Origin of the sequence: Natronolimnobius baerhuensis (assembly GCF_002177135.1) — an archaeon.
GTDB classification, from domain to species: domain Archaea; phylum Halobacteriota; class Halobacteria; order Halobacteriales; family Natrialbaceae; genus Natronolimnobius; species Natronolimnobius baerhuensis.
Window position 1 is genome coordinate 227,916 of the sequence record NZ_MWPH01000004.1, and the last position, 55,302, is coordinate 283,217.

59 protein-coding genes and 2 tRNA genes (2 of these 61 running past the window's edge) are annotated in these 55,302 nt (G+C 61.1%); 11 read left to right on the forward strand and 50 right to left on the reverse strand.

Annotated features, from left to right (window positions below):
- A protein-coding gene (locus B2G88_RS17385; RefSeq protein ID WP_087715514.1) for a hypothetical protein crosses the window boundary here: on the forward strand, positions 1-17 show its end. Its footprint begins 793 nt before the window's first position; 17 of the gene's 810 nt are visible here — the last part of the coding sequence; its start codon lies beyond the left edge, outside the window; its stop codon occupies positions 15-17.
- A gap of 2 nt (positions 18-19) precedes the next feature.
- Here the strand turns inward: B2G88_RS17385 and B2G88_RS17390 are convergent, their stop codons facing one another.
- From B2G88_RS17390 to B2G88_RS19745, 30 genes are all read right to left on the reverse strand, one after another.
- A complete protein-coding gene (locus tag B2G88_RS17390) occupies positions 20-1,063 on the reverse strand; it encodes a hypothetical protein (protein ID WP_087715515.1) in 1,044 nt (347 codons plus the stop codon).
- Positions 1,064-1,115: 52 nt separating this feature from the next.
- The gene (locus B2G88_RS17395) at positions 1,116-1,856 is read right to left on the reverse strand and encodes a class I SAM-dependent methyltransferase (protein ID WP_087715516.1); all 741 of its coding nucleotides are present in this window, start codon (positions 1,854-1,856) and stop codon (positions 1,116-1,118) included.
- A gap of 63 nt (positions 1,857-1,919) precedes the next feature.
- Positions 1,920-3,518: a hypothetical protein gene (locus tag B2G88_RS17400; RefSeq protein ID WP_087715517.1), complete on the reverse strand. Its 1,599-nt coding sequence runs from the start codon at positions 3,516-3,518 to the stop codon at positions 1,920-1,922.
- Between the two features lies 1 nt (position 3,519).
- On the reverse strand, positions 3,520-4,155 hold the full coding sequence (locus B2G88_RS17405) for a hypothetical protein (RefSeq protein WP_087715518.1): 636 nt from the start codon (positions 4,153-4,155) through the stop codon (positions 3,520-3,522).
- A 1-nt stretch (position 4,156) separates the two neighbouring features.
- Positions 4,157-4,555, reverse strand: a complete 399-nt coding sequence (locus tag B2G88_RS17410) for a hypothetical protein (protein WP_087715519.1) — start codon at positions 4,553-4,555, stop codon at positions 4,157-4,159.
- Between the two features lie 80 nt (positions 4,556-4,635).
- Positions 4,636-6,627, reverse strand: coding sequence for a phage tail protein (locus B2G88_RS17415; protein ID WP_087715520.1), 1,992 nt, complete (start codon positions 6,625-6,627; stop codon positions 4,636-4,638).
- Between the two features lies 1 nt (position 6,628).
- Positions 6,629-8,476, reverse strand: coding sequence for a phage tail tape measure protein (locus B2G88_RS17420; protein ID WP_140408903.1), 1,848 nt, complete (start codon positions 8,474-8,476; stop codon positions 6,629-6,631).
- Complete coding sequence (locus B2G88_RS20090; RefSeq protein WP_281253895.1) at positions 8,473-8,607, reverse strand: hypothetical protein; 135 nt, start codon at positions 8,605-8,607, stop codon at positions 8,473-8,475. The genes B2G88_RS17420 and B2G88_RS20090 overlap by 4 nt, the downstream gene beginning before the upstream one ends.
- Before the next feature lie 38 nt (positions 8,608-8,645).
- Complete coding sequence (locus tag B2G88_RS17425) at positions 8,646-9,083, reverse strand: hypothetical protein (protein ID WP_054862425.1); 438 nt, start codon at positions 9,081-9,083, stop codon at positions 8,646-8,648.
- Between the two features lie 2 nt (positions 9,084-9,085).
- The gene (locus B2G88_RS17430; protein ID WP_054862426.1) at positions 9,086-9,655 is read right to left on the reverse strand and encodes a hypothetical protein; all 570 of its coding nucleotides are present in this window, start codon (positions 9,653-9,655) and stop codon (positions 9,086-9,088) included.
- A 30-nt stretch (positions 9,656-9,685) separates the two neighbouring features.
- The gene (locus B2G88_RS17435) at positions 9,686-10,156 is read right to left on the reverse strand and encodes a hypothetical protein (protein WP_087715522.1); all 471 of its coding nucleotides are present in this window, start codon (positions 10,154-10,156) and stop codon (positions 9,686-9,688) included.
- Entirely contained in the window at positions 10,153-10,521 is a 369-nt protein-coding gene (locus tag B2G88_RS17440; protein ID WP_054862428.1) for an HK97 gp10 family phage protein, read from the reverse strand. The genes B2G88_RS17435 and B2G88_RS17440 overlap by 4 nt, the downstream gene beginning before the upstream one ends.
- Positions 10,518-10,907, reverse strand: coding sequence for a hypothetical protein (locus tag B2G88_RS17445; protein WP_140408904.1), 390 nt, complete (start codon positions 10,905-10,907; stop codon positions 10,518-10,520). The genes B2G88_RS17440 and B2G88_RS17445 overlap by 4 nt, the downstream gene beginning before the upstream one ends.
- 33 nt (positions 10,908-10,940) lie before the next feature.
- On the reverse strand, positions 10,941-11,366 hold the full coding sequence (locus B2G88_RS17450; RefSeq protein WP_054862430.1) for a hypothetical protein: 426 nt from the start codon (positions 11,364-11,366) through the stop codon (positions 10,941-10,943).
- Positions 11,367-11,369: 3 nt separating this feature from the next.
- Complete coding sequence (locus B2G88_RS17455; protein WP_054862431.1) at positions 11,370-11,726, reverse strand: hypothetical protein; 357 nt, start codon at positions 11,724-11,726, stop codon at positions 11,370-11,372.
- Positions 11,727-11,732: 6 nt separating this feature from the next.
- On the reverse strand, positions 11,733-12,920 hold the full coding sequence (locus B2G88_RS17460) for a major capsid protein (protein WP_087715523.1): 1,188 nt from the start codon (positions 12,918-12,920) through the stop codon (positions 11,733-11,735).
- A 1-nt stretch (position 12,921) separates the two neighbouring features.
- Positions 12,922-13,383 (reverse strand): hypothetical protein, encoded by a 462-nt coding sequence (locus tag B2G88_RS17465; protein WP_054862435.1) that lies wholly within the window; start codon positions 13,381-13,383, stop codon positions 12,922-12,924.
- A 1-nt stretch (position 13,384) separates the two neighbouring features.
- Positions 13,385-14,878: a hypothetical protein gene (locus tag B2G88_RS17470; RefSeq protein WP_087715524.1), complete on the reverse strand. Its 1,494-nt coding sequence runs from the start codon at positions 14,876-14,878 to the stop codon at positions 13,385-13,387.
- A 2-nt stretch (positions 14,879-14,880) separates the two neighbouring features.
- Positions 14,881-15,795 (reverse strand): hypothetical protein, encoded by a 915-nt coding sequence (locus tag B2G88_RS17475; protein WP_087715525.1) that lies wholly within the window; start codon positions 15,793-15,795, stop codon positions 14,881-14,883.
- Positions 15,788-15,982, reverse strand: coding sequence for a hypothetical protein (locus B2G88_RS17480; protein ID WP_054862438.1), 195 nt, complete (start codon positions 15,980-15,982; stop codon positions 15,788-15,790). Before B2G88_RS17480 ends, B2G88_RS17475 begins: the two co-directional genes overlap by 8 nt.
- The gene (locus tag B2G88_RS17485; RefSeq protein ID WP_087715526.1) at positions 15,975-17,549 is read right to left on the reverse strand and encodes an anti-CBASS protein Acb1 family protein; all 1,575 of its coding nucleotides are present in this window, start codon (positions 17,547-17,549) and stop codon (positions 15,975-15,977) included. The genes B2G88_RS17480 and B2G88_RS17485 overlap by 8 nt, the downstream gene beginning before the upstream one ends.
- A gap of 6 nt (positions 17,550-17,555) precedes the next feature.
- Positions 17,556-18,992: a terminase large subunit domain-containing protein gene (locus tag B2G88_RS17490; RefSeq protein ID WP_087715527.1), complete on the reverse strand. Its 1,437-nt coding sequence runs from the start codon at positions 18,990-18,992 to the stop codon at positions 17,556-17,558.
- Positions 18,989-19,690: a hypothetical protein gene (locus B2G88_RS17495; protein WP_087715528.1), complete on the reverse strand. Its 702-nt coding sequence runs from the start codon at positions 19,688-19,690 to the stop codon at positions 18,989-18,991. The genes B2G88_RS17490 and B2G88_RS17495 overlap by 4 nt, the downstream gene beginning before the upstream one ends.
- Positions 19,691-19,696: 6 nt before the next feature.
- Positions 19,697-19,957 carry a hypothetical protein gene (locus B2G88_RS17500; protein ID WP_245835431.1) on the reverse strand — a complete coding sequence of 87 codons (261 nt, stop codon included), beginning with the start codon at positions 19,955-19,957 and terminating at the stop codon, positions 19,697-19,699.
- 88 nt (positions 19,958-20,045) lie between these two features.
- A complete protein-coding gene (locus B2G88_RS17505) occupies positions 20,046-20,591 on the reverse strand; it encodes a hypothetical protein (protein WP_087715529.1) in 546 nt (181 codons plus the stop codon).
- A 186-nt stretch (positions 20,592-20,777) separates the two neighbouring features.
- Complete coding sequence (locus B2G88_RS19260) at positions 20,778-21,242, reverse strand: hypothetical protein (protein ID WP_140408905.1); 465 nt, start codon at positions 21,240-21,242, stop codon at positions 20,778-20,780.
- Between the two features lie 371 nt (positions 21,243-21,613).
- Positions 21,614-25,255 carry a hypothetical protein gene (locus B2G88_RS17515; protein WP_245835433.1) on the reverse strand — a complete coding sequence of 1,214 codons (3,642 nt, stop codon included), beginning with the start codon at positions 25,253-25,255 and terminating at the stop codon, positions 21,614-21,616.
- A complete protein-coding gene (locus B2G88_RS17520) occupies positions 25,252-25,479 on the reverse strand; it encodes a hypothetical protein (protein WP_087715568.1) in 228 nt (75 codons plus the stop codon). The genes B2G88_RS17515 and B2G88_RS17520 overlap by 4 nt, the downstream gene beginning before the upstream one ends.
- Positions 25,476-25,712: a hypothetical protein gene (locus B2G88_RS17525; RefSeq protein WP_054862735.1), complete on the reverse strand. Its 237-nt coding sequence runs from the start codon at positions 25,710-25,712 to the stop codon at positions 25,476-25,478. Before B2G88_RS17525 ends, B2G88_RS17520 begins: the two co-directional genes overlap by 4 nt.
- A 132-nt stretch (positions 25,713-25,844) precedes the next feature.
- Positions 25,845-25,999, reverse strand: a tRNA-Met gene (locus B2G88_RS19745).
- Positions 26,000-26,106: 107 nt separating this feature from the next.
- Between B2G88_RS19745 and B2G88_RS17530 the strand changes: the two genes are divergently transcribed.
- Entirely contained in the window at positions 26,107-27,396 is a 1,290-nt protein-coding gene (locus B2G88_RS17530) for a DUF7115 domain-containing protein (protein ID WP_087715530.1), read from the forward strand.
- 22 nt (positions 27,397-27,418) lie between these two features.
- Here the strand turns inward: B2G88_RS17530 and B2G88_RS17535 are convergent, their stop codons facing one another.
- Complete coding sequence (locus tag B2G88_RS17535; RefSeq protein ID WP_087715531.1) at positions 27,419-27,877, reverse strand: DUF5830 family protein; 459 nt, start codon at positions 27,875-27,877, stop codon at positions 27,419-27,421.
- Between the two features lie 98 nt (positions 27,878-27,975).
- Here B2G88_RS17535 and B2G88_RS17540 point away from each other — a divergent pair, with 98 nt between their 5' ends.
- Positions 27,976-28,761, forward strand: a complete 786-nt coding sequence (locus B2G88_RS17540; RefSeq protein ID WP_054862732.1) for a TVP38/TMEM64 family protein — start codon at positions 27,976-27,978, stop codon at positions 28,759-28,761.
- 35 nt (positions 28,762-28,796) lie between these two features.
- Here the strand turns inward: B2G88_RS17540 and B2G88_RS17545 are convergent, their stop codons facing one another.
- The 4 genes from B2G88_RS17545 to B2G88_RS17555 all read right to left on the reverse strand — a co-directional run bounded on the left by B2G88_RS17545 (position 28,797) and on the right by B2G88_RS17555 (position 33,446).
- A complete protein-coding gene (locus tag B2G88_RS17545) occupies positions 28,797-29,321 on the reverse strand; it encodes a hypothetical protein (RefSeq protein ID WP_054862731.1) in 525 nt (174 codons plus the stop codon).
- Positions 29,321-30,028: an RAD55 family ATPase gene (locus tag B2G88_RS17550; RefSeq protein ID WP_054862730.1), complete on the reverse strand. Its 708-nt coding sequence runs from the start codon at positions 30,026-30,028 to the stop codon at positions 29,321-29,323. The genes B2G88_RS17545 and B2G88_RS17550 overlap by 1 nt, the downstream gene beginning before the upstream one ends.
- Positions 30,029-30,083: 55 nt before the next feature.
- Complete coding sequence (locus B2G88_RS20095; RefSeq protein ID WP_281253896.1) at positions 30,084-30,206, reverse strand: HVO_2523 family zinc finger protein; 123 nt, start codon at positions 30,204-30,206, stop codon at positions 30,084-30,086.
- Positions 30,207-30,329: 123 nt separating this feature from the next.
- Positions 30,330-33,446 carry an adenosylcobalamin-dependent ribonucleoside-diphosphate reductase gene (locus tag B2G88_RS17555; RefSeq protein WP_087715532.1) on the reverse strand — a complete coding sequence of 1,039 codons (3,117 nt, stop codon included), beginning with the start codon at positions 33,444-33,446 and terminating at the stop codon, positions 30,330-30,332.
- A 493-nt stretch (positions 33,447-33,939) separates the two neighbouring features.
- Between B2G88_RS17555 and B2G88_RS17560 the strand changes: the two genes are divergently transcribed.
- A complete protein-coding gene (locus B2G88_RS17560) occupies positions 33,940-34,122 on the forward strand; it encodes a hypothetical protein (RefSeq protein ID WP_054862729.1) in 183 nt (60 codons plus the stop codon).
- 86 nt (positions 34,123-34,208) lie between these two features.
- Here the strand turns inward: B2G88_RS17560 and trpG are convergent, their stop codons facing one another.
- From trpG to trpD, 4 genes are read right to left on the reverse strand one after another with little or no spacing between them, the layout of a single operon-like run.
- Positions 34,209-34,844, reverse strand: coding sequence for an anthranilate synthase component II (gene trpG, locus B2G88_RS17565; RefSeq protein ID WP_087715533.1), 636 nt, complete (start codon positions 34,842-34,844; stop codon positions 34,209-34,211).
- The gene (trpE, locus tag B2G88_RS17570; RefSeq protein ID WP_087715534.1) at positions 34,841-36,556 is read right to left on the reverse strand and encodes an anthranilate synthase component I; all 1,716 of its coding nucleotides are present in this window, start codon (positions 36,554-36,556) and stop codon (positions 34,841-34,843) included. Before trpE ends, trpG begins: the two co-directional genes overlap by 4 nt.
- Entirely contained in the window at positions 36,553-37,221 is a 669-nt protein-coding gene (locus B2G88_RS17575) for a phosphoribosylanthranilate isomerase (protein ID WP_054862728.1), read from the reverse strand. Before B2G88_RS17575 ends, trpE begins: the two co-directional genes overlap by 4 nt.
- 4 nt (positions 37,222-37,225) lie before the next feature.
- Positions 37,226-38,242: an anthranilate phosphoribosyltransferase gene (gene trpD, locus B2G88_RS17580; protein WP_054862727.1), complete on the reverse strand. Its 1,017-nt coding sequence runs from the start codon at positions 38,240-38,242 to the stop codon at positions 37,226-37,228.
- Between the two features lie 184 nt (positions 38,243-38,426).
- Here trpD and B2G88_RS17585 point away from each other — a divergent pair.
- The 3 genes from B2G88_RS17585 to B2G88_RS17595 all read left to right on the forward strand — a co-directional run bounded on the left by B2G88_RS17585 (position 38,427) and on the right by B2G88_RS17595 (position 39,995).
- Positions 38,427-38,501: transfer RNA gene (locus B2G88_RS17585), tRNA-Val, on the forward strand.
- Positions 38,502-38,688: 187 nt separating this feature from the next.
- Positions 38,689-38,982: a GYD domain-containing protein gene (locus B2G88_RS17590; RefSeq protein ID WP_054862726.1), complete on the forward strand. Its 294-nt coding sequence runs from the start codon at positions 38,689-38,691 to the stop codon at positions 38,980-38,982.
- Between the two features lie 104 nt (positions 38,983-39,086).
- A complete protein-coding gene (locus tag B2G88_RS17595) occupies positions 39,087-39,995 on the forward strand; it encodes an AEC family transporter (protein ID WP_087715535.1) in 909 nt (302 codons plus the stop codon).
- A gap of 12 nt (positions 39,996-40,007) precedes the next feature.
- Here B2G88_RS17595 and B2G88_RS17600 read toward each other — a convergent pair whose 3' ends face one another.
- The 4 genes from B2G88_RS17600 to B2G88_RS17615 form a co-directional block, all read right to left on the reverse strand.
- Positions 40,008-40,955: a hypothetical protein gene (locus B2G88_RS17600; protein WP_087715536.1), complete on the reverse strand. Its 948-nt coding sequence runs from the start codon at positions 40,953-40,955 to the stop codon at positions 40,008-40,010.
- Between the two features lie 95 nt (positions 40,956-41,050).
- Entirely contained in the window at positions 41,051-41,902 is an 852-nt protein-coding gene (locus tag B2G88_RS17605; protein ID WP_054862723.1) for a CAP domain-containing protein, read from the reverse strand.
- A 75-nt stretch (positions 41,903-41,977) separates the two neighbouring features.
- Entirely contained in the window at positions 41,978-42,217 is a 240-nt protein-coding gene (locus tag B2G88_RS17610; protein ID WP_054862722.1) for a hypothetical protein, read from the reverse strand.
- Positions 42,218-42,237: 20 nt separating this feature from the next.
- Positions 42,238-42,573: a lycopene cyclase domain-containing protein gene (locus tag B2G88_RS17615; protein ID WP_054862744.1), complete on the reverse strand. Its 336-nt coding sequence runs from the start codon at positions 42,571-42,573 to the stop codon at positions 42,238-42,240.
- A 105-nt stretch (positions 42,574-42,678) separates the two neighbouring features.
- Between B2G88_RS17615 and B2G88_RS17620 the strand changes: the two genes are divergently transcribed.
- Entirely contained in the window at positions 42,679-43,836 is a 1,158-nt protein-coding gene (locus B2G88_RS17620) for a CBS domain-containing protein (protein ID WP_054862743.1), read from the forward strand.
- A gap of 47 nt (positions 43,837-43,883) precedes the next feature.
- On the opposite strand, the gene B2G88_RS17625 is transcribed toward B2G88_RS17620, so the two are convergent.
- From B2G88_RS17625 to B2G88_RS17635, 3 genes are all read right to left on the reverse strand, one after another.
- On the reverse strand, positions 43,884-44,591 hold the full coding sequence (locus B2G88_RS17625; RefSeq protein ID WP_087715537.1) for a bacterio-opsin activator domain-containing protein: 708 nt from the start codon (positions 44,589-44,591) through the stop codon (positions 43,884-43,886).
- A 124-nt stretch (positions 44,592-44,715) separates the two neighbouring features.
- Positions 44,716-45,450 (reverse strand): DNA repair and recombination protein RadB, encoded by a 735-nt coding sequence (gene radB / locus B2G88_RS17630; RefSeq protein WP_087715538.1) that lies wholly within the window; start codon positions 45,448-45,450, stop codon positions 44,716-44,718.
- A 177-nt stretch (positions 45,451-45,627) separates the two neighbouring features.
- Positions 45,628-47,562, reverse strand: a complete 1,935-nt coding sequence (locus B2G88_RS17635; RefSeq protein WP_087715539.1) for a beta-CASP ribonuclease aCPSF1 — start codon at positions 47,560-47,562, stop codon at positions 45,628-45,630.
- Positions 47,563-47,905: 343 nt separating this feature from the next.
- Between B2G88_RS17635 and B2G88_RS17640 the strand changes: the two genes are divergently transcribed.
- A complete protein-coding gene (locus B2G88_RS17640; RefSeq protein WP_087715540.1) occupies positions 47,906-48,388 on the forward strand; it encodes a hypothetical protein in 483 nt (160 codons plus the stop codon).
- A gap of 2 nt (positions 48,389-48,390) precedes the next feature.
- Here B2G88_RS17640 and B2G88_RS17645 read toward each other — a convergent pair whose 3' ends face one another.
- On the reverse strand, positions 48,391-49,023 hold the full coding sequence (locus B2G88_RS17645) for a hypothetical protein (RefSeq protein ID WP_087715541.1): 633 nt from the start codon (positions 49,021-49,023) through the stop codon (positions 48,391-48,393).
- Between the two features lie 119 nt (positions 49,024-49,142).
- On the opposite strand from B2G88_RS17645, the gene nucS reads away from it, so the two are divergent.
- Both nucS and B2G88_RS17655 read left to right on the forward strand, forming a co-directional pair.
- Positions 49,143-49,907: an endonuclease NucS gene (gene nucS, locus B2G88_RS17650; protein ID WP_054862719.1), complete on the forward strand. Its 765-nt coding sequence runs from the start codon at positions 49,143-49,145 to the stop codon at positions 49,905-49,907.
- A 138-nt stretch (positions 49,908-50,045) separates the two neighbouring features.
- Positions 50,046-50,561 carry a GNAT family N-acetyltransferase gene (locus B2G88_RS17655; RefSeq protein ID WP_087715542.1) on the forward strand — a complete coding sequence of 172 codons (516 nt, stop codon included), beginning with the start codon at positions 50,046-50,048 and terminating at the stop codon, positions 50,559-50,561.
- A gap of 33 nt (positions 50,562-50,594) precedes the next feature.
- Here the strand turns inward: B2G88_RS17655 and B2G88_RS17660 are convergent, their stop codons facing one another.
- The 3 genes from B2G88_RS17660 to mutS form a co-directional block, all read right to left on the reverse strand.
- Positions 50,595-51,974 carry a GntP family permease gene (locus B2G88_RS17660; protein WP_087715543.1) on the reverse strand — a complete coding sequence of 460 codons (1,380 nt, stop codon included), beginning with the start codon at positions 51,972-51,974 and terminating at the stop codon, positions 50,595-50,597.
- A gap of 228 nt (positions 51,975-52,202) precedes the next feature.
- Positions 52,203-52,625 carry a universal stress protein gene (locus B2G88_RS17665; RefSeq protein WP_054862718.1) on the reverse strand — a complete coding sequence of 141 codons (423 nt, stop codon included), beginning with the start codon at positions 52,623-52,625 and terminating at the stop codon, positions 52,203-52,205.
- A gap of 91 nt (positions 52,626-52,716) precedes the next feature.
- Positions 52,717-55,302, reverse strand: partial view of a DNA mismatch repair protein MutS gene (gene mutS, locus B2G88_RS17670; protein ID WP_087715544.1) — the 3' portion only. The gene runs 201 nt beyond the window's last position; the window shows 2,586 of its 2,787 coding nt (coding positions 202-2,787); the start codon falls outside the window, past its right edge; its stop codon occupies positions 52,717-52,719.

Here is a 55,302-nt window from a genome sequence, read left to right on the forward strand (position 1 = left end):
CGCTCGAGCTCGAGTAATTCTATCCTTCTGCAAGCTGGAGTTCGACGAGCCATCGTTCGTCACTGCGGTTGTGCATCGCCAGCGACCAGTTTCGGATGACCCAATCCCCCTCGAGTGGCGCACCATCCGGCGACGTAATCGCGACTGTGTGCCGCCCACCACTGGTGTCCTCGGCAAACCCAGGCCCATCGGGAACCTCACGATCAACTACCGCGTCCGGGACACCAGCGACGTCGGCCAGCGCTGCGGCCTCGAGGTCTGTCAGCAATACCTCGATCGACGTGTCACCCCCCGTCGGCCCGCCATCGCGGTCGATCCGGCTGACCCGCCGCTCCTCGAGGGCTATTGTACCCCGATCAAAGTCGAACACCCACGGCTCCCCCGACCGGTCAACGACGTCGAAGACTCCGCTGCGTGGCTCGGAACGCTGGAACTCAAATTCGATTTCGAACAGCTCTGACGAGAGTTGCGCCTCTGAGTAGTTGGTAACGTAGAATTCCGCTTCGTCGAACGGCGGTGTCTGTCGGAACGGTGGTTGCAACTCGAGTGCATCGTCGCGACCGCCACGGTCGACGGCCTGGAACGTGCCGCCGAAGCCAACCTCGACCTGGACATCGCCCGCCCGGTCGTATTGTCGCCAGTACTCGAGGCCGTCACGGTCGGTGTGGAACGTGATCGTGAGTGTGTGTGGCGTCAACTCATCAATCCACGACTCCTTGAGCATCTGTCCGCCGATGCGCCAGTCGAGTGGGCCACCGTCAATCTCTGTCGTAATCGGTGCGGCGTAGCTTGCCGTCAAGCGTGTGAACGACGCCGAGTCACGGCTCGTCGAGGCTGTGGCTGCCGACAGCGTCGCCGTCGGCACTCGAGCAAGCGAGATCGACCGGTCGATTGATGCCGCGATCTCGCTGCTGGTCGATGTCGTCGCTCGAATCGCCGATGCTGACTCGCGGCCCGTCGATGCTGTCGCTGGCTGCGCTGCGGCGGACGTCGCACGACCGAGTCGTGTTTCGCCGCCGAGTCTGTGCTCTCCGAGCCTCGAGTCGCCGAGTCGTCCGGTCATGATTATGCTTCAAAACAGATTGTTTGTTACGCGTCGATACAGCTACCGCGAGTCAACACTTAATAATCCCGAGCCCCGGGTCTTCATCCGGAATCAACATCGTTTCATAATCGTCATTCTGCTCTAATTCCCTCCAGAATTCAGACACCTCGTGTTTCGTTGCAACAACGTCATCCATAGCGATAATACCTCCTTCAGATACAAACTCAGAGTAGGCCTCAAAATCGCTTTTCACACCTTCGTAGCTGTGGTCGCCATCGATGAACAAAAAGTCGATTTGCCCACCAATTTTTTCAGATACCGTTTCTACAGTCTTTGGGTCGTATGAACTACCGGCAACTAACTCAATGCGATTCTCAGAAAAGGATTTGATTAGCCTTCCCTTACCCCTGAATTTTAGATCAATCCCGATAATATCTGCATTTGTTAACCGAGACCAGAGGTAGAGTGTGCCACCATAACATACTCCTATTTCAACAACTGTGTCTGGGTTTTCATCACTGATCAGTTTAGCCAGGGAGAGAATCCGATTCTTATGCTGTAGGGGTTTTATTGTGTGATACGGGCCATACCCCTCGAATTTTCGAGTTGTGTTTAAAACACTTCTAACACTCCCCTCATCCTTTTGGAGATTTCTTAAATGTTCAACTGACTTTGAATACCAGTAATCATCAAGGAGGGGTATACTCGATAGGGATACCATTAGTTTTTCTCTCACCAGATATCCCACCTCCAAAACACTCCTATCACGTAACAATCTAACCCCAATTTTAGCTTTAGAGACAATTCCCATATTCTTCGCGTGTGCCCCCCATCTGCATAAGATTTAGGAAAAGTAATTACTGAATGGGCACATCTATGCGCGGTGTCTCCCTCCGAATGTAGTCGTCAAGACGTTATACGGCTCTTGTTCCCCTTCTTCTGCAAACTCTATTGTGAGTGAACCCCCATCCACACCGTATGTTCGAGTGGAGAAGTCACCCGTGTCAAGTGAAGAAATAGTCTCTGTCGAACCATCTCGTATCCATGTTACTACATCAATCCCATGCCGATAACTATCTGAATGGCCAAGACTTACGATAGTAATATTCGCGTCTGAATCGCCTGTTGGGTTTGCGACATTCGTTACAGCCCCTTCATTTACGTCAGTCACTTCCTCAGTCCAATAATCCCGCCGAACGTCAGGTTCAAGTTGTGTTTGAATCCAATCGTATGCTGGTTCACCCTCATCAATTACCAACCCTTCTGGCGAGACGGCATTAATGTGGGTTGCGTTGGTGTCCCCTCTGGTTACGTTCGCCCCTGTTGTGATTGCATATCCTGACTCAAGCCGAACTTTGAAATTGTTGGCGTTCGCCAAGTCAGCTCCGTATAGGTTAGCTGTCGAACCTTCACGGATTAGTACGGCGTCATTGTCACAATCTGTCGCGGTTGCGGCGTGCGCATTGACATAACTCCCTTGAGTGACATGGATACCACGATCCCCCGCATTAGACCCATCTGCATTTTTTATGTTCGAGAATGCCCGCGTAATGTAGATCCCAGACTGGCCGGCGTTGGTGCAGTCAATCTCCATAAGATCGGCAACGCTGCCTCGCCGGACCGTTGCCCCGATCTCGCCAGCGTCGCTGCAATCGACATTCTGCGCTGAAACGCGGGACCCTCGGGTCACCCACAGGCCACGGTCCTCCGCCCCGGAGAAATCTGCGCCGTGGTCGGCTGTGGCGTGCGATTTGTTGAGATATAGACCGTCACTCCCAGCGTTAATAACTCCTCCATCTCCAGTCACATAACCGTCTGATTGTATCTCGACAGAATAGCCACGGCTACCACTTCCGTCCATGTCTATAACGCAATCTAGCGTCGGGAGAGAGACCCTATCCATGCCGCGAATGAGATAACCTGTAAAGTCCGAAGCCACGGGTACGGTAGAGTCATCCGCCATAATAACGACATTCGATAGGTCCGCCGGACCTTCAATGATAACGCCGTCTTCGACGGAATGTCCCGATTCGATGTTAATGACCACATTTCCGAATTGGGATGTGTTGATGGTCGCGGCCGCTTCGATAGCGTCGTTGAGTGTGCTGTAGTCAGATGGAACCTCGAGTGTGATAGTGGAGTCGTCGGTGATGTCTGCACGCTCTGTACGGAGTGATCCTGTTTCTGTTTCACCGAAGACAGGATTGTCGCCCTCCGAGTAGTAGTCGCCTTCGTGGGCGTCGTTCCCGTGCTCTTCCGGTGGCTGTGGCTCAGCGTGGACGTCGTTCTGCTGGTGGCCGTCGATTGCAGCAGCGATGTCATCGGTGTCGATGAGGTCGCTGACCGTAACGTCGTCGTCGAGCGTCAGCACTCGTCCCGTTGGTTTGTGCTCGAGTGCGAGATTGCTGTTTTCGTCTTCCGTAATCTGTACGTGTTCGTTCTCGATGAGTTCTGGGTCTATTGCAAAAGGCATCTCATACCACCTTCAGACGACCGTCGCCAGTGATCTCTCCTTCGCCCTCAATCGGGCCGGCGAGGACCTCGCCGTAGCCCTCGGGGATCTCGATCTTTTCGCCGCGCTCAACGACCGTCTGGTGCAATCGCACCTGGAACCGTGCTCGAGGTTCGCGGTGAACCTCATGGACCGCCTCGTTCCCTGTGTCGACCAGGCCGACGAGCAGCGCCGGGCTGTCTGGTTCGTCCGCCTCACGGTCCTGGCCGACAACGTAGTTCGCGCCGTTGTTTGTCGTGAGCTCGGGTGAGAGCCAGACGTAGTTCACGGCGTCGGGCTCGAGGCCGATCCCGTCGACGACCGGCACCGCTGTTGTGATTGTCATGCCCTGGTCCCACTCGTTGACGTAGTCGCCGTCGTTGTCCTGGACGTCGACCGGTTCGTCATGGAGGACGTACGCCAAGCCATCGGAGATCTCGAGTTCGTCAGCTGCGAAGTCGGCGTTGAACTCGAGGCCGCGCTCGACGTAGTCCGACCGGTTCTGCTGGGCCTGCTGGCCACCAAAGTGACCGGCCGAGGTCCAGTCGGCCGTCGCCGTTGGAACGCCGGTTCCGCTATCCTCTGGGAACGTGATCGCGCCGTCGATTGGAGTCGGCACGTCAGATCACCTCCGGAATCTCGATTGAGTGTGTTATCACGACCTCGTCGTCCTGGTGAGCGAGCGTGATCGGGTGCGTATCATCCCACGACTTCTCGTCGCCGGCTTCGGCGACGGCGTACGAAGCGGTCGCGATGATCGTGACTGGGTTCTCATTGTCGGCCTGGATATCGTCGTCAGTTGCGGCGATCTCGAGTTCGGCACGGATGGTCTGGTTGCCTTGATTGTGAACCCAGCTTGCGCGGTCGTCGGCCGTGATGTCGATGCGTGTGATCGGGTTATCCACGTCATCGCGGAGTTCGACGTACGGCCACGGGTCGGGTGGTGCGGCTGTCGGGTCGATAGCGTCTCGGAGGTCCTGGTAGCCGGACTCTCTAAGTTCTGTTTTCTCTGTGGGCATCGTGTGTCAGTCTGCAAAAGGCGTGGTTGGTGTGCGGTGCGGGCTCTGTTACGTGATGGCGTGCGTCCCGGGCGGCGGGATCATTCAGACCTCCCCCTTCGGAAGAGTTCGCTGCTCAAAGCGAGGTTGAGTTCGCCTCGCGTCTCTGGCGTCGCCGTGATCGTGTTCAGCCCTGGTGTGAGTTCGTCCTCGAGGGAGATCGTCTCGGTCCAACTGCTCGAGCCGTCGCCGCTGATCGTCCCGACTGTCGATCCGTTGATTTCGACCGTGACGTCTGTGGGGTAGTACTGCTGGCCGTCAAACTCGGTGATGACTTCTGGGATGGCCGCATCTTCTGGTTCGGTCGTCTCGAATAGGGTCTGTCCCCCATCCTCATCAGTGTCTTCGAGGATGTCGACCATGTGATCGTGATCACCGAGTGCGACCGCTGAGATGTCGTATCGAACGTATGAGTCGTAATTTGTCGATCCAGAGAACTCGATGTCGACCGTATCACCCTGAATTGCACTGCCTGTGTAGACTACCATCCACGTCTTCGGAACAGCGTTCAGGAGGGTCGTCTGCCCGGAATCGCTGTAGATAGTGCTGAACCCGGAGGAAACGTCAAGATTGACATCCCCGGCGAAACTCCCGAGTTCGGTTTCATCAGTTGAGATAGCAAAGTCAACGAAAATGATGCACGTACGCGTATCTCCGTCAAGAGACGGGACGCTGATATCATCCGAAATCGAAAATGAACCGTCCTGACTTCCGCCTTGTGCGAACGGATCAATGTTGTCCGAATCACTCGCAGACGCCCCACTTGTCGTCAGGACGTCCACGAGATGGTCGTGGTCATCCGTTTCAAGTGAAACATTGTGGACGTGTTCGGTCGGGTTGATCGGCGACCTCCACGCCCGTCCCTGGACGGCGAGCGTGACATCTTTTTCCTCGAGGATATCATCCGGCCAGTTAACGACGACGAGCTCCTGTGGTGTGCCGTCGCCAGCGACATCCCACCCGCTGGTGATCTGACTCCGGTCGACGAAGCCCTGGTAGCCACGGTTGAACCGCTGCAGGTCCTTCCGGTTTTCTTGGGCGTCTTCGTCGGCAGTTAGGAGGCGATTCGACAGGACCAGTGAGAGCGTTGCTCCAGCACTGCCGAGCAACGATCTCCGTTTGATGACTCTGAGCATGCGGTCGATGTTCTCCTCTGGAAGGTGGACGTGGACGCGGTCGCCCAGCTGGATGTCTGTGTTGGCCGTCTCGAGTTCGATCTCGAGGTGACGAGGCTCACCGTCGTACTCAGCGACCATCTGGTCGATGATCCGCTGCAGTCGCGACTGCTCCTTGACGTCCTTGTTCTCGTACTCGCGCCACGTTTCCCGCCCGCCATCGTAGGAGTCGGCGATGGCTTCGGCGGTGATCTGGTCGGGACCCGACTGCGCGCCAAACCCGCGGATGTGAGTTATGTTTTCTCGAGCGTCTTCAACAATCTCCAGTTCGCCGATAACAGCCTGCTCCGCAGGCGACAGAACGACATCGGCTTTGTCCTCGCCGATCCGGTCAATGTAGTCGACGGTCCGGTCATCGTTGTACCGAAGTTCGGCACCGGTCGCCTCGCAGACATCCCGTAGCGCTTTGCTCGGTTCGGCATGTGAGAACGACATCGAGAGATTCGTCGCGAGCGTCTCGACCATCCCTACCTCGAGCGTCGGGACCTGATCGATTAGGTCCGTCACTATCTCGCTGTCCTCGACGTTCTGGTAAACGACGTTTGCGCCAGTTGGTTCGGCGTCTTTCGCGTCGAGTTCGAACCCTTCGATACCGACGATTACGGTGCCGTCACCACGTTCATCGACATCGAAACGGCCAGCAATGAACTCCCCGCTCGTTCGTGGACCGTCGACAACGAGCCGGTCATTACGTTGGTCGAGGACGTCGTCAACGTCGGCCCAAGCCTCTCGGTGGAGGATGACTTGACCGTGCGTCATCTCGCCAAGAATCTCGTCGGTCCGTTCAACGGTCGTTGCTGGAACAGCGAGTTTTGTCTGGCCGTCCAGGTCAACGACTCGGAGTTGTATCTCTTGCATGTCAGAATGGGTAGTGGCGACCGTTCTCGGCATCGACCGTTACGTCGACGTTGAGTTCGTCTCCGAGCGCGTGGATCCCACGGAGCAGTTGATCGAGTTTGTCCAACAGATCGTCGGTTCGGTCAGTTCGCTCGAGTGCGTCTTCGAAGTCCTGTTCGCTTCCCTGTGCGTTGTTGCCGACATTAGCCGTGTCACCCACCGGGGCAACCATCCCATCGACAGCGCCGGCGAAAGCCGACTCACCGTCATCGACGCCGTCAGCGGCCGTCTCTGGGAGCGCCCGACCCATGTCCGTTAAGTCCGAGAGTGTGCCCCGTTCGGCGTCACTCGAGGGCAAATAGTCACCAGCAGCATCGGTCATATCGCTGACTGCACCACGGACATCTGGGATCTTGTCACGGATACCGTCGGTGAAACCCCCGACAAAGCCTTCAGCAGCGTTGCGCGCATCACTCACGCCGGGGAGTGCCCCCATAATTTCATCGCGCTTCTCACCGACGGTCGTCCTCGGATCCCACCTGGTCAAGGTGTCCATCGCAGCGTCGGTCGCTCTGTCGATAGCGTTGGGGACCCCCTCGCGGACATCGTTGATCGGGCCGAGGATCGAGTTCTTTGCCGACTCGAGCGCATCACCAGGACTCCACTCTGTGAGGTAGTAGTCCGCGGTCTCGGTGGCCCATTCGATGCCGTCAGCGAAGCGCTCGAGGCCGCCCATGATTATGTCGACCCCCGCCTCGGTCTTGTCCTGGATGCCACCGATGTCGCGTTCCCAGGCAGCGTAGAGCAGCGCCCCAGCAGCGGCGACCCCGAGGATAACCGCCGTCACGGGCGCGGCTGCGGCGGCGACGGTCGCAAAGGATGGTGCGACAGCGCCGACGTTGACCGTCGATAGCGCCATCAGTCCGATACCGGCTGCCTGGGCCGCTGGTGCGAGCGCTTCCATCGGACCGAGGTACCCCGACGCGGCCAGACGTGCGTCGTCCATCCGCGCTCGGAGTCGATCCATCGTGGAGACATTATCAGAGACCGCAGCAGCGTGATCGTCAGTCACGCCTTCTGCATCCTCGACGCGTTCGTTCCAGTTGTCGAGCGCATCTTCGCCGAGACCGAGTTCGTCCTGCAGTTCCTCGAGATCGCCGTCTGCCTCCTCGACGGCGGAGTTGAAGTTTGACTCGAGCTGCCGCCCTGAATACCCAGTTTCGTCAGCGAATTCCGACATCAGCCCCGCGACCTCTTGCGACTGGAGCCCCATCTCTTCGAGTTGATCGAAATCAAGCCTCGAGAGCGTGCTACCGATGTCCTCGATAGACATGTTCGTGTCGCGAGCGGCGAGCGTGAATGCGTCTTGATTCTCGACGAGTGCATCGAGGTTTCCATCAAGCGCGTTCACTGACGGTGCGAGATTCTCGGTGATCGACGAGGCACTCGAGTCAGTTGCATCAGCAACGTTGTCGGCAGCCGTCGCGACCTCTTCCATCCGCTCGGGCGTCTCGACCATCCCCGAGAGGTTGTCCATCGATTCGGTGACGTCGTCAAGCGGGAACGTCGCGTCGGACATGCTCGTCGCGAGATCTCGAGCCTCGTCGCTCGTGACACCCAGTGTGGTCGCCGTCCGGTCGAGGCTTTCGCGCGTCTCTCGCGTATCGTCGAGGATTCCCTGGGCGGCCGTTCCGAGTCCGGCCAGCGCCCCGCCAGCAGCGATTCCCGCCGGCTCGACATCCAGTAGCGACTCGGACATCGTGTCGGTCGAGCCTGCGACCTCCTCACTGGCGTCGGCTGCGTCGTCAGCTTCGGAGACGTAGCTGCTCGCATCGAGCGCCATCCGGCTGGTCAAGTGTTCAAATGTCATGAGTACCGGTCACGGATCTGCTGGCGACTCTGCTGGAGTTTCTCGCACTGTTTTCGATACCAGAATTTCCACCAGCGCTGTTCTTGGGCGTCAAGCCGTGCCCACTCCTCGAGTGTCCAGTCCTGCAGCATACAGATCTCCCCGATTTCCTGGCCAATCGGGGACTGTGCTACTTTTTTGCCTCAGCCCCACCGAGCGCCTGTCCCTCACGGTTGACGAGCGTCAGGATAGCGATCATCCGCGGGATCGAGAACTTAGCTTCCCACCAATCGGTGTCCGCGAACTCGGGTTTTGAGTGCTCTGCCGCGATTGCGTACATCCGGTCGACGGCTTCGTCGAACTCGGCTTCGACGTCGTCACGCTCGTCGAGGTTCTCGAGATGCTCCTGAAGGACAGCAGCGAACTGCGAGGCCTCGCGACCGAACGGACGGAACTCGACCGTCTCGTCGCCGATTGGGACATCGATGGACTCCTCGGCCAGCTGGCGCTCGAGGCGCTGCTGGAGTGAGCCGATTTCCTGCAGCTCTTCCCGACGCTCGGCTTCGCGCTCGTCGCGCAGCTCGATTGTCTCGGCGACGGCACCGGCGTTCGCGAGCGTCGCCCCCATCGTTACTCACCACCGTCGCCGTCGGGGTAGTAGTCGATGTAGATGGGCGATCCCTCGACCCACCACGTCCAGGAGACGGTCGGCGGCGTCTCGCTGGGGTCGATCTCTGGGCTCGTCAGCTTGCAGTCATCGAACCGATGGCAGAGCTCGGAGTCTTCGAGGAGGTCGACCTCGTCGTCGGCTTTCAGCCGCTTGAGGACGTCGTCCTTGAAGTACGCCATGCCGATCCACTCGTCGTTGTCGAACCCGACGCGACGGTCCTCCGTTTGGAACGAGATTGCCATTCCGTTGTCGTCGTCGACGACGACGCCAATTTTCTCGAGGCCGCTGGTGTCCGTGGCGATTGCTGAGGATACTTCGACGTCGACGGTGTTGTTCGTCCGGTAACGGCGTGTCCGTCGCGCACCACCGGGGTTGAAGTCGTCGTCGTCTTCGTCGACGGTGACCGAAAGGTCGCCTTTCTCCTGCAGCGCGAGGCCGGTATACTCGGGGTCTGTTCCACTTTCGTCCGCATGGAAGACGAGGACGTTCGAGCCCTCAACCTCCAAGTCGCTTGTAATATCAGTAGCCATAATCAGTCGTGTCGTATCCGCGGTTAGTCGTCAAGCGATGCGCCGGATTTCGAAGGTTTTGCCCGCAACGAACCGGTTGATCTGGTCGTCGAACGTCGGGTCGGTTCCGCCGGTTTCACCGTCCCAGTACCATCCCTCAACGCGGGCGTTGCCGGGGGTAGCGATTGCATCGAGGACGTCGTCGGGCCACGTCGTCAGCTGCTCGCGACCAACTCGAGGCCGGTACTCGAAGCCAATCTGAACGTTGAAGCTGGCCTCCGTTCGCAGGTTGCGCGGCTCCTCGGTTTCGGTGCGGACCATCACGTGAACGACGACATCCGGTGGATCCGGTGCCCCGTCGTCCTCGTGCCAGGCCCGCGAGACGAACGCCGGGACAATCACGTCGCCACCGTCGTCGATCCCGTCGACGGCCTCGAGGAGATCAGTCAGCGTGTCGTCGGTTGCGAGCCGCTGCAGAATCTCTCCACGGAGCTCCCGGATACGTGGTCGGTGGTCACTCACTGTTCCATCACCTCTTCGTGGATCGCCTCGAGCGCTTCGCGAAGTGTGCCTTTCTCCTGCCGGATCGACGGTGCGAGGAACGGTTGCGTGAATTCGACGATTCCGGCGTACTCGGCCTCGTCGTTGCCCCACATGATGATGACCGTCGACTCGTCGACCTGTTCGACCTCGACGTCCATCGTAGCCGACAGCAGCCCGGTGTCCTTCGGGGCGTTCTCGGTAATCGTGCCGAGGACTTCGACGCCGGCGACGCCAGCGTACTGCTCCATCGCCGACTCGAGTCGGGGCTCCATCGATCGGAACCACTCGACTTGCGTTGCCGGCGTCACGTCGGACGTCCACTCAAATTCAGCGTGTATGGTCATGCTGTCTCCAGTTCGACGTGCGTTGCAGTCGGTCGTGACCGCCGCCCGTACGCGGGCAACGGCGAGCCGACGATCTCGAGGTCGGTGTGCGTGTCGAAGCCGTCTGACATAGGCTCGAGTGTGACGCTGTCGCCGGCCTGTAGGCCAGTCAGCAGATCGGCCCGACCCTCGATTGCCGGGTTGTCGACGACGTCAGTACCCGACTCCGACCGCGTAAGTTCGGTGCCGTTGGCGTGGTAGCGGACGGGACGGTCCTCGACGACAGTGTAGTCGTCCTCGACGGGCTGGCCGTAGCCGTCGACGCAGACGCCGTCCTCACACACGGTGCCGTCAGGGCAGTCACCACTACCGTTGCACTCGACAGTGCCGAACCTCTTGGCAGTCAATCGGTGCGTAGGTCGGAGTCGAGACATAGTGTGTTAGCGACTTGATCCGCGGGCGTCGGGCGTCCGCATCATCGGCGGATTCTTCCCGATGTTCTGCAGGGTGTTCGAGGTGTCCTTCGCGATCGCCTCTTCGCCGAGTTGCGTTGAGCGGTAGTACTCGGTCGACCGATTCGGGCCGGCGAACGTCGTCGCCGAGCCGTCGCTGCGGGTCTCGCTCATCGTCTGCCGGACTTCTTCGATCGGCGTGTTCAGGAGGTTGTGCCCGGCGAGCAGCCGTTCGATGATCTCGAGGCGTTGCTCGGACATTCCCGTATCCGCGAGCAGTTCGTCGACGTCGAGTGCGGCCGGCTGCAGCCCGATGATCTCGACCTGTTCGTCCGAGAGTTCCTCGATGGGGTACTCCTGGGGCTCGAGTTGCATCCGAACGTGCTCGACGCTGGTGCGGTAGTCGTCGCTCATCGGTCAGTCCTCGGGGTCGTCGCGACGGGCTTTGGCGGCCTCGATGACCTTCTCCGAGCGCTCGACGTCTTTGATCTCCTCGAGGACGTCGTCGACCACGCCGGACTCGACCGTCTCGATGCGGTCCTGGTAGCCGTCGTGATCGGCGAACCAGGCGTCCTCGTCGAAGGTGACATCCTCCGATCCGTCGTTCGGCTCGGTGTCAGCAACGTCCCCAGCGTCCTCTTCGATCTGTTCGATCTGATTACCGTATGCACGGAGTTCAGACTCCGTCGGCTCGAACGTCTCGCCCGGAGGAATGACCTCACCGGTATCGTGACGCTTCAGTCGCGTCGACGACGTCCAGCGGTGTGTCGTCACGAGTGATCACCCGTCGATGCCGGTTCCGACGGCGATCCCGTAGATCTCGTCGTACGTTGCCTTGATGCGCGGGATGCGCATTCCGAGATGTCGGTACTCGGTGGCGAGTCCGAGGTCGATCTCGCCGGACATCGTCGTCGGTGCCTGGCCGTCGGCGAGGTCGACGACGTCGGTGTTCTGGATGACCATCACGCACTCGTCGGGATTGAGCGCACCGGACATCCGGAAGTCGATCCACGGGTAGTCCTGCTGCAGCCGCTGGAGCAGGTTCATGTTTCCGTCGCCCTGTGGGTCGGGCTGCAGGGTCAGGTTGCCCCACTGCGCAGTGGGGTAGTAGAGCCAGACGCCCTCCTGCTGTGGGTTGTAACCACGGTTGCGGTCTTCGGTCTGGGCGTTCAGTTCGGACTGAAGATCCTGGATGGTCTCGACGACGTTAGTCGCCTCGGACCAGTCGCCGAAGCCACTCTCCTCGAGCTTGTAGTCGGTCGTGAGGTAGCCGTCGACGCTGTAGAGGCTGCCCTGGATCTCGATCTCGGTGTTCCAGCCGCGGAACGCCAGGTCCTCCATGGAGTCCGCGAGTTCCTCGCCAGCTTCCTCGGCGGCCTCGGTCTCGGCGTCTTCACCGAAGTTCTGCGAGTTGATGAGCTCACGCTCGTCGATCTCCCAGCTGACGTAGTCGTACGGCAGCGGGACTCCCTCGCGGAACTTGATCGGCTGATCGTCGTGTCCCTGCGACCGGAGATTCATCGACCGCTCGGAATTGAACGCGTCGGAGCGGACTTGGTAGAGGCTGACCAGCCGCGCTGGCGAGACGTCGCGGTCGAAGCCAGCGTCGAGGAGGTCCTCGACGGCAGTCTTCGCCATGCGGGCCTCGGTGACGGTGAGATCGTCTCGGTCTTCCCACTCGTCGTAGTCCAGGCGCTGGGCGTTCGCGGAGATCCCGCCCATCGCGCCCTTCCGGTAGCCCTCCTGAAGGCCGTTCGCGGCGGCCTGCCACAGCTGCTGCTGCTGTTCGACCCCCGCGGGGCCGAACTCCTCCTTGGCGGCCTGGAGGGATTTCTGGTACATCCGCTGCTGCAGCTGCTTTTTCTGTTGCTTGTCGTTCGTGAAGAGGATGCGTCGCTGTAGCCCCGACAGGTCGTCGTTGTCGCTGTCGGGCATCGTCCGGTTCGCCGTGATTCCTGCTGTTGCCATCTTAAATCACCTCGTACTCAAAGCGGTCGTCAGCCGATGCGTCCTCGAGGGCGACCGCAAGCTTCGCGCCCTCGTCTTCGTCAACGTGTTCTGCGAACGTCCCGTCGCCGTTGGAAACGACTGGCTCGCCCGCGGTGATCGCGCCGCCGGCGAGGCCGTTCTCGTCGCCCTCACCCGGCCGGAGGACGTAGGCGCGGACCTCGTCGCCGGCCGAATCCAGATCGACGTCCTTCGGCTCCTCGCGAGGCGTCGTCGATCCGGTCTTTTTCTCGAGGGCGATCCGGACCGAGACGTTCTCACCGTCGCCTGTCTGCGGGCCGACGAGCGGGACGCCGTCATCGTCGACGTCCACGATCTCGAGGAGCATCCCCGGTGTGACCGTCGCATCGTCGGCGAGGCGGTACGTGCGTTCGATTGCTGAGTCGATCTCGCGCCGGCTACCGATCTTGTGGCTTCGGGACATCTTACTCCACCTCCAGGTCCGGCATGTCATCGACGTCGACGTCACCGCCAGCGTTGCCGGTTGCGCCGAACGCACCACCTGGAGCTGGGACGCCGCCGGTCTGGGTTGCCCCGCGTTCCTTGCGCTCGAGTTCCTTCTCGGGGAGATCGGCGATCCACTCGACGTCGTCCTCGCCGTACTCGGCGCTGTTCGCGACGATGGTCTTCGCGCGTTCCTCCTTCTTGCGCTGGTTCGCCGCCGTTTCGACCTGCTCGCCAATCGAGTCCTCGGTGACGAAGCCCTGATCGCGGAGTTCCGCACCGAGTTCATCAGCGGTCATGTCGGCAATCGTGTCGCCACCGGTGTCGTCGACGTCACCGTCGTCGTCAGCGTCGGAATCGTCATCGTCGTCTGTACCATCGTCGTCGTCATCGCCACCGTCGGCGTCCGATCCGTCGGAACCGCCGTCAGCAGCGTTCGCGACGACCATCTCGTGCGTGTTTTGAAGGCAGGTGTCGCCCATGTGCTCGAGCGAGTCCTCGTTGAGTTCGCTGTTGGCAGTGATGAAGCGAATCAGCTCTTCTCGCTTGTTGTCTTTCATAGAAGTGTTTGCTGTCGTGTCGTCGTCCGTGTCGGATTCCGCCGACTCGTCAGAGTCCGATTCACCACCCGAATCGTCGCCACCGCGGGGATCGCCATCAGGCGTGTTCGCGGTCTGTGACTTCGTCGTCTCGTCCGTCGGGCCAGCGGCGGGCAGCAGCGACGCGATGCCGCTCAGAAGTTGCCGGACGCCGGCCATCTGTGATCCGTTGTCCATCGTCCGCTGGCCCTCGCCCGAGTTACCAGGGTCATCGGGACCAGCGGTGAGATCTCCAACCCCTGGGTGGTCGGCGATGTTCGCCGTCACACCAGGGGCGATCCCACAACCTTCGTCGATTGAACAGACGCCCCGGCCGTTCGGGATCAGCGCGACCGAGTCCGGCGCTGCGATAGCCTTCGCGTTCGTCCGGTACTCACCGTCGTACTCGCCTGGCGGGAGTTCAGCGTGGAGGTACTGCGAGGAAACCTCGAGGCCGCGGTCGGCTTCGATGTCGTCGACGATGTCAGCTGCCTCGCCGCCCATCCCTCGAGTTTCGTCAGCGTTGATCGCAATGTCGGCGCGAACGTACTCGCCGTCGAAGCGGTCGTTCTCGACAACGCCGACGCCGAGTGTTTCCTGAACGTCTTCGTTCGCCGCGAGGACGATGTCGTCTTCCGGCCGTTCGGGGTCGTGCCACGAGAACTCCGAGCGGTTGCGCGGGTGGTTGACCGTCGGCGTCGTGCCGTCCCACCCGGTGCCGCCGTGGGTGTTCTCCATCTCGGTGCTGGCAGCGACCCACTCGCGGGGGACGTAGCCCGTCGCGAGCTCCATCGGCTTGACAATCGGGACGCCCGTGGCGACGTAGTACTGGTCGCCGTTGCGCGTCTCCTCAACGATCTCGACCTCTTCGCCGTTCGCGGTGATGTATCTCGTCATGGTTACAGGTCCTCCAGGGTGCGGACGTCGGTCACTTCCCAACGACACCGGCAGTAGTCGTGCGTGTCGCGCGGGATGTGGAACTCCTGGGCCTCCTCGAGCGTCCAGTCTCGTTGGGCGAGTTCCTGGCAGAATTCGCAGACCTTGTCGTCGCCGGCGGTGACGAACTCGGGCTCGACGTTGAGCTCGATCTCGACGTCCTCGGGGACGCGGTCGTAACTCGAGAGTTGGCCCGTCGTGTTGTACTGGTTGACGACTTCGGCGGCGACGTCGGCCGTCGCGTTGGACTTGTAGACCTCGCCGCGCTCGACGATGTCCGAGACCAGCTGCGTCCGCGAGACCTCGAGACCACCGTCGGTGATGATCTGACGGGCGTCGCCACGGAAGTCGTCCATCTCATCACGGATGCGGCCGGCGAGCGCGACCACACCGAGGGCGACCGCCTCCTGGACGTTGTCCTGAGCAAGCGTCTCGTCTGCATCGCCGATATCGACACCGTGCTCACGGAGTTCGCGATGGGCATCAGTTGCCCCGCGCTCGACGGCGTGCTCGAGGTGACGTTCGGCTTTGTCCTCGAACTCGCTGGTAAAGACAGTCGACTCGATTTCGTCATCGAGCCAGTCGGAGAATCGTTGGGCCTTCTCGGCGTCGGAAAGACCCGACCACTCGGAGAAGCCGCTGCCGTCCATCCCGAAGGCGTCGTCCTCGAGGACCTTCCCACGGACAGCGGCGTCAACCTCACCGATCCGGCCACGGATCCATCGCGAGAGTTCCCTGACATCGGTCGTCGTATGGGTCGGATCCTCGCGCCCGTTTTCGTCGATCGCGTACTCGTTAGCCGAGACGCCGGTGAGGTCACAGGCGTGACAGCCACAGCCAGCGTCGTGACGCTCGAGGGCTGGGTGGAGGCTACTCATCGTTCACCTCACAACAATCCGAAAGTTCAGCCGCCTTCCGGAGCGTCGCCTCGTTGACGCCAGCTTGTGTCGCAAGTAGCACGACCTCATCAGGCATGTCGTCGTCATCCCAACCAGTCGCCGCGTCAAGCATTCGGGCCAGAAGGCGTGCGTGAGGTTTGTTCACCAATTCGCCGGGATCAGTCATCATCCACCTCCTGGCCGCCATCGGCAGCAGCCTCGTAGCCGGCCGTGATCTCGTCGACGCTGCGGGCGTTCGCGCCGACGGCGTCCTGGTCCTCGAGATCGGCGACCATCTCGGCCTCCGTCTCGACCTCGTCGGGGAGCTCACCCTCGCGGATGTAGTCGACAACGACCTGCCGACCGAGATCGAGCAGCGGGTCGTCGGAAATGTTCCGCAGCGCCTCGCCGCGCTTGGCCTCGAGATCGGCTTGCTCTTGTTCGGAGAGGACGCGAAGCGTTTCCCAGTCAATATCGAACCAACCGCCGCTTGGCGGTGTGATGAGGCCGTTGTCGACGAACCACTGGATGTGTGGCCGGGCGTTCAGCGGGCCGGCGTACTCGGTTCGGCGCTCCTTGATGAGCCCGAAGTACGCCTGTGTGTCCTCCTCTGCGGAGGCGAGTGCGCCCGCGGGATCGCCCTCGAACACTCGCTTTGGGATCCCGGTGTCCGTCGCGAGAGCCGAGAGTTGTGGCTCGAAGATGTTCGAGACGTCGGCGATCTGTCCGCCGAGTTCCTGGACCTCGCCGGTCGTCTCGAAGATGGGTTTGAGACCCTGGAACCACTCCTGGACCTCCTCGTCGTGCTGCTCCCAGAATTGCTCGCTCGTGACGTCGACGTCGTTCGGGTTGTGCGAGACGGCCAGGCCTTTGTCAGCACCGCGATAGGCCATCTCGGCAACCGAACCGAGGACTTTGAGGATGTCCCGGAGGACGTTGAACGACCCCTCGAGACGAGGCGGCGCGAAAAAGTCGTGGTCCAAGCGACGACTTGCGGGGACCGCTACCGTCCGCGAGTGGTGAACGCTCCAGGTCCGGTCCGAATCGGACTTGTCCGTGTCACCCTCGCTCGAGAAGTCAATCGAGTAGCGAACCGGAAGCCCCCAGCGGCCCTCGGCGGCGTGGGTCTCGTTGCCCCACTCGATTGCGTCGACGGAGATCTCCGAAAACAGTTTGTGTTGGACGATGTTGTCGAGTCCGTCCGCGGTGAACTGTTCCGGATCGATAGGCTCCGCGAGCCGATCCTCGTCGACGGTGCCGTCCTCGTCGAGGCAGTCCGTCGTGATGAACACCGAGAGTCCGTAGCGCCCGATGCCAGCGAGCCGGTCGACTCGCTCCATCTGCGACGGGAGATCGAGGTTCCGGAAGAGTTTCTCGACGTCGTCCTTGAAGTCGGTCTCCTCATCGGGTTTGTCGGTGATAATCGGCTCGTCGCGCCAGGTGGTGAACGCCGGCCGGTCGACAATCGGACCGGCGAAGGGATGCGTGCGGTACAGTGCGTAGAACTGCTTGGCGGTGGGTCGGCGGGTCCAGTCGAACGTGTCGAAAATGTCGCGGTTCTGATTTGAGTGGCCGAGGACACCGGCGATGCTCGCTCGCATCACGCTCGAGGCGGTCATCGTCTCCTGTACGTTTGCCGCCGCCTCGTCGGCGTTCGCGGCGACGTGGTCACCGTCTTCGTAGGCGTCGCGCTTGTCAGTTGACGGCGTATCGCTACTGCTCGAGGCCTCGTCGGCCGATGTGTTGTCAGTCATGAAAAGTTAGGACCTCCAGGGGAGCGAGTCGAGCTTGTCGTTCCCATCATCGAGCGGATCACCGCCACCGTGGCGAGCCCAGTTCGCGAAGGCCATCCCGTCCGGCCAGTCGTCGTGCTTGCCAGCCGGCGCGGAGTACTTCGCCTTCCCAGTCGGCGTGAACGACTTCTCGAGTTTCGTCACCTGGCGCTCGAGTTTGTCGTGGTTTGGCAGCGCCAGTGACTCGGCCTCGAGATCCTTGATCAGGCGCTGGTAGATGTTCTGCTTCGTCTCGTTGGTGCTGTTGACCACCTTGACGACGTCGCCCAGGCCGGCTTCGGCGAAGTCGGCAGCGAATCCACCGACACCGTTCTCTTCGATGAGGATCGTCTGGTAGCCCGACGCCGGTGTCCGACCAGTGCCGACCTCCGGTGCAGGGATCGCATCCCAGTACTCGAGGTCGGCCTTTTGCTGGTGCAGGATCTCGAGGAGTTCGACGAAGCGGGGGCCATCCATCGTCTCGAACGCCCACACACTCCAACAGACTCCAGTGGCGTCGAGATCGAAGACGACCATCTCGTCTTTGCCGCCCCGTGCGGGATCGACTCCGAGGAACCGACCGTGCGAATTGTCGAACCGCCGGTCGGGCTTGATGTTCGGGATCAGTGTGTCGTGCGGGATCGCCGATCCGCCATCCTCGGCGAACTTACCCTCGTACTCTTGGGCGAACGTCTCGGAGTCGAGCTTCTCGCGCTGCTCTTCGATGTAGTCCTCTTGGGCGTACGGGCTGATCCGCGTCGGCCAGTGTGGCGAGAACCAGTCGTCGTCGTGTTCGACCTTTGCGTAGAAGTAGCCCGATTTGCCCGCTGGCGTCGAGAAGAGGACGTACTCGAACACCGGGTGGGTGATGAAGAACTGCTCAATCTCTTCCTCGTAGACGACATCCTTCTCGTAGGCCGCCTCGTCGACGATGACGCACGTCGGGTTCTTACCACGGTTGCCGGGCTGGTCCTCCTGGCCGACATTCCCCAGGGTGCGCGAGAGCATCCGGGTCCCACTCGAGAACTTCCACGTCTGCTCGTTTTTCTTGACGACCCCGTACTGCTCAAGCGTGAGCGGACCTTTTTTGAAGCGCTGCTTCGCTTCCTCGAACATCTCGTCGGCGGTCTCCTGGCCCGGCGCCGCGAAGAGGACGTCCGTCGGTTCGCCAACGAGCATCGGTGCCCAGAGCGCATGGTCGGCCCCGACCACACCGGCAGTCAGCGTTGCGCCGACCTGACGTCCTTTCTGCGGAGCGGCCCGTCCCTTGTCGGCTTGCTCGAGGTGATCGAGCAGATCGGCCTGGTAGTCGGTCGGCTCGAAGTCGAAGATGATCTCGACGCGCTCCGACCGGGGGAGGCCCTTGCACTCCTGGTGAAGCTGCTCGAGCGGTGACCCACCGCTGGATGCTGTTTGGGTACTCATGAGTCCTCCGCGATAATGCTCGCCAGATCACCGACGGCGTCGGCCTTCTGTGACTCGGGATCCTCGAGCAGGCCGAGATCCTTGAGCCACTGCCGACGGTCGTTCGAGAGTCGCTTCTGCGCGGTCTGGACAATCGACTCTTTGTACTTGTGGAACTCGCGGCCGTTCTCGGTGTAGCGCGTCTCCTGATCGACGAGCGGGTGTCCGCTCTTGAGGCCCTCGGGCTTTCCGTTGGCCCACCGCTCGAGGCCGATATCCTTCGCGTGCGTGACCGAGATTCGGAAGAGTTCGGCCTCAATTCCGAGCAGAGGCTCGCCGTGCAACTCCTCGTAGCGCTCGTAGTAGTCCTCGAAGACGTCGTCGACGAACTCCTGGAGCGACTCGTCGAGGACGTTCTGGTAGTAGGAGTTCTCGTCAGCGTACGCGCCGTGCGTGACCGCGTTCGTGTTGTCCTCGGACCCACCCTGACCATTGTCGCCGGAGTTGTTGCCGCCGTGGAACTTGCAGCGCCCTTCGCCGAGGTGATCGGTTTCCTTACCGGCCGCTGAACCGCAGTAGCCGGCGAAGACCTTCTCGCCCTTCGGCCCCTCCGTTCGCCGACCCCGGCACTTGCCGTCCGCGGCGATCTTCGGAACGTCCTCGAGGCGCTCGCCGACCAGGGCGTCCTCGTCGACGTCGTCGATGGTCAGGTCAGTCATATGGAGTCAGTCCTCCCGGTCGTCGTCTCGAGGCTGGCCACCGTCGGTCGTCACGCGGATGTTGGTGACCGCGTTGAGGACACGTTCGACCTCGAGGCCCCACTGCCGGCCGATCACCAGCCAGACGATTGCCGTCGTTCCGAGCATGAGCCAGTCTGGTGCGGGTTCAGCGCGTGGAAAGAACATCGGCGCAATAACGATCACCGACCAGACTGCGAACAGGATTAGCGTCGCAACCGTCCGGTCGAACGACTCTTTGTCAGGCATCAGTGCTCTCCCCAAACAGATGAGTTCGACTTTCGCGCGTTCCAGCGGATCGTCAAGTGGCGATTTAACAGACATGGCATCGCTCACGCTAGGCCCGCTTCACCGCGAGCTTCACACTCCGGCGGAAGATCTCGGTGTCGTACCCCTGGGCGTCCTCGTGCTCTTTGAACAGTCGGACCGCTCGACGGAGTACCGACCGGTCGAACTCGAGGCCGGCCTCCTCGAGGCGATCGGCGAGTGGCGTCGTCAGTCGGAGCGCCTGGACCTTCGACAGCGTCTCGTCGTCGGCCCAGCAGCCGATCCGCGAGCAGCTGCGGCAGGTCGTCCGAGCGATGGACGTCCGCTGCTGGCCGGGGCGCGACTGGGCGTCGCCGGCGTCGCCGCGGCGGGTCGATCCCGAGCCACCGTCGACGTCGGTAAGGATTCGGTCGTCCGGCTCGAGGGTCGCCGCTGGTGTGCGGTGGTGCTCCTGGACGTCGTGATCATCGACGCCGCCGCTGAACGTTGCCTCCTCGATCTCTTTGACGAGTTCGAAGCAGCCGTTACAGCAGCGACTATTCTGCCAGACGATACGGTCGAACGCCCGTTGTGGGGAGACGTGGTCGTCTCCGCTCGGTGAATCCGTTGTTGACATGGCTGGAGAAAAGCATCGCTGCAGGGCGGACGTGATCATCGTCGACGACGTCGGCGGTCGTCGACTCGACGCCCTGTAGCGATCGTATTACCTTTTGATAAGTCGTTGGGAGATAATAAGCCCGTGTGTAAGCGCCAGAATGGCGATTGTTACTCTGAAAGGGGTGGTTTTGCAGGTTGAAGCGTGTTAGGAAAGGCTCAACCGTCCAAGTGCGTAACCAATAATCATCAATAAGGCACCTACAAGAAGCAGCCAGCGAAGGGAAAGATCAAGAGATTGTAATCCAGTCAGAGTTTGACCAAGCGCTCCTACTGCTAGAACAACGGTCAATAAAGCAATAAGACTGTTATTTCGGAGTTCTCGTTCGTTCATCTCCCGTTCATGTGCGACGTCAAATCCTTTTGGAGTAAGTTCAAAAAACCCAGCCCCATCATCTTCGATTAAATTTTGTTTTTCAAGGAATGACAGCGCTGACTTCACTTGCGAACGAGTGAGGTTTGTTCTTTCGACTAAGGGATGATCAGATCGAATAATAGCCGGGTCTCCACGACCGAATGTCTCCCACTTTTCTTCCCGGGAATATAAAAACAGTAGGAGCTCTACCCAATTCTGTTGCTCAATTCTCCTTCCTGGGAGTCGTTCTTTCCACATATCATTCATGAATTCAAGATATCCGAACAATGTTTTGGTATTGACCGTTAGGAGTTTCGGTCAAAAAGCCGAACACGAACACACCGAAGGTCCTTCGTGTCACGAACTCGCTCGGCGATTCTTTTGCTTTCAAGTTGATCGAGTGCCCTATCGACTGTTCGCTCAGATAGTCCTGTTCGGTTCTGGAGCTTTCTTCGAGAAAGCGATTCGTCGGCGTCTTCAAGCACGAATACAACGTACTTCGCACTCGGGGAAAGATCTTCGTCGACGTCGGTGGTATGTTCGGGGAGGCTCATGGGCTTCGTTTCGTGGAGAGTGCTGCGGCTGGTTGCAGACGGGCAATCGTGGCCTCGAGACGCCGGTTGAAGGCGTCAGTCACTCCGATCAGGACCGGCTTTCCAGTCCCATTCACCAGCCGACTGATTACTCGAGTCGGTTGCGGGTCCTAGATCACCGTCGTCCGGGGTAGTTGGGTCGCGGATCGCCAACGTCCACCTACTAGTGTTCCAGTAGGGGTCAGTTGGCGATTCGTGAATGTCTACAACGCCTGCATTCGGTAGTCCTGAGTCGCTATACAGCGTCGCTCCGTTCGGACCGCTCTCCGGGATGGCTTGCACCGCGGGTTCACCGTGACCGTCGTCGCCGAGGCGCTCGAGCGTCTGGCGAACGTGCTCCTTGCTGCAGTCGACGACGTCGGCGATCTCTCGTGTCGTCTTCGCACCAGTACTCGAGCGGAGTTCCTCGACGATCGCCTCCTGGTAGTCGGTGAAGACCCACTCGACGCCCGGTGTCTGGACGTCGGCGAACCCGGCGGGCATCGCATCCGTACGAACGAACACCGTCGCCGTGACGTCGGGATCGGTCGGGTCTCGAGCGTATCGGCCGGCGGCCTGGGCGATGTGGTTCTCGCGAACACTGGCGAGGATCTCCTGGGCGGTTTCAGCGTCGTTGCCCTCGAAGCCGCGACCGCGGGCTCGGTATTCCTCACCGGCATCGTCGACGGCGGTCTCCACCTCGGCCTCGAGGTCAAGTTCGGCCAGCAAGTCGAGGACGTAGTCGTCGCCGGGATCCATGCAGCCGTTGACGAGGCCGACACGCTCGTGCTCGAAGTCGTTCCGTGACTTCTCTTCGCCGAAGTGCATCAACTCGGGACGGTGGCAACCGGACTCTTCCATCAGCTCCTCGAGGCGGTCTTCGACTTGCCCCGTTGTGATCGCCGTGCGGAACTGGGTGCCGTACTCCTCGACGAGCTGTTCGAGCAGGACCTCGAGTTTGTCTTCGTTCAGCCACTCGAGCGCTTTGTCACCAGACAGTGGACGGGTTGCGTCGCCGACCTGGACGACACGGAGCCCACGCTCGTAGCGTCGCCACAGCTGGCGGGCTTCGGGCTCGAGAACGTTGGTCGTCTTGATCCACGGGGCGGTGTTGGCTTGCCACAGCGGCACTGCGGGGTGGGCATCGAGTCCGACAACCGAGCGAGCAGCGCCGAAGTCGGGAACAGTTCGGACAGTCTGGATGTCGTTGTTCTCGTCGAGGACGACCGAAACCCATTCGCGGTTCCAGTCATCGTCATCGCTCACGCCGGCCTCGAGGCGAGGCGGTTCGTGTCCCGTCTTCCCGAATCGACGTCCGTTGGCTCGCTCTTCGGCTCGGAAGATAGCTCTCGCGAGCGCAGGTGCGAGCGTGTGTGCATCGGGATCCTCGAAGTACCAGTCTCGGTCGGGCTCTTCGTAGAGGACGTCCTCGAGGGCATCGCGCTCTTTCGCAGCGTCGCCCTGGTAGTCGTCGTGCAGCGAGAGTTGGATGAACGCCTCCCAGGTCGTAACCGGGGCGTCGATCTCGCGGAGGTAGGCACCGACGGCGTCGCGGATCCGTTCGGTGGTGAGGTCCTCCTGTGCGTAGCTGGGTTGTTCGTCGACGATGACGTTGTTGTGTGATCGGAGCCCGGGTGCGAACGCGAAGTTGTGCGTCGCGATGACGAGCGGCCAGTAGTCGAGCTCACCGTCGGGTCCCTCGCGGTAGGTCTCCCACTGTGTGATCGCCGAGCAGCGGTCACCGCCGCAGGGTAGTTCGACGCCCTGGTCGTTGTGTTCCTCGAGGTAGCGATGGGCCGCCGAGAAGGGCATTCCCTTGCCGTCAGTGTTACACTGGGTGTCGAGCCACTCACTGGCGGGCTCGCCGTTGATCGAGATTTCGTCGTCGTGGTCACCCGCACAGACGGGGCAGGCCTCGTGGCGTCCAAGAAGGACGTGGTACTGCCCGCCGTGCTCTTCGGCGACGTCGACGGCTTCGTCGCGGGCGTCGCGTGTCTCGAGTAGGTGAACGACCGGCCGGTCACCGGTGATGTCTTCGCGAGCGCCCCATCGCGTCGACGCGGTCGTGTAGGACTTGCCTAGCGACGTCGGGGCATCGACGATCCGCTCGTCTTCGTTCCGGATCACGTCGGCAATCGTCTCGAAGAGCTCTTCGCGAGCGTCCTCGGTTGACGGCCACTCGAGCCCCCGCTTCTTGGCGTAGCGCCGGCGTTCATCCGGCTCGAGAGCATCGAGAAGGCCAATTGGGAGTGCCGAGACGGCACGGCCGTCGCCTGATCCATCGCTTGGGGGTTCGTATTTCGGGATTGGTGCACCGGCGTTTCGTGCCCGCTCGACAGCATCCCGGAACTTGCTCTTTTTAAGGTCATCCCACGGGTTGGAGATGATGTTCTGTTCCGCAGCGAACAGTCGGAGCACACCAAAGGCGGTGTGCATCTTTTTCATGTCGATGAACTGGCCGTCTCCGACGTGTTTCAGCGACCGTCCGCTGCTCGAGTTGCGGTAACCTGGATCCCACGACTCAAAGTCGTTGTTCTCGTCTGCGACGTACGTCGACGACAGCGGGAGGTCGCTCGGCTTGAGCTGGTTGACCGCGTCGATAACGTCGTCATAGTCGTGCGTGATCTCGATGCCCGCGAGTTCCTCTCGAGACTTCGCTGGTGTGTAGTCGGTATGGTGAACGCCATCACTCGAACTCTCTTCCTCGACGGCGTCGGGATGTTCGTCGACGAGCGCGTCGATCACTACCTGGACGTCCTCGATGTCGTCGGCGGAACCGGGGATCTTGTCGCCGGTGACCGTCGTGTAGCGCCGTCCGGGGTAGACTTCGATCTCTGCGTCGAGCCACTCGTCATCGGAAACGTCGATGTGGAGTTCCTTCGCATCCTCTGGGAGCGTGAACGACCCGAGAGCGTGTGCACCAGTTCCAGAAGGCGACCACTCGCAGAACGTCACACCGAACCGCTCGAGCCATGGGACGGCTTTCGGGGCGATCTCGCCGGTCTCCGGATCGCGGATGTTATCGAAGTCGGCGAGTCCGACGTGGCGCGTGTCGGGGACGTCTTCGTCGACGTCAACCCAGTCGTACTTCTCATCATCATCCCAGTCGTCGCGATCGGGGGAAACGAGGTAGTACGCGAGTCCAAGCGACCCATCGTGGTCGGTCCAGCGTTCCGCACCACTGAATTCGAACCACGCTCGAGGGTCTTTCGCACCGGCGAGTGACCATTCACCTGCCGTCGCCTCGTCGTCTTCGGAGTGTCCCCAGCGTGGGTTTCGCGGGATCTTCCGGTCGTCGCGGTACTGCCAGAGCAGCCAGCGCTGTCCGTCTTCGCGAAGGCTCGTCGGGTGCCCCTCGCTGCTCGAGGAGAGTTCAAGGTCAACACGCTCGAGGTCGTCACTCGAGGTGGACGAAGACGACCGGTCGTCGGTAGAATCGCCGCCGATATCGCTCGTAGAGGGAGCGTCGTCCGTCTCGACAGAGTCGTCAGTGTCGACGAACTGCAGGCCGCTGCCGACACCATTCGCGAATTCGACAGCATCAGTTGCACTCAGCGCTTTGCGGAATTCGCTTTCACTCCACCCGTTGGCCTTCGCCGTCTCGAGGAGTTCCGTTCGTGGAACAGGCTCGTCGTCCTCGAGGCCGAGGAAGCCCCGTGTCTCCCAGAAGATCGACTCCCAGTCGATGCCAGGACTCACGCCGTCTCACCTCGCACAGCGCCGCGGACTTTGCGAGAGTCTGCTTTCGAGCAGTCAAAGCAGAGTGTGTTGTGTGGGTGTTCCTCGTCACGACCGATTGCATAGAGTTCGCGATCAACGGCCTCAGGATCGAACGTCCGTCCGCAGTAGGTGAGTCCTACCAGGCTCTCGAAGCAGTAGCCGTTGTGGCCATTGTCGAGGTTGACCACGTAGCCGGTCGTCACGCTGACCACCCCCAGTCTTCAAGCGTCGTCTGGCCGTCGACGTCAGGACGTTCGACGTCGTCTCCCTCGGAGTCAATTTCCGGAACGCCCTCGGTTCGCTCTTCTCCTTGTGGTTCTGGGTCGCTAGCGTATTCGACCTTCTCGGCCTGCTTCTCGAGCTCGGGACGCTCGGTGATCGACTGGTAGGTGGCGTCGATTGAAACGCCACGGGCCTCGCGACGGCCAGCTACCATGCCGCCACACCTCCGTTAGCCGAAGATATCGCTGTATGTAGTTGATCGGTGTCACTACCGAGAGTGACGAAACCCGCGCTTTCACCCCAATAGGGAGGGGTACTTACGCGGGCATGTAAAGAATTTGATGAGTGCCCGGGGAGGGCTCCGAACCCTCGATCTCCGCATGTCCCAGGTCCGAGGCTCGGCATGAGTCCTCGTGGGGACACGGAGGCTTCCAAGGCGAAACCGCACCGAATCTCTGAACCCTATGAGTGCGGCGCTATGTCCAGCTAAGCCACCCGGGCTCAGTTTTTGGTAGTGCCGACTCTCTCTTTAACCTTCTCATTCGAATTCCGCGTGTAACGCGGACCCACGGATTTATCACAGGGCCATACGAACAACCGCGACATACATGAGCGTTCCCGGTATCGTCCACTCTACCCTCGAGGGCGAAGATATCGCCGCCCGCGTCTCACTCGGTGGCGAAGACGAACTCTTCATCACCGCTTCGAGCACCTTCGTCTATCGATCCGACGGTCTCCTGCGAGACGAATCAGTCGACGAATATCCCCACAACGCCGACCGACTCACCCTCTCGGAAGGCCGGCGCAAAACCAAATTCAGCCTCGAGTACTCACTCGAGGGCGAAAACGAGTTTAGTGTTCCTTCGAGCAAGACGGACACCGTTCTCCATCCGGTTCTCGCAGGCGTCCTCAACGGCAATGGAATCACGAATCCCGGTGAAACCGTTGTCAAGACCTACCGCTTTAGCGAACTCACGATCATCATCACGAGCGAGCGCCTGGTCAAACACATCGGCAGCGCCGTTTGGGATGAGGACTACGAGGAGTACCACTACGAAGACGTCACGAACCTCTCGTTCGAAGACGGTAGTGTCGCCACGCAAGTCGTCCTCGCGGTCGATGGTCGCCCACAGCGGATCAAAGCGCCAAACGATGAGGCCAACGACCTTCGCGAACGACTCCAACGCGCACTGTTTGACTACCACGGCGTCGGGGACCTCGAAGAACTCAACGACGCTATCGGCGATGATGAGGACGATGTGGACGAGGATTCGTCCGGGAGCACGATGGAGTTCGGTAGCGGCGTCGACCCACTCGATGCGAACCCGCCGGAGCTAGACGACCACGAGTCAGTCGGCGACGTGGACACAGCACCAACGCCAGAACCGGAACTCGAGCGCGAGGCACCAGCCACAGACGAGCGCGACGACGCCTCAGCTGACACAGCAGCGGCGGATTCGGCCGTTCCAGCGTCCATTGACGCTCGACGAGAGGACAGCGACGACTCGGCCAGCGCACAGACATCGGCCACTGGTGACACGCCAGAGACGAATTCTCAGCCTACAGCGCCCACAACTGACTCGGCTGATGAGAGCGAGCCCACCGAAACCGGATCCTTCTTTGAGGACTCCGACAGCACAGCGTCCGCGTGGGATACCGACGACTCGAGCGCAGACCCAGACTCGGAGTCGAGTTCGACGACCGAGGAACCAGCAGTCGTTTCGACTGAGACCGCTGGAGAGTCCTCACCGACCGACTCCACGTCTTCAACAGCAGATCCGGCCGTTCTCGAGCGACTCGACGCACTCGAGACGACCGTCGAGCAACAGAACGAACTACTCGAGCAACAACAACAGACAATCGAGCAGTTGATCGAAGAACTCCGACACGGCCGATAGCACGCTGAAACCCCGAGAGCCGCTATTCTCTGCCGGTGACCTTCCGAATACACGACGAGCCAAACGGCCCCAGTTCACCCGCCTCGAGGTTAATGAAGTGGCCTGTCGAGAGTCCCGAGCCACAGCGCTGACACGAGAAGTCTCCCTCTTTCGTGATGACGTCCTGTTCGAAACTGACGTACTGGCGGCTTTTCGGACGGACAATACCATCGTCGCGTTCGATAATCCCGCGCAGTTCGGCCTGATCGAGGATCGTCCGCGTCACTGTCGGATCGCTCGTCACCGTCTCGATTCGGTCGACGACGTCAGCAAGCGACAGCGACTCGTGCTCGAGGCGCTCGAGGAGTGCAAGGCCGAGTACAACGCGGTCGTCGTCGGCTGCAGTGGCTCCGCTCGCCTCGCTTGCTGTGCGTGTCTCATTGGGATCGGTGCGGTCATCCTCGCCCGTACCGTCGCCGTCGCGCCCGGGATCGCTCCCCATCGATGAGTGCTGTCGTGGCGTGACGAATAAACGTTGCGCCGCACCGTCGCCAGCAACGAGGCACAAAAGATTCATTACTCGAGGCGAAACTGCGCTCGATGTCCGTACTGGGGTCAACAGTGTCGACGCGCGTCCTCGCCGGAGTCGTCGTCGCCGCTGCGCTCGTCACCGCCGGACTGATCGTCTCCCCCAGTGTCGTCATGGGCACGCTCGAGTCCCTTGCGGCTGATCCAGTGGTGTTTGGATTCGTCGTTGCTGGACTGTATGCGATTCGGCCGCTGCTCGCCTGGCCGACAACCCCGCTCGCGGTCGTCGTCGGCTACGGCTTCGGTGTGACACTCGGCATTCCAATTGCACTCGTCGGGCTAACCGCGACCGTGTTGCCGGTCTTTCTTGTGGCACGGTGGGTAACCAGCAGCGACGAAGCCACCCCAACAGACGAAAATGAGACATCACCGACTGAATCGACGCCGACACAGCCATCCTGCTCGAGTAACGCGACCAACGGCTTCGCCGACCGAACACTCGAGCGGGCGGGCGTTGTTGTTGTCCGGTATTTCGAGACGGCTGGCCCAATTCGCGGGGTAACGGCCGCACGACTCGCGCCGATTCCCTCCGATATCTCGACGTGTGCGGCAGCAGTGAGCGGCGTCCGACTCCGGCACTTTCTCGCCGGGACGATACTCGGCGAACTCCCATGGACGGTCGCAGCAGTCGTCGTGGGTGCCTCAGCCGCGACCGTCACGACGAACGGCCTCGGCGAACTCGGCGTCGCCCTGTCGGTCGCCTGTGGCCTCGCCGCGGCTGTCTTGCTCGCTGGGCCAGCCTATCGACTCCTCCAGAAACGAACTCACGCCGCCTCGAGTCGGTCGACCGACGGCTAATCGAACGTCAGTACGATATCAAAACTGGTGTCGAGTTACTCTGACCCGTCGTCGCTCTCGTCACTGTCACTCGAGTCGCCAGACAGTGACCGCGAGACGGATTCACGGATCGCCCGGTGACGACGTCGTTTTGGACTCTCGCGCTCGAGGAACGTCGGTCGTTGAACCCGTTCCGTACTATCGGCTGGCAACGTGTCCGCTCGAAACCCCTGTAACGAATCCGGCAGTCCTGTCTCGTCTTCGCCGTCAGTCGTCGGGTCGACTGTCGACTCCGGCTCAGCCCAGAGATCCAGTTCCGACTGCTCTTCGACTACCTCCTGCCAGATCTGGGCCGACCCCTTACCCTCGAGTTGGCGAACACGCTGGCGTCCTTTTTGATAGGCCAGTTCGGTAAAACTCCGGTCGTAGGTCGTCTCTGTCTCATCAGCAAGTCGCTCGAGTTCGTCGGGGTGGTCTGCACCCAGACACTCTGCAACTCCGAGCGCGAACGCCCGCCAGAGGATTTCATCGCGATTCTCGAGGTGCTCCCAGTCGGTTCCGAACGTCCGTTCGTACATCATTAGGTCTGGACCGTTTCGTTCGGATGCACGTGCAGTCCGCGCTCGGAGAACTCGACCGGGCGAATATTACAGTCGATTTTCGTCCCCCGCATCTTGATGATCTGGACGCCACGGGTCATGCCACCCGACTCGAGGTAGTTGTGCATGAAGATCACGCCGTGGGCGAGATAGTGGCCATCCGAGTAGGAGGTCGGATCGGTCATCTCCGAAATCAGGAGAATCGTCGCATTGGCGCGTTTCAGCCGCGTGAGAAACGTAATCAGTTGTTCGACCTCGCTCGAGAAGAAGTACTCGAGCAACATCGTCGAGTCGATGACGACGCGGTCGATGTTGTTCGACTCGATAAACGAGACGAGTTTGTTCGAGAGGTTCTCGACGCTATCGGGCGAGTCACCAGTGCCTCTCGAGGAGGCGAGGAATCGTTTGGTCTCGCTCTCGAAGACGTCCATGAACTTCAGTTTCCCCGAGTTCACCGCCTGATCGAAGCCGAACTCGAAGTTCGTCATGTCGCGGACGATTTCGCTTTCGGATTCGTGCATGCTGACGTACAGCGCCGTCTCGCCCTCGAAGATTCCCTTCGTGAGAAACTGCGAGCAAAACGTCGTCTTGCCGCTGCCGGGCGGCCCGCTGACGATGTAGAGACGGTCTCGTAAGAGCCCGCCGTCGACCAATTCGTCGAAGCCCGGAACGCCCGTAGACAGTCGCATCGTTCAATGCAGGGGTACTGGCGGATAAATAGGTTCTGGCAGATCTGACGGCTCGCTACCAGAACGTATCCGCACAGTCGTAAATTACGCCGTGTTGCGGGCAGACGTACTTGCAGTGGCGCTTGAACATCGGCTGCTCACACCGTGGACACGGCCGCCCGCCAACGTCGTCCGACATACATCTCTCTCGAGCGGGACGGATGCTAAGTTCTTCGTTGACGCGTGCTGTTACGCTCGGAAATAAAACGCAGTTCGGACGACAAACGCAGTCGCCGTCAGTGGTCGTTCTCAGTCGTCTTGCTCAGCACTCGCTCCAGCCACAGCTCTCGCACGTCTTGCAGCCTTCAGAGAAGTACAGCGAGAGCGATCCACAGTCGGGACACTCCGGCGACTCACCGGCGTCAATGAGGTCCTGTGTTGCGTCGTCGTCGGCGTTAGCGCCGCCCTGTGCGGCGGCCGCGCCACCATCAGTCTGTGGTCCGTCGAAGTCGGCTTCAGTGCTTGCGTCTGCCGCATCCTCGAGTGTCTGCTGAGTCGGGTACGGCTTGTCGATCTCGTTATCAAGGTACCGGCGCATTGCGGTGCCGATGGCGTCCGGAATCGACTGGATCTGTTCGCCCTTGTCCCAGGCGACTTTCGGACTGCGCGTCCCACAGAGTTCGTCGACGATCTCCTCGGGGTCGACACCGGAGCGCAGCGAGGTCGAGATAACCTTCGCGAGCGCCTCGGTAAAGGAGTTCGTAAAGCCACCGGAGTGGCCGATGTTCGCGAACAGCTCGAACGGCTGTCCCGTCTCTGGATCCTCGTTAATCGTCACGTAGACCTTGCCGTAGCCGGTGTCGATGCGCTGGCTGACACCCTGCAGCGCGTCGGGTCGCTCGCGCTTCTCGGTGAAGTCGACCATAACCTGATCGTTGTCGAGCAGTCCGCCGACGTCCTCCTCGAGGACGTCTCGGACTTCATCGCTCTCGAGGAACTGCTCGAGACCGCCGAAGATATCGTCGATCTGTTCGACGAGTGTTTCCGCGGCTTCGGTCTCGTCGGCGAAGTCGGCGTTGTCCGCACGCGTCGTCAGCACCTGCTTCGAGCGGGTGCCGTCGCGGTAGTAGGTGACGCCCTTGCCGCCGTTCTCGTAGACCCACTCGAAGACTTCCTTTGCATCCTCGAGCGTGGAGTCATTCGGTGCGTTGACCGTTTTCGAAATGGCGGAGTCGACGCCGGCCTGTGCGGCACACTGCACTGCAGCGTGTTGTTTGGCCGAGAGGTCGCTCGTGATGACGAACAGTTCACCGATGGCGTCCGGCACGGTCGAGAGGCCTTCGACGCCGTCGAACTGGTTGGTGGCCATCTGCTCTTGAGCCTCCTCTTTGACAGCGTCGACGTCGATGTCGTTGTCCTCTAAGGTACGCAGGAAGTAGTCGTCGAACTCGACGAGCATCTCGTCGCCCTGGACGTCGTCAGTGACGTTCTTGTAGTAGGCAACGTTGTAAATCGGCTCACAGCCGCCGGTCGTATTGCCGACCATCGAGGTCGTCCCGGTCGGGGCGATTGTGGTGACGTTGTGGTTCCGAATTGGGAAGCCACCTTCCCAGTCATCGGCGTCCTCACCGGTCTGGTGTTCGAACCACTCGCGGTACTCGGTCGGGTTTGCGTACTTGGACTCGTCCCAGTCAGCAAAGGAGCCGCGCTCGGTCGCGAGTTCGTGGCTCTTGGCCTTCGCGCCGTGGTTAATATGAGTCATCAGCTGGCGGGCGACTTCGTTCCCTTCGTCGCTGCCGTACTTGATGCCCAGTTGGATGTACAGCTGGGCAAGACCCATGATACCCAGTCCGATCTTACGCATGTCACGGACCGTCTGCTCGATTTCCTCGACCGGGAAATCGGACATCGTGACGACGTTCTCGAGGAATCGAGTCCCGTACTCGATGCGCTCGTCGAACTCGGCGTAATCGATTGCCTCCTCGAGGAAGGCGTCGACGGCATCCTCGAAGGTGTCGTACTCGTCTGCGTGTTCCTCGGACCAGACACGCCAGTCAGGAGCGCCCTGATCCGCAAGCGTCGAGAGATTGATGTGGCCGAGGTTGCAGGCTTCGTTCTCCTCGAGTGGCTGCTCGCCACACGGGTTGGTCGCCAGAATGCGGTGGTCCGGCTCAGCCTCGACGTCAAAGGAGTGCTGTTTGTTCACTCGCTCGAGGTAGATGACGCCGGGTTCGCCGTTTTCGTGGGCGCCCTCGACGATACGCTCGAAGATGAGTTCGGCGGGAATCGACAGCGGCTCGCCGACCTCGACGTGTTCGCCGAGGTCGTAGCGGCTGTACATCTCTTTGGTCTCTTCGGTGGCGATATGTGGTTCCTCGGTGCGTGGGTTCGTGAAGGTGAACTCCTCGCCGTTCTGGACGGCTTCCATGAACGCGTCCGTGACGCCGACAGAGATATTGAAATTAGAGAGATGGCCTTCGACGGCGTTCCGGAGGTGCTTTGGAACACGTCCGTCCTCGTCGATGAGGCTGCGTGACTCCTCGAGTGCTTCGCTGAAGGAGGTGTAAGTGTAGTCGTCTGGGTCGTTCAGACGCAGCGTGTGGGCGAGCGAGACGTCCTTGTTCTTGGCGTGGATAAACTCGATGACGTCGGGGTGAGAGACACGCATGATGCCCATCTGGGCACCGCGTCGGGTGCCACCCTGGGCGATAGTCTCACAGAGCTGGTCGTAGGTCCGCATGAAGGTGATTGGTCCAGAGGCGATGCCGCCGGTCGAACCGACTGCGTCGCCAAAGGGGCGGAGTTGCCAGAAGCCGTAGCCGACGCCGCCGCCGGACTGGAAGACCTCGGCGGCCTTCTTGGCGGTCTCGTGAATATCCGAGAGGTCGTCGTCGGGAGACATCACGAAACACGCCGAGAGCTGCTGAAGCTCGTCGCCAGCGTTCATCAGCGTCGGCGAGTTCGGCATAAAGGACAGCTCCGACATGCCCTCAGTAAACGTCTCGGCGACGTCTTCGACATGGTCGCGGACTGTGTCCGGAAGTTCGGGGACGACAGTCTCGTAGGCGAACTTGTTGACGTTGTGTTCCGTCAGTACCGTCTCAACGTCGTCGTCTGCCGTTGTCCCCTCGCCGAAGACCTCCGCGGCGAGTTCGTCGCGGCGCGGGTGATCCGGCTTGAGCTGGTCCGGCGTGACCGTGACCTCGAGGTCCTGTTTCTCGGCCTCGTAGACGGCTTCGGCGAGTGCAATGTTCTTGCCGACGCGGTCGAAGAGATCTTCCTGTTCCTCGATCAGGTCGCCAGTGGCGTCCTTGCGCAGATAGCGCGCCGGGAGAATGTTGTGATAGGCATTATCGGTCATGCGCTCCTCGAGCGTGTCGCCATCGGTACGCTTGATGGGGAGGGTCAGGTCCTCCGCGGAAAGGTCGTGTTTGCTCATGCGCGGCGCACCTCGCAATACTCAGGGCGTCGTCCGACGGTTTGGCGTCGATATGGAGTCGTGGCTCTCATCATTCGTGACGAAGGTTCGGTATTCAGGCATCACCCATAAAACGTGGTGTTGTAGTCCTCTTTTTCTTGGAATAACGCAACCAGAGTTGTATAGATGGGTCTGAACAGTTGGTCCGGGCGACGGCCTCGAGACGGCCGTCTCGGCGTCTAACAATCACTACGAGCGCACCCATCTTAACGATTATCAGAGCAGACTGAAAGTGACGCAAAACACAGGAGAATCGCCGTCTCCGCAGGGGATTTTCTCTTTCAGACGGCGTGCTGTACCGATGGTTCGGTACAGCTGCGAGCCGTCTTGCGGTCGCGGTGCTATTGCGTACCGTACTCTGTCTCAGACGGGCCGAACACAGACCGAATGATAACTATCTGTGGTTGTCAGGATATCCAGAAAGATTACGTCCTTCCAGTACAGGGACTGGTATATGCTCGAACCATTCACGGGGTCGACGGTGTTGCTTGCCCTCGCTGCCCTCGCCGCATTTGCGGTCGCCGTTATCGCCATCCGCATCGCAATCAAACTCGCCGTCCGCGTCGGACTCGTCGCAGCAGTCGTCCTCGCCGCACTGTATGCGACCGGGATGCTCGAGCTTATCCCCGGCGTCTAAGCTGTTGGGCGAATCCAGTTGAACAGTACCCAAGCGCGATACACTTCTCGAGGAACGTCAGACGAATACAGTCTGGGAGCGCCCGCTTACAGACTCGAGAGGAAGTTCTCAATAATGTCGTGGCCGGCCGCCGTGAGCACGCTCTCGGGATGGAACTGAACCGCTTCGATAGGGTGCTCGCGATGGCGTACGCCCATGACGAGCGTTTCAGTACCATGTTCGGCCGTCGCCGTCACTTCGAAGCAGTCGGGGACCTCAAGCGCGACCAACGAGTGATACCGCCCGGCGCGAAAGCCCTGCTCGAGGCCGGCGAACACACCTGAGTCGTCGTGCTCGACTGCCGAGGCCTTCCCATGGATCGGATCGGGTGCCCGACCAATCGAGCCGCCGTACTCGTAGACTGCGGCCTCGAGGCCGAGACAGACACCGAGCGTCGGGACCTCGGGGCTAACCTCTCGCAGGACGTCCATCGTCACGCCGACATCGCGGTCGTTTTTCGGATGCCCGGGGCCGGGGCTGATCACGATTGCGTCGGGGTCTGCAGCGCGAACGTCTGCGAGCGAAGCGGTGTTTTTCACTACGGCAGTCTCAGTGCCGGGAAGTTGGCTCACGTACTCGACGAGATTGTAGGTAAAGGAGTCGTAATTGTCGACGAACAGGACATGCGTCATCTCTTGCTCGTCGGTCGTCTCGTCCGTCGTTTCAGCACTTGTCGCGCTCATTGGCTCACCTCCGGTGTTTCAGTGTCACGGTCATCGTCTGTGCGCTCCCCGGATGGGACGTCAATCTCCTCAAGGGCTGCAAGGACGCCACCCATCTTCTTCTCGGTTTCCTCGTACTCGGATTCGGGGTCGCTGTCTGCGACTAATCCTGCACCCGCCTGGACGGTGATTCGATCCAGGTCGGTCTCGAGGCCGGTGACATCCGCAGGCGGTGTCACGCCTGATTCGACGGTCGCCGTGCGAATCACAATCGCGAAATCGGCGTCGCCGGTCCAGGAGTAGTAGCCCACCCCGCCGCCGTAGAGACCGCGTGGCTGGGCCTCGAGGTCGTCGATGATCTCCATCGCGCGGATTTTCGGCGCGCCCGAAAGCGTGCCAGCCGGGAATGACGCGCGGGTTGCGTCGAACGCATCCGCGTCCGCAGCCAACTCGCCAGTCACCGTCGACTCGATGTGCTGGACGTGGCTGTACTTGAGGACGTTCATGAACTCATCGACGCGCACCGAACCGGCTTCGGAGACGCGTCGCACGTCGTTTCGAGCCAGATCCACGAGCATCGTATGCTCGGCGCGTTCTTTCTCGTCGGCCAGCATCTCGCCAGCCAATCGACGGTCCTCGACCGGACTCGAGCCACGGTCGCAGGTGCCGGCAATCGGGTTCGACATGACCTCGCGTCCGCGCACCGAAATGAGCGTCTCCGGGCTCGCGCCAACGACGGTCAGCTCGTCGTGCTCGAGGAGGTACATATACGGCGAGGGGTTGACCTCGCGCATCGCCTCGTAGAAGCCGATGGGGTCGATATCGCCGTACAGTTCGCGTTTCCGTGAGATGACTCCCTGGTAGATGTCGCCATTGAGGACGTGTTCTTTGGCCGTACGAACGCTCTCTTCGTAGTCGGCTTTCGAACCCGCGGTTTCGGCCGATTTGTTGAAGCCACCAGTTTCTGGGCGGTCGGCATCAGCGAGTCGGTTGGCTACCGCGGCGGCTTCCTCACGCAGGGCGTCGTAGACCGCCTCGGGATCGTCGCCAGCCTCGAGAATCGGCGTACAGACCAGCGAAACGGTGCCGTCGCGCTCGTCGAACGCGAGCGTCTTCGTCGTCAGGATAAACTGCGCGTCGGGGAACCGTGACTCAGGCCGCTCGAGGCCAACCTCCTCGAGCCAGAGGTCGTAGACGGCGTCGTAGGCCAGAAAGCCGACGAGTCCGCCCTCGAGATGCTGGCGGTCGTGGTCGGGGAAGTTCGCAAGTCGAACGTCGGGCATGGCGGCCCGAAGCGCGTCGACGGTGTCGCCGTCGGAGTCGGTCTCGACCGACGTCAGCGGTGTGTCCTCAACCAGCGTTTCGACGCTTGCGTCGCCGGATTCGACCGTGATGACGGCCTCGGGATCGTAGCCGACGTACGAAAAGCGTGCGTGACGATCCGGCTCCGCTGAACTCGGCCGGAACGCGCCGTCGGGATCGCTCGAGGCCGTCTTTTCGGCGCTCTCGAGCAAGAACGCGTACGACGAGCGCTCGTGATCACTGTCTGCGGAGCGGCCAGTCAGCGCCATATAGGCTGCAAGCGGCGTCGTCTCGACGTCGAGAGTCGCCACCGTTCGAACGACGGCGGGCGTCTCGCCGTCGCGTGCGTGTTCACAGAACTCGTCTCGCTCGAGGTCGAACTCGACGGACGGTGCGTCAGATGTGTCGGATGGAATGTTAGAATTACTCATAGCGTCACAGTATCGGGTCCGTCGGTGTGTGCGGTCGTCGCTCGAGTCACGAACGCCTGAACCGCGTCGGCGTCTTTGCGTCCGCCCTCGGCTTCGACCCCGCTTGCCACGTCGACCGCGAACGGCTCGACCGTCCGAACGGCGTCAGCGACGTTGTCCGGCGTAAGTCCGCCAGCGAGGATGAGCGGCGACTCGAGCGACTCGGCTGCGTCGCGTGTGCGTTCCCAGTCGTGGGTTTTTCCGGTGCCACCACCACCAGACTCGTCGACCGTATCGACGAGCAGTGCGTCAACGAGGTGATCGTAGTCCTCGGCGGCTGTCACCTCGTCGGAATCGAGTGCGACCAGGATATCCGCGTCGAGAGCCGATACGATGGACTCGAGTACGGCTGGCTCTATGCCGCCGTGAAGTTGGACGGCATCTGGGCCAACGCGCTCAACCAACTCGACCACGCGCTCGGCATCGCTCGCCATCGTCACGAGAACACTCGTCACGAACGGCGGCACGCTCGAGACCAGCGCCGTTGCCTCCTGGCGTGAGACCTCTCGTGGCGTCTCGACTGGCACGTCACAGATGAATCCGACTGCGTCCGCACCGGCAGCGATGGTCGTCTCGAGGTCGGCCTCGTTCGTGAGTCCGCAGACTTTCACACGCGTCGCGTCCATCGTGTTAGACCTCCGGCTCTGGTTCGGGAACGGCACAGAGATCATCGAGTTTCGTCGCCGCATCGCCGGACTCGATTGCCTCGAGTGCGGCGTCGGCACCGTCCTCGAGCGAGTCCGCGTTGCCGGCAACATAGATCGCTGCGCCTGCGTTCGCGAGGATCACGTCCCGTTTTGCGCCCGTGACGTCTCCCTCGACAATGCCGCGCATGTCGGCGGCGTTGTCCGCAGGAGAACCGCCCGAGATGTCCGCGATTGCGTGTTGCTCGAGACCGAGATCGGCTGGCTCGAGGGTGTACTCCTCGACAGTCGTGTCGCTAACTTCAGCGACCTGCGTCTCGCCGTGGATGGCAATTTCGTCGGTTCCCGCGCCGTGGACAACCAGCGCGCGTTCGACGTCCATTCGGGCGAGTGCGTCCGCGAGGACGGGAACGAGGTCAGGATCGTAGACGCCGATAACCTGTGCGTCCGCGCCTGCAGGGTTCGTCAGCGGCCCAAGCACGTTGAACACCGTCCGCATGCCGAGTTCCTTTCGCGGGCCGATGACGGCCTTCATCGCGGGGTGGAACACGGGTGCGAGCATGAAGCCGATCCCGTCGTCTTCGATTGCGCCCTCGACAGCCGGGGGTTCGGCCTCGACGTTCACGCCGACTTCCTCGAGGACGTCCGCGCTGCCCGAGGAGGACGACACGGAGTAGTTACCGTGCTTGGCGATGGGGACTCCAGCGCCGGCCGCGACGATTGCACTCGTCGTCGAGACGTTGATCGTATCGTAGTCGTCTCCGCCGGTTCCGCAGGTATCAACCAGTGGCTCGCGGTCAGGCGAAATCGTCCGTGCGGCCTCGCGCATTCCCTCTGCGAAGCCAGCGATTTCGGCTTCCGTCTCGCCTTTCGCACGCAGCGCCGCGAGTAACGCGCCGATCTGTGCCTCTGTTGCCTCCTCGAAAACGGCTGTCGACGCCGCTCGAGCCTCGTTCTGTGTGAGATCCTCGCCGTCTGTGACGCGTTCGACGTACTCCTTCATAGTGAACACCAATGTACGTAGTTGTCTTACAATGTTCAAATAAGTACATCAACTTAAGCGTGTCGGAGGTCCGTGCGGCTAACTCTCGTACGGCGTCCGATTCGAAACCTTCAATTACACCCGTGGGCAACAAATGAGTGCAGACAACGTGACGGCGGACGTCACAATGCACGCAACACAAGGCGGGTTGGTGGTCTAGTCTGGTTATGACACCTCCTTGACATGGAGGAGGCCGGCAGTTCAAATCTGCCCCAACCCACTATTTCTGTCGCGAACAACTTCGTGAGCGACAGAATCGTTACGTTGGGCAGATTTGAACCAGACGAGTCGCGCACAGCGAACACCGTGAGCGAGCACGTCTCGGCGGGGTTCAAATCTGCTCAACCCCTCTCACACCTCGAGTATCGTGTGAGAGTTATTACCATCGCCGGTGGCCGTCACCCTGCATGTCGACTTACATTACACTCTGGGAGTTCACCGAGCAAGGGGCAGCGACCATCAGAGACAGCCCCGACCGCATAGACGATATCACGGAGCACTTCGAGGAGATGGGTGGCGAACTGCGCGAGTTCTACATGCTGCTGGGCCAGTACGATACGATCACGATTAGTGAATTTCCCGACGACGAGACAGCAGCGCAAGCGGTACTATCGGTCACCGAGCAGGGAAACGTGACCGCTGAAACCAGCACGGCGTTCTCGAGAGAGGAGACACGGGCGATTATCGACGGCCTCGAGTAAGCGTGACTCAGTGGCGGCAATAGCACGGCGATGGGCGGTGTGACGGCCTCGCAAACGCGTCGGGAACCGAACAGTAGAAACCCGCGAGTCGATTGGGCCGGGGTATGGAGGTGCTTGGCCGGTTGCTGGCGCTGCTCGTACTCTTACTGCTCGGGACGGGGCTGCGCACGACCGGCGTGTTGAACACGCAGCGGACAGCGCGACTGAACGCGGCGGCCTACTACGTCGCACTGCCGGCGCTGATTTTCGTCTCGACGTACGATCAGGCCATTGGCGATCTGCTCTCACTCGAGTTGCTCGGTGGACTCCTGTTCGTGCTCTTTTCGACGGCTGGAATCGCCTGGGTGGTTCACCGCGGTCGGTCCTCGACGCCGCGACGGAGCGTCGCGATTGTCCAGTCGTATCATTCGAATCTCGGCTATCTCGGACTGCCACTGGTCGCGGCGACGTTCGGCGCGGACGTGACGGCAATCGCGAGCGTCGTCCTCGGCGTCGTGACGCTGACGCAACTGCCGCTGACGATTATTATTCTCTCGACGCTCAACGGCGCGGACGCGGCGATGAGCGATGAACTTCACAGACTCGCGACGAATCCGGTGTTGCTGGCATTGCTTGCGGGCCTCACCATTGGCTCGATTGGCGTGACGATGCCACCGGTTGCCGCAACCGGGCTCGACGTCGTCGGCGCGCTCGCACTCCCGCTTGCGCTGTTGTGCGTCGGCGCGTCGTTACAGACGAGTGCTCGCTCACTCGAGTTGGGTGCAGCGGGGTCGGTGATCGCGCTCAAAATCGGCTGCATGCCCCTGCTCGCGTGGCTCGTGTTCTCGCTGCTCAGCGTCGATTCGGCGACGTTCACCGCAACGGTCGTCATGCTCGGAACGCCAACCGCCGTCTCGACGTTTGTCTTCGCGACCGAACTCGGCGGCGACGAGGAGTTCGCCTCGCTGAACGTCTTTCTCACGACGCTTGTCTCGATTGGGACGCTGTTCGTACTCATCACGCTCGTCAGTTGAACCGGCTCGCAGTTAGGAAAAGAAGCGTTTGATTCGACCAAGCAGCCCCGGAGAGTCCTCGCCGCTCGAGTCGTCTTCGCCAGCCTCAGCATCTGTTTCCACCGGTGCGTCGACCGTGTCAGCGAGTGGTCCTGCGTCTGCGTCCATGGCCGACGATTCGGTTGCAGCTCCAGTCGCCGATGTCGACGCTCCGCTTACCTCGAGGTCGTCCACCGAGAGGTCGATTTCGTCGATTTCGGGCGTCGATTCGCGGCCGTCGCCGGCTTCGGCGGCGCGGACGTCTGCGCCGGAGATGTCGCCGCGTTCGGCGCGCGCGGCGAGGTCGGCATCGATATCAGTGCCTATATCGGTCGCGTCGGGCGTGTTGTTGGTCGCCTCGGTTGTGTCGGAGTCTGCTGTCGCGTCCGAGGGCTGCTCCTCGGTCGTCACCTCGGAATCTGCCGATGCGTCCGGTGCCGTCGGCGTACTCGAGAGCGCAGCGGCCGCGTCATCGACGGACGAGCCACCATCGCCGGCGTCAGACGCAGAGTCGGCTTCGGCTTCCTCGACAAGGGGCGACTCGAGTTCGGACGCAGACTTAGACTCGGACTCGGTCGCCAAATCGACGGACGGTTCGGACTCTGGCTCGGACTCAGTTGCTGCCTCCGAGTCAGGAATGTCAGCCTCGTCGAACTCGGTCGTGATGGCGTCGGTTTCAGTGTCCGTGGCTGGTTCGGGTGCAGCGGCGCTGGTGTCAGGTGTCGCGTCGTCGGTGTCTGCAGCCGATGTCGATGCTGGCTCCGTCTCAGCAGTATCGTCATCCGAATCGGAATCTGATTCCGAGTCCGGCCCGGTGTCATCGAGCGAGGCCAAAATATCGTCGACGCTGGTCTCGGAGACGACGCGTCGCGGGCCACCACCCGGCTCGAGATCATCCGATTCGGTCCCATCCCCAGTTCCCTGTGACGACTCGTCGCTCATAGAGGGGTCTGGCGCTCCCGAGACCATAATCTTTCTCCCGTGGGATCGTGAAATTGAGTTAGTTGGGCATCGACCTCGAGCACTGAGAGGCTGTGTCACCAGGCACGACAGAAGTTATGCGAGGCGTAGACCGATCCGTCATCGGCGATGTAGACGCCGACGCCGCCGCGGTCCCAGCCGGGGCCGCCATGTTCCTCGAGAATCGCCTCTCGATGCGACGTGGAGTTCATCCACTGGTCGACGAGTCCGGTTGCAAGGCGTTCTGCGGTCTGGTACTGAATCGTCTCGTCGCCGCCAGGTTCTTCGATTGGTCTGTCGACCCACGTCAGCGCGATGTTCTCGCCGTAGGCGCGACAGTAGCTGTCGACGTCTTCGAACCGGTCGTAGGGTCCCTCGTCGTCCGGGTTGACGTGTGCGAAGTAGTCCCGTTGTGCCATATCGACGCTGTGGGCGCGCGAGACGGAGGCCACGGTCCCGTCCCACTCGAGGGCCTCGAGGCCGTGGTCGGCGCGCCGGTCGTTGACCTCGGCGTGGACAAAGTCCTCGACAGTCGCTGATGAGACGGTCTCGACCTCGGTTTCGTACGTCGAGTCACCGGGATCTCCCGGATCGGTGACGTCGGGGGTTCGCTCGCCAGCCGGTGGTGGCTCGGAACTCGGGTCCGGCAGCGGTCCGGTGTCGATGATGACGTCGTCGAGATCGTCGAGACTGTCGATGTCTTTGACCTCCTCGAGAGACATCGGCGAGAGCATCACTGCGCCGATGAGTATTCCAGCGAGCAGGAGCACGACGAGCAACAGATTGAGAAGACCGCGCAGGAGCCCGCGGTCATCGCGCTGGCCCGATGAAGACGTGCGAGAAGCAGTTTTGCGGACCGGTCGCTGACTCGAGGAGGGCTGGTCGTCGGCTCCGTGTTCGTCCGTCTCGGACGATGGCCCGCGTGCCATTTGTCGAAGTATCGGGCGGCTCAGATAAGGGCACGACGGTCGATTGCAGGAGCTGATACTCGAGTTCGAGGCAGATCAATGACGTTTCGAGCGAGTCTTCTCGTCCCACGACGGGAGCCAGTCGACGTTTGCGACGACGAGCGACCAGCAGTAGATGCAGACAGGAAGCAAGACGGCGACAGTGGCGAGGGACCACCAGTCGACGTTGCCGGGAGTGCCGACGAAGATGCCAGTGTAGTGAAAGACCGCAAGGAGCACAACGACCGTTACAGTTGTATTGAGATACTCGAGCCCATCGGGTCGCGGAAACTCCATACGAGTTGTTGGTCTAGACGTCACCTAACCGTTTCGACGGCCGGGTCGTCACCGCTTTCTGTGCTCCCGAAAATCGTCTCGTGGAAGCCGATCACTAATCCGGGGACGACGGCCATGAAGATGTGTTCCTCGAGTGGAATCCCAGCGATTTCGATGCCGGTCCGCAGTTTGATGTCGAAGACGCCGACGGCGAGGGTATAGCGGTCCCAGACGTATGCGATGGGATACAGCGCGATGATCGTCACAGCGGCTTTTCGGAGCGCGTTCGCGCGGTAGAGCAGTGCAGCGGCGATTGCGCCCCAGAACAGTTCGGTTGCCAAATAGGTGTATCGACCAAACACACTAATGTCGCGCATTGGTCGCGTTTCAACGCCATCCTCAAAAACCCCACTTGCAATGACCACTTGGATACAACGGGCAGTACGTTAAATACCTCCGACGCACAATACACACTCGGAACGATGAATATCGCTGATATCGCCACCCCGGAATATGTCGAAGTCGATGTTGGGACGCGAATGGGGAAGGTCCGTTCAATGTTTGAAGGCGGCACCCCCAAAGGAATTATCGTCACCGATGACGGCGACTACGAGGGCGTCATCAGCGAACGGGAGGTCCTCCAGTCACACGTCGAAGACGATGCCAAAGTCGCAGCGCTGATCAAACCCAGCCGAAACGATCCAGCGCCTAAAATCGACCGCGAGGAGGACGTTCGCGAAACTGCACGCGTCTTAGTCGAGAGCAACGCCAAGGTCGCCCCCGTCTTCGAACACGGCGACCTCTGGGGCGTCATCTCCGACGATGCCATCCTCGAGGCCGTCCTCGAGAACCTCGATGCACTGAGCGTCGAGGACATTTACACGGCAGAGCCAGTGACGCTGCAAGAAGACGACGGCGTCGGCAAGGCGATCAACCACCTACGCGAGTACGGCATCTCGCGACTGCCAATCCTCAACGACAACGGCTACCTCACGGGTGTCGTGACGACCCACGACATCGCCGACTTCGTCATCCGCGAGAACCACAAGACGACGACTGGCGACCGCGTCGGCGACTCAGATCGCCTCCTTGATGTCCCGATATACGACATTATGAACAGCCCGGTCCGGACGACCACGCTCGATACGACCGCCAAGGAGGCCGTCGAGACGATGGTCGAAGACGACTACGCGGGCCTGATGGTTACGCCCGAGGACGACGACCGCGTCGTAATCGGCGTCATCACCAAGACCGACGTCCTACGTGCGCTCACGTTCACCGAAGAAGAGCGCATGGACGTCCAGATTTCGAACATCTCGATGCTGGATACGATCTCCCGCGACGGCGTCGTCGAGGGCATCGAAGACGTCGCGGATAAGTACGCCGACATGCAGGTCCATCACGCCAACGTTCGGTTCAAAGAACACAAAGAGAAACTGCGTGGGACCCCACTTATCCACTGTCAGATCCGCCTGCGGACGAACAAAGACCAGGTCGCTGGCACCGGCGAAGGCTACGGCGCAGAGAACGCCTTCCGCGTCGCACTCGACAAACTCGAGCGCAACGTCCTCGAGATGAAAGGCGTTGTCAGCGACGAGGAGTACCGCGGTCAACTCCTGCGAAAGCTGAACGAACTGTAACGAGTACAGTGGCTGTCCACCGGTGACAGCCAACACTCGCACTCGTTTTACGTCTCAAAAACTACCGAGAGCAGCGTCTGTTCTGCAGAGCGACGGTGTTCGTGAAAAGTCGGTGGCGAAACGTCCATCTCTGCAGCGAGTTCTTCGCCGGTCGCTTTCCGCGGCCAGTCGTAAAATCCGCTCATATACGCCAGAAAGAGCGCCTCGTGTTGGCGAGGCGTGAGTGCACTGAGTAATGACTCATACAGTTCCTGTTGTCGAAAGAGTGAGACGGAGTAATCCTTTTGCCGGCGAGCGACGATTTCGACGGCGGGATAGGCCGCTTGAAACTCCTCAATGACAGTTGATGCGGAGTAAATCGCCGGGATTTCGGCAACGATCCGTGCAGTCCCATCGCGACTGCTCAGTTCCGTCGGAATCGCACCTGCATCAGTCAGACTAATCGTAAAGAAATTGCCGTCCTCGTCGATCCGTACCTCGAGCACCGCATCCGTGTCGGTTTCGCTGACCACGCACGCCTCGAGTTTGTCGTAGGACTCGAGAATCGACAGGACCTGTTCGACTGGACAGCCAGTAACGCGCTGAAACACGGTATAGGAGCCGTTGCTTCGCGGGAGCAGTTGAATGAGTTCGACGACACACGACGTCTCAGCCGAGAGTGCAACCAGCGGATACTGCGGATCCGAGACCGTGAACTCGACTTCGACGACAGTATCGTCCCCCGATTGCTCCTGTGTCTTGTTCACAGATGCCATTCGTGGCCGGACCACTTCTGCATTGGCGTGGCTATGTACGAGTTAATAATTATAATTTGCCCGGAACCAGTGACGTGATCCTGGCCATCCACCGCAGGGACACGCAAACGGTCTGTCGTCCGTATTAGTGTCGCTGCTGGTCGCCACTCTCGAGTCCAGTATCCGTAATCCGGAATTTTGCGGACTCGCCGACCGATTTCGAGCGGTGCTTTTCGAGCGTTGCCCGTCGATTGCCGCCGCGGAATCGCTCGAGGCGCACGACAACGCCGGTCCAGTGTTCCAAGGTATTCCCGCCAAGTGCACGCGTCCGGTCCGAGTCGGGGTCGGAAAACACCTGATTAGTCAGGACAACCGCGAGGTCGTGTTTGCGCGCGAGTGAGAGTAAATGCGTGACCTGGCGTGCCACCGAGCGCAGGGCCTCGCCCTCGTCGCCGTCACCAGTTCGCTCGAGGCGGTAGAATCCGGTTGCGCTGTCGAGGACGATCAGGTCCGCGCGTTCTGCGAACTCTTCCGTATCTCGGACTGCTTCAGCCTGTTCGTCGAAATCGAGCGCGTCCTCGATAACGATCCGCGAGGCGACGGTTTCGATGTCCAGTGTCGATGACTCCTCATCAGCTGCCGGACTCGAGTCGACTCGAGCCGACAGCAGTTGCTCGAAGCGATCAACCGAGACGCCCTCCGTATCGATGTAGACGGCAGTACCGCCTCGAGCAGCCGTTTCAACAGCAGCTGAGAGGGCAACGTTCGTTTTCCCTGCGGCCGGAGCGCCGTACACTTGTGTCACGGTCCCCCGTTCGAACCCCCCACCAAGCAGGTCGTCGACCGATCCACAGCCGGTCGGAATCGACTCGTCGTTCACGGATTAACTTGGACTGGTTCGCGCAAAAAGCCCCCGAAATGCGTTCGTTCGCTGGCAGTGCGGTGCAGTTCGCCTCGCACCGTCTCGAGGCTGTCGTCCGTGTCCGTCCTGGGTGATCCCACGGCTGGTGGTGCGGTCACAGTCATCGATCAAACCGTAAAAACGATCCTCGAGTCCCTAGAGGAAGCGGAACGTCTCCAAGTTCTTCGGTGCGAACGTCCGCATGTTGTAATCGTGATAGAGCGCCGAGGACAGATCCTGCGTCGAGCGCTCGTCGCCGTGGACACAGAGCACTTTCTCGGGGCGTGGATTCATCGTTTTGACGAAGTTCTCGAGGCCGGCACGGTCGGCGTGGCCGGAGAACCCGTCGACGGTTTTGACATCGACGTTCAGATCAAGGGTGCCGCGGCCGCCGCCGTTGCCCATTGCGCCGACTTCGCTGGTCGGGATTTCGTCCCAGCCGTTCTGGATGCGCCGACCGAGCGTTCCCTGTGCCTGGTAGCCGACGAAGACCAGCGACGAATCTGGGTCGGGACCGATGTGGCCGAGCCAGGACATAATCGGGCCGCCGGTAACCATCCCTGATGTCGAGAGGATGATACAGGGGCCGCCATCGGCGACATCCTGTCGTTCTTCCTCGCCGCCGTCGATGTGGTTGAACTCGTCGGCGAGGAACGGGTTCTCGTCGTCGTGGAAGATCCGGTCGCGCAGGTCATCACGCAGGTACTCTGGGTAGGTCGTATGGATCGCCGTGGCCTCCCAGATCATTCCGTCTAAGTGGACTGGCATCTCGGGGATATCGCCGCTTCGCATCGCCTCCTCGATGACGAGCATGATCTCCTGTGACCGGCCGACTGCGAACGCCGGAATCAGGACCTTCCCACCCTTGTCGTAGGCCTCGTTGATGACTTCCTTGAGTTTCTCCTCGGAGTCCTGTTGATCCGTCTGGTAGTCGTTTCGACCACCGTAGGTCGACTCGAGGACGAGTGTCTCAACGCGCGGGAAGTCGTTGACTGCGCCGTTAAACAGGCGGGTATCGTCGTAGTGGATGTCACCGGAGAAGGCAACGTTGTAGAGGCCATCGCCGATGTGGAAGTGCGAGACGGCCGAGCCCAGAATGTGGCCCGCGTTGTGGAACGTGAGCTTGATATCGGGTGCGATGTCAGTGACGTCGCCGTACTCGAGTGGGATGCAGTGTTTGATCGCCTCACGGACCTGTTCGGAGTCGTATGGAGGCGTGCGGCCTTCCTTGGCTGCGACGTCGAGGTAGTCGAGCGTGAGCAGCCCCATCAGGTCACGCGTCGGTTCGGTACAGTAAATCGGACCGTCGTAGCCGTATTTGAACAGCAGCGGAATCAGCGCGGAGTGGTCGAGGTGAGCGTGCGTGAGGACGACGGCGTCAATCGTCTGTGGCCCGGCACCGAACGCTTCGGGTGCGTGAAGGTATGGAACTTCACCTTCGGCACCCGGCTTGTCGCCACAGTCGACGAGAATCCGCGTCTCGGACGTCGAGAGGATAAAGGAGGCGCGACCGACTTCTCGACAGCAGCCAAGCGTTGTGATCCGAACGTACTCGTCGTCGGACATCTCCTCGCGGTGGATCTGCCGGCCAACGCGCTCTAAAATGTCCCGGCGCTCGTCGCGTTCCTGTTTCAGAAAGCTTCGGACGTTCGAGACAGTCGAGGACTCGATTGGCGGCGTGCGGACGACTTCGGGCGTCCAGCCGACGTTTTTCGTAATATCGCGCAGCGTCGAGCCGTGGCGGCCGATGACCATCCCGGGCTTTTCGGCTTCGATGACGACCTCGCCAGTATCGGCGTGGAAATCGAGATCGGTGACGCCGGCTTCCTCCGGAATGACGCCCATCACTTCCTCGCGTGCCTCCTCCGGCCGCGAGAGGACGCTCGGGTCCGGACGGACGGTGATCCGCTTTCGAAGCTTACTCGCGAGTTTCCGAATCAAATCGCCCTGATTGGCGAATTTCTTCGGATCGCGCGTATAGACCACCAGTTCGGGGCCTTCGTACTTCACCGAGGAGACCGAGATATCGCTCGGTAACTCGCTCGTGATCTCTGCTTGCAAATCGTCGAGTTGCTGCTCTACAGTGCTCATATGTCGCCAGATGTGGCTTGCGTGAACTCGTCGCCTGGGAACACGTCCGACCGATCAACGTCTCGGTTACAGACGGAACGAACTGACACCGCTCGAGACGAAACGGCCACCGACAGTCGAGTACGTCGGTAGAATCGACAGGTGATGTCGTCGTCAGACGACAATCGCTGTCTCCAGTCTTGTCTCATGCTGTGTACTCTCGTACCGTGACGAACACGCTCCCAGATCGGTTATCCTGGTCCGTGCGGGAAGATTCCAGGGAGAACCCGCTTACCCGAGCCTATTCTTTGCGTGGTATAAAAGCCTTCGCAAAAGACAGGGATCTGGGCGAAAAACGGGGTGTATGCACCTGACTCCGGCCCGTGTCGCCGCCGAACGTGACTGGATTGTCGACCACGACGAGACCATCGTCCCGATTATCAACGACGTGCGCGATGATCTGAGCGCGACGTTCGACACGACTGTTGATCACGTCACCACCGAGCAGTATCGGGATGAAGTCGCCGTTGTCTTCGCCGACGGCGATCTGGCAGTCAACGTCGCCGCGATGACTGCCATCCTGCGCGATCTCGACGTCGAAGGCGACTATCCCGGCTTCATCGTCGACGAACTGCTCGGGCGCGAACTCGCCGCGACCATCGCTGGCACCCAACCACTGCGGACCCTCGGCGAAGCGACCTTCCACTACGCCGATCTGCAAGTCCACGGCGGTCCCGAGGAAAACGCCGGCGTTGACGACCTCGAGGCCGCACTCGCGGCTGGCTTTCAGGAGCGCCTCCCCGGATGGGACTGGACAGCGAGAGAAAGTCCGTTCAGCCTCGAGTAGCGTTACTCGTCGGCGTCTTCGTCGCCATCGTCCGCTTCGTCGCCAGCATCCGCGTCGCCATCAGCATCGTCCTCGACAGGCTCTTCACCGCCGTTGTCTGGCTCGACCGGTGGCTGTTGTTGCTGTTGCTGCTCGAGCATGCGGCCGTACTCCTCGCCGGGCATCAGTCCCGAGACCTCGCTGTTTCGAAGGAGTTCCATGAATCGCTCGTCAGGCCCATCGAGCAGCAGTGCACCCTCCTGGGCAACGCCTGCTTCGACCGAAATATCGTCGTCAGCGGCCATCTCCGACTCGAACTCGACAGCGTGGGAACTGATCAGTTCGACCTGGCGCTGCTGGAACTCCATCTGGGCTTCCTGTTGGTCGAGTTCACCCTCCTCGAGTTCCGCCATGACCTCCTGTTGGAGCTGCTGGAGGGCTTCAGGATCTGGCTGGACGATTGCGGTAATACCGTCTTCAGGATCGCTGTCGGGTTCGGTGTCGGCCTCGAGTTCGGCCTCGCTCTCGGTTTGGGGGTCGGCCCCGTTATCGTCTTGGCTGCCAGGGATGTCGAACTGGCTACAGCCGGCAAGCGACGCTGTCGCACCGACGCCGCTCAACTGGAGGAGACGACGACGAGTTGGATTGGATTCCATTCGCTCCGGATTCAGGGCTGAATAGAAATAAAAGCATCTCACTCTACTGCCCGCACGTACCGGATTCGACCGCAGTCGGGACGGGGCGTTTTTATCCACAGGCTCGCTACCAGCAGGCAGTGACCCGTTCCGAGGATGAGACCCGCGTCGACACACTCGAGCGCCCCTCACTCGAGGCCGCTCGCGAGACAATCGCCAGCGGAATCGCCCGCGAGGCGCTCGTGACGGCGTTCGGACGCTGTCGCGTCGAGTACGACGGCCGCGCCGCGAGTTCACTCGCGGCCGGCGACCGACACGTCATGTGCAAACCCGACGGCACAATACTGGTCCACACCGACGAGGGCCAAAAGCCGGTCAACTGGCAGCCGCCGGGCTGTGAGCACACCGTCGAGTTAGTTGAGGGCGAGGCCGACACGACCGAAAGCGCACTCATCCTCGAGAGCACTCGTTCGACACCCGAGGAACGCCTTCGCGTGACCTTCGAAACCGTCCTGTGCGTCTCGGTGTTCGCGGGTACCGACGACACCGACCTCTCGCTCGTCGGCACCGAAGAAGACCTCCGAGAGCGGATCCTCGAGACGCCCGACCTGCTCGAGTCCGGTTTCACCCCGCTTGCAACCGAGCGCGCGACACCCGCGGGAGCCGTTGACATCTACGGCGAGGATTCGGCGGGCCGCGCGGTTGTCATCGAACTCAAACGTCGCCGCGTCGGCCCCGACGCCGTGAGCCAACTCCGCCGATACGTCGACGCCCTCGAGCGCGATCTCCACGCCGACGCCGCAGTTCGGGGCATTCTCGTGGCTCCGTCCGTCACCGACCGCGCCAGCCGCCTGCTCAGCGATCACGGCCTCGAATTTGTCTCGCTCGAGCCGCCTGCAGAGTGAACTGGGTGGTGTATGGGTGCGGTTCGCTCGAGATCGTGTTGGCTCGGAGTGTGCCCACGTGTACTCGTTTCCAGTAAAGCACACTCAAAAATTGTCAGTATAACCCTAAATTTGTAACTGAGGAAATACTTTCAGCATATGGGTGAAAATCTGTCCGTTCGGCGCTTTCGACCAGCCAATGCGTCTCGAGTTCGTACCCTTCACGAAGCGGCGATGCGCGATATCGGCGCGTACATCGAAGACGTGCCGGACGACGACCTCGAGAACGTTACAGAAACGTTCCTCGAGCGCGACGGCGAGTTCCTCGTGGGTGAAGTCGACGGTCGAATCGTCGCAATGGGTGGGTTTCAACTCCTCAAGGGAGATCATTACATTACAAACTTCCTGCCCGAATTGCCTGAGACGACAGTCGTGTTGACTCGTATGCGCGTCGACCCAGCCCACCAGCGCCAGGGGTACGGCCAGCGAATCTACGAAGCACTCGAGAAGCGTGCTCGAAATCGCGGATACACAACTATCGTTCTCGACACGATGGCGTCGCAGGCTGCAGCGCGAGGGTTGTACGAAACGAACGGCTTCGAGAAGGTCGGTCGCGAGCGACTCGAGGTGTTCGACGACGACTTCGAGATGTACGTCTACCGAAAGTCGCTGTGAGACGGTAACCGCGTATCGAGAAATCGTTCCGGACTACGCCATCGGAAACAGCTGCGACATGATGAACGTCACGGCAAAGCCTGCGATCGAAACGATCGTCGTCAGTGCGGTCCAGATTTTGAACGTCTCCTCCTGGGTCAGTCCGCCAATCTCCTTGACGATCCAGAAGCCGCTGTCGTTGTACCACGAGAAGATCGTCCCGCCGGCACCGATTGCCATGACCATGTACACTGGGTGGACGGTGAGATCGCCGACGAGCGGTGCCACGATCCCCGCCGCCGTAAGCAACGCGACCGTTGCCGACCCCTGTGCAATGCGGATCGTCGCAGCGATCACGAAGCCAGCGGCCAGCAGCGGAATGCCGAGCCCCTCGAGCGTCGTCGCGATGAAGTCGCCGATACCCGAAGCGGCGAGCATGCCACCGAACGCGCCGCCGGCCGCGGTGATCGCTGCGATGTGACCGCCACTTTGTAGCGAGTCGACGAGTTCGTCCGACCACACCTCGCGCTCCAGCGATTCCCAGCGAAGGTAGGTGATCGCGGCTGCGAGAGCGGCGGCAGTCAGCGCGATGTTTGCGTCACCAACAAAGCTCGAGACGGTGTCGGCGACACCGCCTTCTACGAGGAAGCCAACGTCAATGAGCGAGTCGACCGTTGTGTTCGACGCGATTAGCATCACAGCCAGGATGATGGGAAGCGCTGCCTCGAAGACACCCGGCAGTTTTGATGTCGGTCGATCAGCCAGTTCTTCGACGCGTTCGACGGACGATCCCATTGTCTCGCGCAGGGGAACGTCCAGTCGACTGTTAATCCATTTTCCGTAGAGAACGCCGGAGACGAACACTGTCGGAAGCGCGACCGCGATCCCGACCAGGATGGTCGCTCCAAGATCGACACCAAGCTCGAGCGCGACCGCAAGCGGACCGGGTGTCGGCGGAACGAAACCGTGGGCCGTCACCCCAGCCGCGCCGACGATGGTGATAAACAAGGCGTAGTCGCGCCCTGTTCTGGCCCGCATCGACCGGGCCAGCGGTGCCAGCAAGAAGAAAACGTTATCGAAGAACACAGGGATCGCGAGGACGCCGCTCGCGCCGCCGAGTGCGAGGTACGACTTGTCGTCGGGCGTAAACGACTGGAACCAGCGGACGATGCGTTCGGCGGCCCCGCTTTCCATCATCGTTTTCCCGATTACCGCGGCCATCAGGATCGGGATCCCGACGCTGGTCATGGTTTCACCGAATCCGCCTGCAGTCTCCGCTGGAACGTCGGCCAACGGGACTTCGGCCGTCGCAGCGCCAACGACGACCGTTGCGATGATGAGTCCGATGAACGCGGGCACACGCAACCAGACCAGTAACGCAACGACGACGACCAATCCGATACCAAAGACTATTACCGGATTCTCAAACGCCATGCCTCCGATAACCCCACCCTGCTCAAAGTAGCCTTTTGATGAATCCGTGAGATTCGTCAGTAAGTTCAATCCAGCGGATTTTTTGTTTCATGAACAGTTCTGCGTAGAGTCCTCGAACGCAAGCGAGAAACGAGTAGAGGCGTGGCTCAGTTGGGGCCAACTTCTAGTGTGATCGGTAACACCCGTATGAATGCGCGCGTGGTACCTGGCACAACCCTCCTCGAGCGATTACTGCAAAATCGTCAGAACGGGGCAATCCGAATCAAGCAACACTGACTGGGTGACGCTGCCGAATAGTGCCTTACCGACGGGCGATCGTGATCGCCCGCCGATGACGATATACCTGGCATCCACGCCACCGGCGTGTTTCAGTATCTCTTCAGCCGGATCGCCGACTTTTCCGATTGCCTCGTACTCATCAATGGCGTCCGAGACAACGTCGTCGATGCGCTTTTCGGCTAGTGTAACTGCCTCCTCGTCAGACGGATCGCTCGTGATCTCCATGTACTGATTGGTGAGGTAAGCGTGACTGGCCGGTTCGTAGACGAAGATGATCTGCAGGGATTCGTCGAACTGGCGAGCTAGCTTCTCACCCTCTTCGAGAACGCGGTTTGACCCCTCTTCGCCGTCTATTGCGGTAACGACGACCATAGACCGTTCCTACGACAGAGAGATGAATATCGTTTGGGGGTCATCAGATTGCGCTCGACCCGGCGCACTCGAGTACCCGTCCGAAGAGCTCTCATTTCTCGAGCAACTGTTTCAACCGATCCAATTCCGTCAGCGCCTCGACGGGCGTCAGGTGTGCTAGATCGAGCGCGCGGAGTTCCGCTGCAACGTCAGTCGGAATATCGCCCCCATCAGCAGTCGCCGACGGCGAGAGTGTGGGGTCGCTCACAGCGGCCGAACGGGAACCGATTGAGTCGTCCTCGAGCGCACCCGACTCCAACGGTTCAGCGGCGGCAACCAATTCTCGCGAGCGTTCGACGACGTCTTCGGGCACACCCGCCGCGGTCGCGACCTCGACACCGTACGACCCCGACGCCGCACCCGGGACGATTTCGTGGTGGAACACGACCTCGCCGTCGACTTGCTCGACCTCGAAATGGAGCGTGAACGCACCCTCGAGCGCGTCCGTGAGTTCGGTCAGCGGGTGGTGGTGAGTCGCAAAGAGCGTCGTCGCACCGACCGCGTCGTGGAGGTGTTCGGTGATCGCCTGCGCGATGGCCATGCCATCTGCGGTCGAGGTTCCCCGACCCACTTCATCAAGGAGGACCAGCGAGCGCTCGTCGGCCTCGCCCAAAATCGTCGCGAGTTCGTCCATCTCGACCATAAAGGTCGAGCGCCCGCCCGCGATGTCGTCGCTCGCGCCCACGCGCGTGAAGATTCGGTTGACCGGCGTCAGTCGCGCCGACTGTGCCGGGACGAAACTCCCGACCTGTGCGAGCAGGACGATCTGGGCGACCTGTCGCATGTACGTCGACTTTCCGGACATATTCGGCCCCGTGATGACCGCCAACCGCCGGTCGTCAGTGAATCGGGCGTTGTTCGGCACGAACGACTCCTGTGTCCGCTCGACAACCGGGTGTCGACCGCCCTCGATCTCGAGGATGCGGTCGCCGTCGCCTCCGCTGGCCTGTCCGCTCCCATCGCGGGCAACAATTGCCGGTCGGCAGTAATCGTACTGCGCCGCGGCCGTGGCGAGCGAGACGAGCCCATCGAGCGTCGCGAGCGCGTCGGCCAGGGCCTGGACGCGTTCGACTTCGGCCGCGATATCGCGGCGAACGTTACAGAAGAGTTCGTACTCGAGGTCATCCGCGCGTTCCTGCGCGCCGACGATTTCGTCCTCGCGATCCTTGAGTTCCGGCGTGACGAAGCGCTCGGAGTTTTTCAGCGTCTGGCGGCGCTGGTAGTTCTCAGGGACGGCCTCGAGATTTGCGTTCGTCACCTCGATGTAGTAGCCGTGGACCGAGTTGTGGCCGACCTTCAGCGAGTCGATGCCAGTGCGTTCGCGTTCGCGCGCCTCGAGGTCGTCGATCCACTGCTTGCCGTCCCGCGCCGTGGCGCGCAGCCTGTCTAAATCCTCGTCGTAGCCCTCGGCGATGATTCCGCCTTCCGTGATCTCGATTGGTGGCTCGTCGACGATTGCGTCCGCGAGTAATTCGCGGACGTCGGCCAGTGGGTCGAGACTCTCGTGTAAACTCGCGAGTCGCTCGCAGTCAGCGTCGGCGACCTGCTCGCGAATCTCGGGCACCACTGCGAGCGTCTCGTGTAGCGAGCGCAGGTCTCGTGCGTTCGCTCGCTCGCGAGAGATGCGGCCGATCAGTCGCTCGAGGTCGTAGACGTTCCGAAGCAGGTCGTGCAGTCGCTCGCGAGTCCGGACCGCGTTCGTCAGTTCCTCGACCGCGTCCAGTCGCGCCTCGATCCGTGCGGGCTCGAGCAGCGGTCGCCGGAGCCAATCGCGGAGTTTGCGCCCGCCGAGCGCGCTCGCGGTCTCGTCGAGGACGCCCACGAGTGTTGCATCGTCCCGGCCGTAGACCCCGCGCGGGTCGAACAACTCGAGGCTGCGCAGGGCGACGGCATCGAGCAGGAGGTACTCCCGCGGGTCGTAGCGCGTGAGGTGAGTGAGATACTCGAGGTGGGTGCCATCTGCGGGGGCCTCGAGCGAGTCGTCGCTGGGTTCGGTCGCGTCGGTGCTGTCGGCATCGTCGCTCCCGCTCTCGCCGCGTTCGCCCTCGTGTGCGCCGCCGCGAACGTACTCTGCGTAGGCGAGGACGGCTCCGCAGGCGCGGATTTCGGCGTCGCTCGCGAGCAGGGCGTCTGGGTTTCGGAAGTACGTCGCGAGTTTCTCGCCTGCCAGTTCGCGGTCGAACGCGCGCTCGTCGTAGGGCGTGACCATGCAGCCGTCGGGACAGAGGTCCGTCGGGGCGTCGGGTCCAACGACGGCCTCGGCGGGCGCGAACCGACTGATTTCGTCCGCGATTGCCTCCCTCGAGTCCGAACTCGTCGCGAGGAAATCACCCGTCGACACGTCGAGCAAGGCGAGTGCGAGTTCCGCATCGGCTGTGGTCGCGGGGTCGGCGTCTCCGGAGCCGCGAGCGACCGCCGCGACGAAGTTGTTGTCGTCGCTCGCGAGCAGTTCGTCCTCCGTGAGCGTCCCCGGCGTAATCACGCGGGTAACGGCTCGTTCGACCACGCCGGAGGTCTCGCCCGGCTCCTCAACCTGATCCGCGACCGCGACGCGGTAACCGGCCTCGAGCAAGTCCTCGATGTACGACTCGGCGCTGTCGATTGGAATGCCGGCCATCGGGTACTCGCCGGTGGAGTC

Coding starts and splice junctions, on each gene's coding strand:
- B2G88_RS17390 (WP_087715515.1), bottom strand. CDS start 1,063: ATGACCGGACGACTCGGCGACTCGAGGCTCGGAGAGCACAGACTCGGC.
- B2G88_RS17395 (WP_087715516.1), bottom strand. CDS start 1,856: ATGGGAATTGTCTCTAAAGCTAAAATTGGGGTTAGATTGTTACGTGAT.
- B2G88_RS17400 (WP_087715517.1), bottom strand. CDS start 3,518: ATGCCTTTTGCAATAGACCCAGAACTCATCGAGAACGAACACGTACAG.
- B2G88_RS17410 (WP_087715519.1), bottom strand. CDS start 4,555: ATGCCCACAGAGAAAACAGAACTTAGAGAGTCCGGCTACCAGGACCTC.
- B2G88_RS17415 (WP_087715520.1), bottom strand. CDS start 6,627: ATGCAAGAGATACAACTCCGAGTCGTTGACCTGGACGGCCAGACAAAA.
- B2G88_RS17420 (WP_140408903.1), bottom strand. CDS start 8,476: ATGACATTTGAACACTTGACCAGCCGGATGGCGCTCGATGCGAGCAGC.
- B2G88_RS20090 (WP_281253895.1), bottom strand. CDS start 8,607: ATGCTGCAGGACTGGACACTCGAGGAGTGGGCACGGCTTGACGCCCAA.
- B2G88_RS17425 (WP_054862425.1), bottom strand. CDS start 9,083: ATGGGGGCGACGCTCGCGAACGCCGGTGCCGTCGCCGAGACAATCGAG.
- B2G88_RS17430 (WP_054862426.1), bottom strand. CDS start 9,655: ATGGCTACTGATATTACAAGCGACTTGGAGGTTGAGGGCTCGAACGTC.
- B2G88_RS17440 (WP_054862428.1), bottom strand. CDS start 10,521: ATGACCATACACGCTGAATTTGAGTGGACGTCCGACGTGACGCCGGCA.
- B2G88_RS17450 (WP_054862430.1), bottom strand. CDS start 11,366: ATGAGCGACGACTACCGCACCAGCGTCGAGCACGTTCGGATGCAACTC.
- B2G88_RS17460 (WP_087715523.1), bottom strand. CDS start 12,920: ATGGCAACAGCAGGAATCACGGCGAACCGGACGATGCCCGACAGCGAC.
- B2G88_RS17465 (WP_054862435.1), bottom strand. CDS start 13,383: ATGTCCCGAAGCCACAAGATCGGTAGCCGGCGCGAGATCGACTCAGCA.
- B2G88_RS17470 (WP_087715524.1), bottom strand. CDS start 14,878: ATGACGAGATACATCACCGCGAACGGCGAAGAGGTCGAGATCGTTGAG.
- B2G88_RS17475 (WP_087715525.1), bottom strand. CDS start 15,795: ATGAGTAGCCTCCACCCAGCCCTCGAGCGTCACGACGCTGGCTGTGGC.
- B2G88_RS17480 (WP_054862438.1), bottom strand. CDS start 15,982: ATGACTGATCCCGGCGAATTGGTGAACAAACCTCACGCACGCCTTCTG.
- B2G88_RS17485 (WP_087715526.1), bottom strand. CDS start 17,549: ATGACTGACAACACATCGGCCGACGAGGCCTCGAGCAGTAGCGATACG.
- B2G88_RS17490 (WP_087715527.1), bottom strand. CDS start 18,992: ATGAGTACCCAAACAGCATCCAGCGGTGGGTCACCGCTCGAGCAGCTT.
- B2G88_RS17495 (WP_087715528.1), bottom strand. CDS start 19,690: ATGACTGACCTGACCATCGACGACGTCGACGAGGACGCCCTGGTCGGC.
- B2G88_RS17500 (WP_245835431.1), bottom strand. CDS start 19,957: ATGCCTGACAAAGAGTCGTTCGACCGGACGGTTGCGACGCTAATCCTG.
- B2G88_RS17505 (WP_087715529.1), bottom strand. CDS start 20,591: ATGTCAACAACGGATTCACCGAGCGGAGACGACCACGTCTCCCCACAA.
- B2G88_RS19260 (WP_140408905.1), bottom strand. CDS start 21,242: ATGTGGAAAGAACGACTCCCAGGAAGGAGAATTGAGCAACAGAATTGG.
- B2G88_RS17525 (WP_054862735.1), bottom strand. CDS start 25,712: ATGGTAGCTGGCCGTCGCGAGGCCCGTGGCGTTTCAATCGACGCCACC.
- B2G88_RS17530 (WP_087715530.1), top strand. CDS start 26,107: ATGAGCGTTCCCGGTATCGTCCACTCTACCCTCGAGGGCGAAGATATC.
- B2G88_RS17535 (WP_087715531.1), bottom strand. CDS start 27,877: ATGGGGAGCGATCCCGGGCGCGACGGCGACGGTACGGGCGAGGATGAC.
- B2G88_RS17540 (WP_054862732.1), top strand. CDS start 27,976: ATGTCCGTACTGGGGTCAACAGTGTCGACGCGCGTCCTCGCCGGAGTC.
- B2G88_RS17545 (WP_054862731.1), bottom strand. CDS start 29,321: ATGATGTACGAACGGACGTTCGGAACCGACTGGGAGCACCTCGAGAAT.
- B2G88_RS17550 (WP_054862730.1), bottom strand. CDS start 30,028: ATGCGACTGTCTACGGGCGTTCCGGGCTTCGACGAATTGGTCGACGGC.
- B2G88_RS20095 (WP_281253896.1), bottom strand. CDS start 30,206: ATGTCGGACGACGTTGGCGGGCGGCCGTGTCCACGGTGTGAGCAGCCG.
- B2G88_RS17555 (WP_087715532.1), bottom strand. CDS start 33,446: ATGAGCAAACACGACCTTTCCGCGGAGGACCTGACCCTCCCCATCAAG.
- B2G88_RS17560 (WP_054862729.1), top strand. CDS start 33,940: ATGCTCGAACCATTCACGGGGTCGACGGTGTTGCTTGCCCTCGCTGCC.
- trpG (WP_087715533.1), bottom strand. CDS start 34,844: ATGAGCGCGACAAGTGCTGAAACGACGGACGAGACGACCGACGAGCAA.
- trpE (WP_087715534.1), bottom strand. CDS start 36,556: ATGAGTAATTCTAACATTCCATCCGACACATCTGACGCACCGTCCGTC.
- B2G88_RS17575 (WP_054862728.1), bottom strand. CDS start 37,221: ATGGACGCGACGCGTGTGAAAGTCTGCGGACTCACGAACGAGGCCGAC.
- trpD (WP_054862727.1), bottom strand. CDS start 38,242: ATGAAGGAGTACGTCGAACGCGTCACAGACGGCGAGGATCTCACACAG.
- B2G88_RS17590 (WP_054862726.1), top strand. CDS start 38,689: ATGTCGACTTACATTACACTCTGGGAGTTCACCGAGCAAGGGGCAGCG.
- B2G88_RS17595 (WP_087715535.1), top strand. CDS start 39,087: ATGGAGGTGCTTGGCCGGTTGCTGGCGCTGCTCGTACTCTTACTGCTC.
- B2G88_RS17600 (WP_087715536.1), bottom strand. CDS start 40,955: ATGAGCGACGAGTCGTCACAGGGAACTGGGGATGGGACCGAATCGGAT.
- B2G88_RS17605 (WP_054862723.1), bottom strand. CDS start 41,902: ATGGCACGCGGGCCATCGTCCGAGACGGACGAACACGGAGCCGACGAC.
- B2G88_RS17610 (WP_054862722.1), bottom strand. CDS start 42,217: ATGGAGTTTCCGCGACCCGATGGGCTCGAGTATCTCAATACAACTGTA.
- B2G88_RS17615 (WP_054862744.1), bottom strand. CDS start 42,573: ATGCGCGACATTAGTGTGTTTGGTCGATACACCTATTTGGCAACCGAA.
- B2G88_RS17620 (WP_054862743.1), top strand. CDS start 42,679: ATGAATATCGCTGATATCGCCACCCCGGAATATGTCGAAGTCGATGTT.
- B2G88_RS17625 (WP_087715537.1), bottom strand. CDS start 44,591: ATGGCATCTGTGAACAAGACACAGGAGCAATCGGGGGACGATACTGTC.
- B2G88_RS17635 (WP_087715539.1), bottom strand. CDS start 47,562: ATGAGCACTGTAGAGCAGCAACTCGACGATTTGCAAGCAGAGATCACG.
- B2G88_RS17640 (WP_087715540.1), top strand. CDS start 47,906: ATGCACCTGACTCCGGCCCGTGTCGCCGCCGAACGTGACTGGATTGTC.
- B2G88_RS17645 (WP_087715541.1), bottom strand. CDS start 49,023: ATGGAATCCAATCCAACTCGTCGTCGTCTCCTCCAGTTGAGCGGCGTC.
- B2G88_RS17655 (WP_087715542.1), top strand. CDS start 50,046: ATGGGTGAAAATCTGTCCGTTCGGCGCTTTCGACCAGCCAATGCGTCT.
- B2G88_RS17660 (WP_087715543.1), bottom strand. CDS start 51,974: ATGGCGTTTGAGAATCCGGTAATAGTCTTTGGTATCGGATTGGTCGTC.
- B2G88_RS17665 (WP_054862718.1), bottom strand. CDS start 52,625: ATGGTCGTCGTTACCGCAATAGACGGCGAAGAGGGGTCAAACCGCGTT.